The following is a 57,671-nucleotide window of genomic DNA, read 5'->3' on the forward strand; positions in this document are numbered from 1 at the left end:
ACGGCGCCATGAGCGTCCTTCAGCCGCTGATCGACAAGGGCGACTTCGTCGTCAAGTCGGGCCAAACGGGCATGGAGAAGGTTGGCACGCTGCGCTGGGACGCAGCAGTCGCGCAGGCCCGCATGGATAACATCCTGTCGGCCAACTACTCCGATGGCAGCCGTGTCGATGCAGTTCTTGCTCCCTATGACGGCCTGTCGCGCGGCATCATCTCGTCGCTGCGCGGCGTCGGCTACGGCTCTGCCGAGCAGCCATGGCCGATCATCTCGGGCCAGGACGCCGAAGTGCCTTCGGTCAAGGCGATCATCACCGGCGAACAGTATTCGACCGTGTTCAAGGACACGCGCGAACTGGCCAAGGTCACCGCAAACCTGGTGGACGCTGTTCTTTCGGGCGGCAAGCCTGAAATCAACGACGAAAAGACCTACAACAACGGCGTCAAGGTGGTTCCGTCCTACCTGCTCGTCCCGGTGTCGGTCGACAAGTCGAACTACGAGCAGATCGTGGTCGGCTCCGGCTACATCAAGGCTGAAGACCTGAAGTAATCGACGAAACGCCGGGAGGCCCGCAACCGGGCCTTCCGGTATCCTCTTGCCTTGTGTACGCTGCGGTCGCGACAATGCCCGTGGCCTGCGGCAGCTGAGGATGGGAGCAGGACAGCAGGACGATGAACGACGACATAATCCTCGAGATGCGCAGCATCACCAAGACGTTTCCAGGCGTCAAGGCGCTGGAAAACGTCAACCTGAAAGTCCGCCGCGGCGATATCCACGCGATCTGCGGAGAGAACGGAGCCGGCAAGTCGACGCTGATGAAGGTTCTGTCCGGCGTTTACCCGTACGGCAGCTATGAAGGCGAAACCCACTACGAAGGCAAGGAATGCCGCTTCAATGGCATCCATGACAGCGAGAAGGTCGGTATCGTCATCATCCATCAGGAACTGGCGCTGGTGCCCCTGTTGTCGATCGGCGAAAACATATTCCTCGGCAACGAGCAGGCGAAGAACGGCGTCATCAACTGGAACACCGTGCGCCGCCGCTCTTCGGAATTGCTGCGGAAAGTGGGCTTGCGCGAAGATCCCGATACGCTGGTCACCAACATCGGCACCGGCAAGCAGCAGCTGGTCGAGATCGCCAAGGCGCTCTCCAAGGAAGTGAAGCTGCTGATCCTCGACGAGCCGACCGCAAGCCTCAGTGAAAAGGACAGTGATGCGCTGCTCGACCTGTTGCTCGAGTTCAAGGCGCAAGGCATGACCTCGATCATGATCTCGCACAAGCTGAACGAGATCCAACGCATAGCCGACCAGATCACCGTCATCCGCGACGGGCAGTCGATCGAGACTATGGACAAGGCCGACATCACGGAGGACCGCATCGTGACTTCGATGGTCGGCCGCTCGATCGAAAACCGCTATCCATCGCGCACGCCGAAGATCGGCGAGACGATCTTCGAGGTGAAGAACTGGTCGGTCTACCACCCGCTGCATCCGGAGCGGCAGGTTATCAAGAACATCAACCTCAATCTGCGCAAGGGCGAGGTGGTGGGCATTGCCGGCCTGATGGGAGCCGGGCGCACCGAGTTCGCCATGAGCGTATTCGGCCGAACTTACGGCACCAACATCAGCGGGGAGGTATTCCTGCACGGCAAGCGCGCCGACACATCGACCGTCGGCAAGGCGGTCGCCAGCGGCCTCGCCTACGCCACGGAAGACCGAAAGGTCTACGGGCTGAACCTGATCGACCACATCAAGCACAATGTGACCATAGCCAATCTGCCGGGCGTCTCAAGGAACGGCGTTATCGACGACATGGCCGAGTTGAAGGTCGCCAACGAGTATCGCAAGAAGACGAATATTCGCTCGTCCAGCGTCTACCAGATCGCCGGCAACCTTTCGGGCGGCAACCAGCAGAAGGTGGTGCTGTCGAAATGGCTGTTCGCCAATCCCGACGTGCTGATCCTCGACGAGCCGACGCGCGGCATCGATGTCGGCGCCAAGTATGAAATCTACACGATCATCAACAAGCTGGCGGACGAAGGCAAAGGCATCCTCGTCATCTCATCGGAAATGCCGGAACTGCTGGGCATCTGCGACCGCATCTACGTGCTGAACGAGGGCCGCATCGTCGGCGAACTGGCAAGCCACGAAGCCAGCCAGGAAAAGATCATGCGGGCAATCGTGCGCGGCACGGCCCGGGAAGATCAGTTGGAAAGGGCAGCCTCATGAGCACCGAAGCCACACCAGGCGTCAGTGCCGCAAGGGCATCGATGCAGCACGCAATGAAGGAGAACCTGCGCGAATACGGGCTCGTTCTCGCGCTGGTCGCCATCATGGTCTTCTTCCAGGTCATGACCAACGGCATCCTGTTCCTGCCGGTGAACCTGACGAACATCGTCCTTCAGAACTCCTACATCATCGTGATGGCGCTGGGCATGCTGCTGGTGATCGTCGCCGGCCATATCGACCTTTCGGTCGGCGCCGTCGCGGGGTTCATCGGCGCCGTCGCGGCGATCCTGATGGTCGACTACGGCATGAATCCGCTGCTTGCCGGCTTCCTGTGCATCGCGGCTGGTGCTGTCATCGGCGGCATACAGGGCTACTTCATCGCCTTCATGAAGATCCCCTCCTTCATCGTAACACTGGCAGGCATGCTCGTGTTCAAGGGCCTGCTGCTCAACGTGCTCAGCGGCCGTTCGGTCGGGCCGTTTCCGCCGCTATTCCAGCTTCTCAGCGCCGGGTTCATCCCCGACGTCATCGGGCCGTTGAGGCTTGTCGCGCCGACGCTCAATGCGGCCGGTGCGCCGATACCCAATACCGGCATCGTCCTCCACTCGACAACGATGGTGATCGGCATCCTCATCGTACTGGCGATGCTCTACTTCGCCTTGAAAAGCCGCAGGGACCGCGAGGGCCATGGCTACGATGCGGAGCCATTCGCCTTCTTCGTGATCAAGAACCTGGTGATGGCCGGCATCCTCCTGTTCCTGATGTACAAGTTCGCGTCATTCAAGGGCTTGCCGAACGTGCTGGTGGTCATGGGCATCCTGATCGCGCTGTTCGTCTTCATCACCAAGCGCATGACCTTCGGCCGGCGCATCTACGCGATGGGTGGCAACGTCAAGGCGGCGGCACTTTCCGGCATTCATACGGAGCGGCTCACCTTCTACATCTTCGTCATCATGGGCATGCTGGCGGCACTGGCCGGCCTGATCTACTCGGCGCGCCTCAACATGGCGACGCCGAAAGCCGGCGCCGGCCTCGAACTCGACGTCATCGCGGCCGTCTTCGTCGGCGGCGCATCGGCGCTGGGCGGCGTTGGGCAGGTAACGGGCGCGGTGATCGGCGCCTTTATCATGGGCATCATGAACAATGGCATGGGCGTGATGGGCATCAATATCGACTGGCAGCAGGTCATTAAGGGATTGGTCCTGCTCGGTGCGGTCGTATTCGACGTCTACAACAAGAATAAAGCTTGAGCCGGCAGGAGGTAGCCGCAAGCAGCAATTAAGAAACGGCAGCGCCAATGCGAAAGAACGGATAGAAGCCCAGCGTACAAGCCGGATCGGCGCATCGGAATCGTTACTGCAAAAATATGAGCGCGTGGTGGCAAGCGTCCGCTGCGCGGTGGTGAAGTATTGCGCCCTATGCCGAGCGGCATGTCGGGCGCTGGAAAAAGACGGAGGCGAGATGCTTATTTCCCAGATTTCAGGTCCCGACGGACTGAGTTCCGTAGCGGTTCGCGACAATGGCGAGGCCCGTTTGGTCAAGGGGGCGAAATCGGTCTATGCGCTTGCACTTGAGGCTGTTCGCGCCGGCAAGCCATTGAATGCCGTCATAGAAGAACGTGGCCGAGGTGAAACGGTGGATCTCAAGGCCGCCTATCGCGAAGGCCGTGTCATGTCGCCGATCCGTCATCCCGACCCCGCCCATCTCTATGTAACGGGAACGGGCCTCACGCATCTCGGATCTGCCGCGACACGCGACGCCATGCACAAGACTGTGAATGCTGAGGAGAAGCTCACAGATTCCATGAAGATGTTCCGCATGGGGGTCGAGGGCGGCAAGCCGACCGATGGCAAACCGGGGGTGCAGCCGGAATGGTTCTACAAGGGCAACGGCACGATGATCGTCGATCCTGGAAAGCCCCTGTCGTCGCCCGCCTTTGCCCTCGATGCCGGTGAGGAACCGGAAGTCGCCGGCATCTATATCATCGGCGACGATGGAACGCCCTTCCGGATAGGCTTCGCGCTGTCGAATGAGTTCTCCGATCACGTCACCGAGCGGATCAACTATCTCTATCTCGCCCATTCCAAGCTGCGCAATGCGTCCATCGGGCCGGAGATTCTGGTCGGAAAACTGCCCGACGATTTGCACGGCACGTCCCGAATCCTGCGGGGGGGAAAGACCCTGTGGGAAAAGCCGTTCCTGTCTGGCGAGGCGAACATGTCTCACACGATAGCCAATCTGGAGCATCATCACTTCAAGTACGACCTGTTCCGGCAGCCCGGCGATGTTCATGTCCACATGTTCGGAACCGCAACACTGTCTTTTGCCGATGGCGTGAAAACCGAAGCGGGCGATGTTTTCGAGATCGAGGCCGGAGACTTTGGCCTCCCCTTGCGCAATGCTCTTAAACTTGACGCCGACATGGCCACCGAAGTCCGCGCCCTGTAAGGAGCATTCGATGAAAGATGCAACGTATCCGAGCCTTGACAGGCTTCCCGTAATCATTTCGGGCGGCGCAAGCGGCATCGGCGAGGCGCTCGTGCGGGCTTTCGCTGCACAAGGTGCTAAGGTCGGGTTCGTCGATCTGGCCGAATCCGATGGCACAGCACTAAGCGCCGAGATCTCGGCGCAGGGCGGAAGGGTGATGTTCCAGCGCTGCGACGTCACCGACATCGATGCCTACCGCGCGGCAATCGGCGCGATCGAGGCAGCGCACGGAGCAACGCGTGCACTGGTCAACAATGCGGCAAACGACACGCGCCATGACTGGCGGGACGTGACGCCCGACTATTTCGACACCCGCATCGCGGTCAACCTGCGCCATGCGTTCTTTGCCATCCAGGCTGTGGCGCCCGGCATGATTGCCGCCGGCGGCGGCTCGATCGTCAATTTCGGCTCCGTAGGCTGGATGATGGCGAGTGGCGGCTATCCGGGCTACGCCGCTTCAAAGGCTGCGACGCATGGTATGACGCGTTCCTTTGCACGCGACCTCGGCAAGCATGGCATCCGCGTCAACACGCTGGTGCCGGGATGGGTGATGACGAAACGGCAGCTCGATCTCTGGGTGGACGATGCGGCCAATGAACTGATCGACCGAAGCCAGTGCCTCGCCGGACGGGTCATGCCCGACGATATTGCGCGCATGGCCCTGTTTTTGGCATCCGACGATTCAAGAATGTGTTCAGCACAGAATTTTGTCGTAGACGGCGGCTGGGTGTAACCACCCAGCCGAGTTGGCTGCTTCGCTTGTATGAGGAGCGGCTGGCCCAGCTGTCGGCATCTGTTCATTTTGATGTATGTCTTATCCCAATGAGGGTCGCCTGAACTTCCCCTTACCGGTGCTATAAATGGGCTGGTCGGGAAAAATCTTTCTTCCAGGTTGGAACCAGAAGCTCCACCACGAGTTCGATCCGCCGGAAGCAAAGTTGGAGGTCTGTGTTGAACCATCAGTTCGTTGCACCGGTAGCGGTGGCAGACGCGCCTAATTCGTCGGTTCATGTCATCGAGAACGCAGACAGCGCGGCTGAATTCCTTTCCAAGAAATGGCCGGCCTTTCGCGGTCCCCGCCATGCCGACGCCTATGCGGCGTCCGTCATGGCGATTGCCGGGAGGGAAACCCTTCTGGTTGCCCGCGACGCTTTCATAGCCGCTGCCCGTGAAGCCGACATTTTGGTCGAGGGCGGGCAGCCGGTCTGATCGGCTTTCCGGAACAGCCACGATTCAGCGCAGGATCAAGAAATGAGCGACCAGGTTTTCCCCGTTCCCGTTGAAGTCAATCTGGACGCAGATCATCGGCGTATCATCACCACGGCATGGGAAGGCATTGAATTCCTGTCGCAAAACAGGCCGGCAATACCCGGTCCGAAATACCAGGCTGCATTGCGCATTTGCCGCGACACGCTCGATGGATGGCAGCCTGTCCGGAAAGCGCGGCGGGCATTCATCGCAGCTGCGCGTGAGGCGCATATCCTCGCCAAAGGCTGAGCTTCAAACAATCCTGCTTGGCGACCACTTTTCTTTTCGTGCTCCTGCAACTTAGCTGACAGTTCAGCGTTGAGTTCTGTCACGGTCCTCCGCGACAGAATTGCTGTAAAACGACAAGCGTCCAATCGGCCGATTCCCACGAAAGCAACTGTTTGTGTTCGGCTATCGATAGTCCGCTAAAAGTCGAGCAATCCAGCAAAAAGGATGATAATCTGAACGTGCAATGCGTTTCTGGGAGGAAACACATGGATAGGTTGCAGTTTTTTATGCCGGTTCGGCTCGTTGTCGGATCCGATGAAATCGTGACGGAAATCTATAGCGTCGATCAGGCGCTCGACTTTCTGCAGGCGTGGCCCGTTGGCCGGCAGGGACCGGTCTATCGAACGACGCTGAAAGCCTGCACCGCTGCCATGATCGATCAGGTGACTGCGGAAGACGCAAGGCGATCCTTCATGGCCTTTTCCCGCATGACGGGTCTGCTTTCGCGGGATGCCACCATCCCGCCGGCGCCGGACCCTGATGCCTGGACAAGGCCTGCAGCCAAGTAGGGTCGCTTCGTCTCGGCGTGCCGCGAACGGTATTCAAGGAACGGCAGTCTTTCGCGTGGACTCGCAGAAGCGGGGATCGTAAGCTCCGTGTGGTGCGTCTCCGGCGAGGAATGATTTTTGACCACCGACCGCGTGACACGGCGACTGGCTGCGATTCTGGCCATCGATATGGTCGGTTATTCGCGGCACATGGAAGCTGATGAAACAGGAACCATCAGCCGACAAAGAACCCATCGCCAGGAACTGATCGACCCTATTGTGCACGAGCATCACGGCCGCATCGTCAAAACCACAGGCGACGGCCTGCTGGTTGAGTTCGTCAGCGTCGTCGACGCACTTGAAAGCGCGGTGAGGATTCAACGGGCGATTGCCAAAGCCGAGGCTTCGTTGCCCAAGGAGCGACGCATGCAATATCGCGCCGGTATCAATCTGGGCGACATCGTGATCGATGGCGACGACATTTTCGGCGACGGCGTGAATCTGGCCGCCCGCCTTGAAGGGCTCGCCGACCCGGGCGGCATCTCGATCACGGCGAGCGTGTTCGAGCAGGTCGTCGGCAAGCTCGACCTTGCCTTCGATGACATGGGCGAACGGGAGGTCAAGAACATCCGCAAACCGGTTCGTGTCTACCGGGTTCGCCTCGAAATCATGCCCGAAAACAGGTCCGCTTCGCCACGCGGGGTTCCGGAAGCTTCCGGTAAGCCTTCGATCGCTGTGCTGCCGTTTCAGGACATGAGCCCAGAGATGGACCACGAATATTTTGCCGACGGCATAGCCGAAGACATCATCACCGAGCTTTCGCGCAATCATGCCTTCTTCGTCACGGCGCGAAATTCGTCGTTCACCTACAAGGGCAAGGCAGTCGACGTGAAAAAGACAGCCGGCGAACTGGGTGTCCGCTATCTGCTGGAAGGCAGCGTGCGCAAGGGTGGCAAACGCATCCGCATCACGGCCCAGCTTATCGACGCGGTCACCGGCAATCACGTCTGGGCGGAACGCTACGACCGCGAACTCGACGACATATTCGCCGTGCAGGATGAGATCACGGCCAGCATAGTTGGGGTCGTAGCACCGGAACTGATGGGCGCCGAGATGCAGCGCGCCCGCCGTAAGGATCCCTCGAGCCTCGACGCCTGGGATTCGGTGATGCGAGCCAACTGGCATGCCTGGCGCCTCACCGAAGAGCATTGTGTGCAAGCTCGGAAATTCGCAGATCAGGCGCTTGAGCTCGATCCACGCATGGCGAGAGCCATGGTTGTTCACGCGACCTGTGACATCTGGGATGTGCTCTACGCGCGCGGCGGTCATCCCGGCCAGTTGCTGGCGAGAGCCCAGGAAATGGCAACGAGAGCCGTGGAACTGGACGGCCGCGATGCCGAAGCCCATACCATACTTGGTGGGGTGGCCTTGTTCATGCGTCGTTACGACGAGTCTTTCCGAAGGTTGGATACGGCGCTCACGATAAATCCCAACCTCGCCTTTGCGCATATGTGGGGCGGTGGCGGTTATGCATTGTCTGGAAACAGCGAAAACGCACGCGAAAGCCTCAAAGAAGCCTTACGGCTCAGCCCGCGCGATCCGGCCAACTACTGGACATACGCCTTTCTCGGACTGGCTGAATTTGCCGATGAAAATTACGATGAAGCCATCGAATGGGGCCTGAAGGCCATCCATCTTTACCAGAGCTTCCCGACGGCACATCGTCTCCTCGCCGCAAGTTACGGCACGCTGGGCCAGGCGGACGCGGCGGGTGCTGCCGTCGCAGAGTTGCTGCGCATCGCGCCGGGTACGAATATCGCCAGCACGCGGGCCGGCGTACCCTGGAAGGACGGAAAAGTGATGGATCGCTACCTCGACGCGCTACGCCAGGCTGGCTTGCCGGAGTAGGCCGCTCGAAACGTACCTTTGCCTGCAAGAAAAGATGCTATAATCAATTGAACGTTGATTCAGCATGCCGATAAATGAAGCTGACCGTGCACGGTTGACCGTGTATCGACTGATCCGATATTCGCAAGGTAGGAAAATCGCTGCACGCAGCGGTTCCTCCCTGAATGAACGAGTTAACGCCAAGATGCTGTCAGAAGACAATCGAAGGCCAAATGCCGACGTCGACAGGCACAACGATTCAGCTGCGCGCGCCGTCAGGCTTGGTCCGGGTCTTTTCAACCTTCTGTTCAAGGATTGCAAACCCGAGCGCTATCGCGCAGGCGAGCATCTTTTCCTGCAAGAGGATATGCCGGAGCGCCTTTATGGCGTCCTGAGTGGTACTGTCGAGATTTCCATCTATTCCTCCAGCGGGAAAAAGCTCGTCGCCAATATGGAACTCTCGCAGAGCCTGGTCGGCGAGATCGGCGTGCTGGACGGCCTGCCCCGTACAGCGACAGCAACATGTCTCACCGATTGCGAGCTGGTCTCCGTCAGCCGCAACCAGCTCTTCGACAGGATCGAAAAGAACCCTCCCCTTGCCCGCGCCATAATCGAACTGCTTTGCGCCCGCCTGCGATGGGTAAGCGGCGAGTTGGGAGATCACGCGCTTCTGAAGATCGAGGCGCGCCTTGCGAAGCGCCTGAACTTCCTTTCCGGGCATATGGGCGATTCCGGAGGGTGGATATCGATATCGCAGACCGAGCTTGCCGAGTTTCTCGGCGCGACCCGAGAATCGGTCAACAAGATCCTGAACGATTGGCGCGGCCGCTCCCTGATCGAAATGAAGCGGGGCGGCATTCGCGTTAAGGACCGGCAGGCGCTGCAGGACATCGCCGATTTCGAAGACGGCTGATCGCCACACGCTTACAGCCGTGAAATCAGATACTGAATGGCCGAACGGCTCGGCATGAAGAAATAACCCCCGCCCCGCGTGGTTACAAAGCTCGGAAGCTTCTCCAGCACTATGCTTCCCTCTGGTGACGGGATCGAAAAGCGGCCTGCATCGTCTTTTTGCGTACCGATCGCCGGGTCTTTTTCCTGCAAGCCATTAAAAGAGACGGCGGAAACCCAGCTCTGCTGCATGAACTCGTATTGACGCTCGATATCGGCGTTGAGACACATGAACAGCAGGCCCTTCTCTCCATCCTTTTCGTAGGTTCTGCCGACGCGCAATATACGGTGGCGCTTGTTGATCTTGATCTGGGCCGCACGGTCCTCGCCCAGTGAATCGCGCGGGTTCGACCGGCGCACATGCGAGCCAAGCGGGCATTGCAGCCCTTGCGGATCTTCATCGGCAAAGGAGAAATCATTGTCCGGTTCACGCGCGCCACGGGCGTTTGGATTGCGCACCAGCGATGTTCCATCCTGCCAGCGCCCGACCATCTTTGCAGCGATCCAGTGAGGCGTTATGGCGGCGTTGTTCGATTTGCGCCGATGCTCCTTCGCAGCCGCCTGGCAGAAGCCGTGGAACTTTTCGACGTGCTGCTCTATCTGGCGCATGACGACGAAAGTGCCGTTCCTGCCAAAATCCCGAAGATCGGATTCGCAGCCGAACAGCGGCAGTTCCTCTTTCTCGATCTCCGGCAGAATACCGGTTCGATCGAGCGAAGACGGGATTGTTGGTGTCGGAGGATAGAAGCCGAGTTCGTCCTTGTACCCGAAGAGGAACTCGCCCGGCGCAACTTGATGCATGGGATCGACAGGTTTGCTGGAGCGCGGCGTGCCGTTGATCACCGGCTGCGAGATGCCGTCGGCAAAGCCGAAATGCTCGTAGGCCAGTTCCCCCTTGCGCTTGACCGCGAGCGGCAACTGCGCGGCAATTGTCATTCCGGCCGCTTTCGTTTCCTTCTCGAACGCCGCGACATTTTCCCTGAGGATTTTCTCATCGTCGGCGTAGAACACCACCACCGCATCCACGGGCTTTTCGGGCGAGCCCCAGTCCCATTTTTCCGGTGCGCTGTTTCCCACATCATCGAGCACGCGGCTTCTGGCCGGGCTGCCCATGCCTTGCCGAAAGACGGACGGAAATGTCGACAGGCCTCCGGTTGCCGCGTCATCGTCGAGTCCAAGACGCACCAGTCCCTGCGGGCCGAACATGGCTACCGTCGCGCAATCCTTCGGCAACTGGTTCGCGAAGCTGGTTCTAAGGGCAACATATTTCAGCCATGCCTTGCGCTTTGTGCGCAAAAGCCCATCCGGTATGCGAACGGCAACCATCTGACCGAGATGCAGCGGCCCTAGCGGTCCGAAGAAGATCGTCTGTATCTCTCTCGTTTCCAGCGTGCCGGGGGGGCGAGGCGTTGAGCCGAACAGGCCAAGCCAATCACGCGCCTCGCTCTCCGTCTCAGCCTTGGCAATGCCTGAGCGAATGAGCGAATTCATGCGTATCCGACCGGTATTGAGCTCCGGATAGGCGGAGTACCAGAACAATGTCGGTATCTGCTGCAACCGCGCCCAACGCTTGAACCGGTCGCCGTCCGTCGCGCCATCCCGGAAAAGCCCTCGCGTACGTGGGAAGCCGAGCGTGTTGCTCCACACACCGGTCAGGCCGAGATGGGCCTTGGCTATAAAATCCTCCAGGTAGCTTTCCCAGCTTCCACCGTAATTGCTGAAGAACATAAGCTTGTTGGTGCCCGGCAGAAGCACCCATCGGGCAAAATGAATGGTGTTGATGCCGGAGAGAAAACCGGGTCGATAGATGCTCTTCGCCGAGATGGAGATTATGTAGAAGGTCAGCCGCAAGGCGAGCCTTCTCATCGTACTGGGCTTCATGACCGAGATCGCGGTCAGATTGTTTTGCAGGATATGGTTTTCGCGAGAGATTATCGTTTCAAGACGATCGGGATCGACCGAGCTTTCGCTCGGCACGTCGCGTTTTTCGAGGCGTCTCAACCCAAGGTAAAGCAGCCCACCTATTATGCCAAAGAATACGATAATCCCCCCAAGGGTAAGTCCCAATGCGAGGATGCTAAGGAAGGCGATCCGAATGACACCGCCCCCGAGACCGAAGGTCAGATTGAAGGTCATCCACCATAGGACAAGCAGCGTGATCACCGTTGGGACCAATATCCATGGCGCCTTGAAAGTCATCCAGGCGGCGCGCCAGGCGCTTCCTCCCGCCAATTCCAGCTGACCCTCGGCGGGCTCCAGCGCCCAGCCATAGTCCTTGTTTTCAGCCAGGCGCTCTCTGACCTTGGCCAGCGTCTTGCCTGCATTCTCGCCGCCGGGCCTGTCCATCGTTGCTATGATCTGCCGCGCCGCATTTTCCAGCTTTGCTTCGGCGTGAATGCGCGCAACGGAATGTCCCGGCGTGCCGGAGAAGACCAGGCCGGCATTGCTGCCAAACAATTGTGAGATCTTGACCGCGTGCTTGCGCATGAACGTTTCGAGCGCTTCCGCGCTGCTCAGGCCGCACGCTTCTTCGAATATCTCCCTGACAAAATGACCGGCAGTCGCGGCAAAATTGTCCATCACGGCGTCATCCGTCCCATCTCCAGACAGCTCCAGGACCAGATGCGCCTCATCATCGCTCTTCTCGTCCGCAGGCTCCGCCTTGCAGGCAACAGCGAGGCTCGCGAAATGAATGGAGCCGTTCGCGTCAAGTGCGGCGGCAATCTTACCCGTAGCGGGATTGCCAAACGCAGCCACCTTTTCGCGCAGAGTTTTCAACGAGACGCCAGGTTCGACTTTGCAGATGACGGTAACCATGGAATGGGTCACGGTCTTCGAAAGCCGAGAGGTCTCGAAATCGACCTTCAGGCTCTCCGGATAGGCTCCGAGAGAGTTTAGCTTGCCAGCCCTTCCCTTTGCCCGCCGCACACCCTTCTTCGTGAACAAGGCGCGAAATGCCTCGGCGATCTGTATCTTCGCCATTGCAGCACCAATGCACTGGTGGATGCCATGGCCGAAGAGGAGATAGTCACGGGCAGGACGGTTGGTGTCGAACTCGTCCGGCCGTTCGACGGCATCGGAATCAAACATTGCCGAGAAGGTCGCCGGCATCACGGACGTCCCCGCCTTGACCGTGCGCTCGCGGGGGGTTCCCTTTGCAATGACAACGTCTTGGGCCGTGTAGCGAAATGGTCCGAACCAGATCGGCTTGAACCGCATCGCCTCGCGGATCGCACGGTCGAGTTGTTCATTGTCACCGTTGGCTACGGCATCTTCGACTGCCTCCTGCGCTTCTGGGCGTGAAAGGATCACATCAAGGCAATTGCCCGCAGCCAGAAGGTTTGTCGGCGCAAAACCGGCGATCATGCCGAGCATGATGGAATGAACTTCGCCCAGACTCACCGCTGGTGTGTCACGGTCGAGCATTTCCACGAGACGTCCGAGCGGCGTTTCCCGATCCGTGCGCCCCTCGCGAATCGCCTGGATCGAGAGATCCACCGCCCTTGTCATATGGGCTGCAGCAACGACTGCGAGTTCGCGGACTATAGGCTTTCCGCCCGGATCGCCGAAGAAAAGCCCGCTCAGCGCATTCGACCAATCGACGAACTCATTGTCGTCGTCGATCGTCATGCCGTAATAGTCCCGGCAGATGCGCGCCGGCACGATCTTCAACAGATGCCGCACGACATCGAAGCCGGGCCCGGCCCGCTGCATGATGTCCTGTGAATGTTGTGCGGCGATCTCCCTCACCTTCCAGCCGATCTCGTCCACGGGAAAGGCGCTGAGAACCGTTGACTTCATGCGGCGATAAGCAGGTCCATCCTGCATGCCGAGGATGAAGTTGAACCCGCCGGCAATTTCCGTCATTTCCGGACCGTAGGGTGTCTCGAAGACATCCTGCCTTTCAAGGATTTCGCGGACATCGGCATTTCTGGTCACCAGCAGGAACTTGCCAATTCTCAGCATGGGCCAAAAACGCCGGAGGAAGCGGAACGCCGTACCCGGCTCCGGAGCCAGCGGGGCCAGAATCCGTCCGATCAGGCTCTTGGTGGTGCGAAGGCGTTGTATATCGAAGGCCGGCAGTTCCGCAGCAGGACGCTGCGTCTTCTGCGCCTCGAGAATACCGTCATAATATTTGGTTTTGATCATCGCCTCAAAGCCCTGGCGTCTTCAGCCATTTGGATAGCCCAACGATGTGATCTATGGCGGCGTAACCGCGGCGTATGTGAGTTGCTTCACAATGCCGCCCGGCCTGGCCTCAATCTCGCTGCGCCAACTCGAAATTCTCGATCAGATATGCGTTTGCCGACTTTTCGGTGAAGGGTATCCATGCCACGCGATCAATCGAAAAATCCGGATGGCGCGTCTCGAAAATAGCGTGCTCCCGCTTCGCCTCGGCTCTCCTTCCGCTGCGCGCAAGCGCGCCAACCTTGAGAAAGCGGGCATAGAAATAACCTGGCGAAAGGTCGAGCGACCGGTTGGCGGTCTCGATCGCGGCATCCCAGTCATGCATGAAGGAGTGGGCCGCGGTCAGTTCGCCGAGATTGTGGAAACCATAGATATCGAAGGGGCTCAGCCGTTCGGCGTCAAGCAGCAGGGGCATAGCCTGCCTCGCCTGTCCAAGAAGAAGGTGAGCACTGCCCATGGCCGAGCGCGCGAAGGCAAAGCTCGGATTGATATGAAGTGCTTCGCCAAGATGCTCGAGAGCCAGTTTCGGGCGCCCGCGCATGATTTCCGTGATACCGAGATGGGCGTGCGGCCGCGCATCCTGGCTGTCCATCAACAGCGCCTTGCGAGAGAAATCGACCACTTTGGCCAGATCCTCGATGTGGCCGAAGCGCAGCCAGGCCCGCCAGAAATACCACCAGGCAAGTTCATTGAGCACGGCCGAGGAATTCGGATCTTCCAGAAAAGCCTTCTCGAAAAACTCAAGCGCAAGCTTGGTATCTTCGCTTGTGCGCCGCTGCATGTGCCAGCGCCCGCGCCGGACAAGCTGCCATGTCTCCATGCTTTCCCACGGCACCTGGAATGTGCGCACCTGCTCCGCCCGGTCGACCTCTTTTTCCAGGATGGAAACGATTTCGGCGCCGATCTCGTCCTGAAGGTCGATAATGCCGGTGAAATCGCGGTCGAAGCGGCGCGACCAGACCTGCCTACCGTTGGAAGCGTCGGCAAGGTTCACGTGAACGCGTATCTTGTCGCCGCCATGGGCAAGCTTTCCGCTGACGATATAGCGTGCGCCCAACGCATTGCCGACAAGCCGCACGCCGAGTGTATCGTCGCGAAACTGGAAACTGGAGCTCCTGGCAATCACCGGCAGCCATCTGGTATTGGAAAGACCTTGGATGATGTCTTCGGCTATACCTTCGGCCATATATTCGATTTCGCGACCGTCACCCTCGATACTGAATGGCAGTACCGCGACTGCAGGCGGCCCGCTCGGCGCTGGGTTTGGTCGCGCTGACCCATATAAACCCGCGATCAAAGGAGATGGCTTGCCTCCGCGCGCGGCGATGAAAACCTGAACCGGCAAAGCGATATTCTTGAGCGAGAATTCACCAAGGTCCGTAAATTCGGCGACGGACTTGTCCTTCACGTGATGCCAGGTCGTCTTGGATATCGCGAGGCCGTCATGCGGCGCGAATTCCTGAATGCGGGCGGCGATGTTCACATCGTCACCGTAGAGGCTTTCGTCCCTTACGATCACATTGCCCGTATTGATGCCTGCTCGAAACGGCATGCGTATCTCTTCGGGAGCGGAAGCGTTGATCGATGCGATCTTCTCCTGGAAGTCGAACGCCGCCCGCAAGGCGTCGATCGGCGTGCCGAACTCTGCCATGATACTGTCACCGGCGGCGCCGAAGGTTCGGCCGCCGAAGGAAGTGCAACTCTCGACAATCACTCCCCGCCGTTCCTCGAACGCGGAAACAGCGGCCTCGTCATTGAGGCCCATCAGGCGTGAGAAGCCCACCGCGTCGATGGAAATTATAGTCGCGAGCTGACGCGTATACTGCCGCTCAGCCATATCCCCCTGTTACCTTTTCGTCCCCGGTATGAAAAGTTAACGCCTTGATCTGCAAGCCGCAATCGAAATTGCTCATTGGACTTTGCTTTCTTCAAGTCACGAATCTGTTTCAATGCTTCGTTATTCTTGAATCATCATTTCGGCAAATCACCTGCTGATAGCAAAATCAATGAATGTAACAACCTTCACATACGAATCTCCGCAAGAGATGCATCGTGCGCTGAGCCTGGGAAAGAAATTCCCGGCAAACCGGATATATATGAGGAAGTAAGCCACATGATATCTATTTCAGCACACAGCAGCGCAAGGTATCCTACCAGCCCTGCAATCACCCCTTCTTCGGAAGAAATCAACCTTGAACGGCAATCTACGGAAGATCGGTCACTTGTTCTGATCGATTGCCGCGCACTTACCCGCGAATGTCTGTCGCGCAGCCTGGCGGGACAAGGCAGCCTTCGGGAAGTCGCAGCATATAGTTCGCTTGAAGACTGGCGCGAAAACACCGATCTCCATCTGCCTCCGGCCGCTATTCTCCTGCATATCGGTGCAAACAAGGTCACGGATGCCGAAGTCAGCGCCGAAATCAGGGAAGTCGTGTCCGAGTTCAAGTCGATACCGGTCGTGATTCTTGCCGATCTCGACGACCTCACGCAGGTCTTCACCGCTCTCGATTGCGGCGTCAAAGGCTATATCCCGGCGTCCGTTGGCGTTGAGATATGTGTCGAGGCGATCAAGCTGACATTGGCCGGCGGGGTTTTCGTGCCGGTGAGCAGCGTGCTTGCCATGCAGGACGCCTTCCTGTCTGCCAAGCCGAAGCGTTCGGCCATTGCGGATCTGTTCACGCCGCGTCAGGCAGATGTCGCCGAAGCCCTGCGCCGCGGCAAGGCAAACAAGGTCATCGCCTATGAACTGAACCTGCGCGAAAGCACGGTAAAGGTTCATATCCGCAATATCATGCGCAAGCTGAAAGCGACGAACCGCACCGAAGTCGCCTATAAGATGAAGGATATTCTGCCATTCGAAACAGCTTCCGCCTGACCATAAAAAGCGCTGGACAAAATGCGCACGAAATTTCGACTTAGGGGCATTTACAACTATTCACGGCTAGCGCGCCTCACAGAGAGCGCTCTGTCGTTCATTCGCCTATGCGATCCGTCGAACGAAAAACGCATCGTTCGTTAAGTGCAGAACGCGTGAGCTGACGACGAATCCCAGCTCACCCAGACCGGTTGGCCCGGCCGCAGGCTACCAGCCGCCTCGTGACCAAAAGGCAGGCGCACCGAAAGCACTTCTTGCGTAGCGGTCTCAGTCAGCACATGCGTATTGTTACCAAGAAATGTCACGTCCTTGACCGTGGCCGCAAGGCTTCCGGCCGTTGAGACCGGTGTCGATGACAAAGTGAGCCGTTCCGGCCGCAACATCACCGCAGCTTCGTTTCCAGGCCGTGCGCTGCCGTGGACCGAAACCGCCGGAAGGACGAGATGCTCACCGATGCGAATGTCGGCGCTTTTACCGTTTGTGGCTTCGATCCTGCCTTTGAGGAAATCGCTGTCGCCGATGAATTCCGCCACGAACCGGGTTGCCGGATTGGCGTAGAGTTCAGTACCGGTGCCGACCTGCTCGATGATGCCCTTGCTGAAAACCGCAATGCGGTCCGACAACCGTAGCGCCTCTTCCTGATCGTGGGTGACATAAAGAATGGTCACTCCGGTTTCTTGATGAATACGCCGGATTTCGTACTGAATCTCCTCGCGCAGCTTCTTGTCGAGCGCCGACAGTGGCTCATCCATCAAGAGCACCGGCGGGTCGTAGGCAAGGGCACGCGCCAGCGCCACGCGCTGCTGTTGCCCGCCTGACATTTTGGCTGGCATCCGATCCTCGAACCCTTCGAGCCGCACCAGTTTGAGCGCCCGCCGCACAGCCGCGTCGATTTCCACCTTGGGCTTGCGCCGAACGCGCAGTGGAAAGGCGATGTTTTCGCCCACCGACAAATGCGGGAAAAGCGTGTAGCGCTGGAAAACCATGCCGATATTGCGCTTGTGCGGCGGCGTATCGAGCAATGTGCGCCCATCCAGAAAAATATCACCCGAAGTCGGGTTTTGAAGACCCGCCAGGATATAGAGCGTCGTGCTTTTCCCCGAACCCGACGGCCCGAGGAAGGTCACGAACTCGCCTTGAGCAATGTCGAGCGTTACGTCCTTTACCGCCGTGACGTCGCCATATGCCTTCCGGATGTTCCGTATCTGGAGAAAAGGCGTCGTCATTTTTTCATTCCTTTGCGCACGAGTGCGGCAAGCAGCATCAGAACTATCGTGAAAAGAACCAGCAACGTGGAAGCAGCCGCAATGACCGGGGTGAGATCCTGCCGCAGCGTGGTCCATATCTTGACGGGAAGCGTCTGCAGCGTTGGGCTCGCCATGAAGATCGCGACCACCACCTCGTCCCACGAAACGAGAAAGGAGAAGATCGCCGCCGCAAAGAGCCCATGGCTGATCGCAGGCAGCGTTACCCGGAACCGCGCCTCCCATGGGCTCGCCCCACAAAGAATGGCGGCGTCCTCGATCGACTTGTCGAAACCTTCAAGCGCGTTGCTGATCGAGATGATCGAGAACGGCAAGGCCAGAATAAGATGCGCGAGAATGAAGCCCAAAAATGTGCCGTTCAGACCGATCTTCAGGAAGAAAGCATAAAGCGCCACGGCCAGCACGACGACCGGCAGGATCATCGGCGTGATGAAGAATGCCCGTAGTATCTCACGGCCGCGGAAGTTTCCGCGCGTCAGGGCAAGCGATGCAAACAGGCCGAGAACGACCGACAGGACCGTGACGGCAATTGCGATTCTGGCGCTGGTCCAGGCCGCCTCCAGCCAGCGCGGATCGGCAAGCAGATCGCGATACCAGCGCAGCGTCCAGCCCGGCGGCGGAAAAAGCAGCCATTGCGAGTCTCCGAAGGATAAGGCAGCGATGAAGACGATGGGTAGCAAGAGAAACAGCGCGACCGTCGCGGTGATCGTAACCAGCACCCATTTCCAGACACCAAGGCGATCAAAATCAAGAAGCATTGTTCTATGCTCCCTGGCCGAGACGGCCCGCGCCGAAGAGGCGAAGCTGGATGCCGTAGATGCAGAGTGTCACCACCAGCAGCACGAAGGCAGCGGCTCCCCCCATGCCCCAGTTGACGAGCGACTGGACGAATTGCGCGATCATCTCGGCCAGCATCATGTTCGAGGTGCCGCCAAGAAGCGCGGGCGTTACGAAATAGCCGAGCGACATCACGAAAACCATCAGGGCGCCGGCAGCGATACCCGGAAGCGCGAGCGGTATCAGCACGCGCGTCAGGCATTGCCAACGCGTCGCGCCGCATAGTGAGGCGGCCTGAAGAATGGCCGGGTCGATTGCCTTGATGACACCGCGCAGCGGCAGGATCACGAAGGGCAGCATGATATAGGTCATGCCGATCGTCACCCCGACCAAATTGTTGAGCAGCGCCAGCGGCTGGTCGATCAATCCGAGGTTCATGAGCATCTTGTTGATCACGCCGGTTCTCTGGAGCAGCACCATCCACGCATAGGTCCGCGCAAGCAGGTTCGTCCACATCGACAGAAGGAGGATTGCGAACACCACCGAAGCCCAACGGGACGGCATGATGGCCAGCATCCACGCCACCGGAAAGCCGATAACCACCGAAAGTGCCGTGACGACCGCGGACACCATGAAAGTGTTCAGGAAAATGCGCAGATAGGTCGAGGAACCGAAAAGCGTCGCATAGTTGCCCAGCCCCGGTTCAGGTTCGAGAACGCTGCGAAGCAGGAGCGCCACGACCGGCACGACGAAAAATACCAGCAACAACAACAGCGCGGGCAGTGCATAGGCCCAGCCGCTCGATCCGCGTGCGCGTTCCGAGTTTCCTGCCGCTGTTGTTTCTGCCACTGCCGACATGCTGACTCCCAGGGGCTGATGGAGCGGATATCATCCGCTCCATCAGGTCAGGCTGTTACGAATGCCGCCGCATCCTCGACAGGCGCGGCGGCAAATCGATTACTCCGCCTGCCAGGCGTACCAACGCGTGCCGATGGCATCGCGATTTGCCGCCCAGTAGTTCATATCGGCATTCACCTGGCTTGCCGACTGTGCGTTGGGCAAAGTCTTGCGCATCGCCTCATCCATCAGGGCAGCGGAACCGAGATTCGTCGGCGCATAGCCTGTGGCGATGGAGAAATCCTTCTGCGCCTCGGCACTGGTCGCGAGCGCAATGAACTTCATCGCCGCATCCTTGTTCTTGGTGCCCTTGGGCACCACGAGCGAATCCGCCGCGGTGATGTTCTGCTCCCAGGAGACGCCAACCTTAACGCCTGTCTGCTCCAGCGCCGTCAGGCGACCGTTCCAGAACATGCCGTATGGCGCCTCGGCGGAAGCGAGAAGCTGCTGGGACTGCGCCCCACCGGTCCACCAGACGATATCACTCTTAATAGTATCCAGTTTCTTGAAGGCGCGATCCAGATCGAGCGGGTAGAGCTTGTCCGGGGCAACACCGTCGGCCAGCAATGCCGCCTCGATCACGCCGGGGGCAGACCATTTGTAAAAGGTGCGCTTGCCGGGAAATTTCTGCGTGTCGAACAGATCTGCCCAGGTCTTCGGGCCTTCGCTGACCGTATCGGCGTTGTAGCCGATGACGAAAGAGTAATAGAAGCTGCCGACGCTGTAATCGGTGACAAAGCGCGGATCGAGCTTCGATTTGTCGATGACGTTGAAGTCCAGCTTTTCCAGAAGGCCGCTCTGGCCCGCCTGCACGGCATAATCGCCTTCGGCGTCGACCACATCCCAGGAGACGCTTCCAGCCTCGACCATCGCCTTGATCTTGCCGTAGTCGGTCGGGCCGTCCATCAGGACATTCGCACCGGTGTCGGCGGCGAATTTGTCCGCCCATGCCGCCTTCTGGGCGTCCTGTGTGGTACCGCCCCAACTTGTGAATACGAGATCCGCTGCCGAGGCAACGCCAGTCAAACTCAACGCGGCAGCAACCACTGCCATCTTTATTGTCTTACGCATCTTCCCTTGCTCCCATTTTTGTTGTCTTGGTCAGTTACGTTGCTCATTCGCGCCTGGGCGCGATCCTCATTCACCTCATGACGAATGGATCGGGGATCGGTTCATCCGATGTTCTCAGCCAAACAGTCTTGGTGCGCGTGAAGTCGAGTGCCGCCGCAAGTCCGCCCTCGCGGCCATGCCCGGATTGGCCATAGCCACCGAAGGGTGCGATCGGCGAGACGGCGCGATAGGTGTTGACCCAAACGACGCCCGCATGGATGCGCTTGATCATGCGGTGAGCCCTCGTAAGATTCTGCGTGAACAGGCCGGACGCGAGGCCGAATGGCGTCTCGTTAGCCAGGGCCAGAGCCTCTTCCTCGCTCGTAAAGCTCAGCACCGACAGAACCGGGCCGAACAGTTCACGTTCGACCGATGGCGCTTTTACCTTCGTGCAATCGATGATCGTGGGCGGATAGTAGAAACCCGGCGTCGCGGGCAGGTGCCCGCCGGTGACGAGTTCGGCGCCCGCTGCCACCGATCTCGCGACGATCTCGCCAATGAGTTCGCGCTGGCGGTTGGTGCAGAGCGGTCCTACCTCGGTGGCCATATCGAGCGGCGACCCTATTTTCACTGCCTCGGCCTTTGCCTTGAGAATGGCGAGGAAGCGATCTTTCACGGACGCCTCGACCAGCAGCCTCGATCCGGCAACGCAGCTTTGTCCTGTCGCTGCAAAAATGCCTGCGACCTGCGCATTGGCCGCACTTTCGAGATCCGCGTCGGCAAAAACGATGAACGGCGACTTGCCGCCGAGTTCGAGCGAGGTGCTGGCCAGGTTCTCGGCCGAATTGCGTACGACCTGCCTTGCCGTTTCCGGACCGCCGGTGAAGGCGATATGCGCAACCTTCGGGTGCCGGGTCAGCGCTGCACCGCAGGTCTGGCCGAAACCCGTCAAGACGTTCACGACGCCGGCCGGGAAACCCGCCTCATGCACGAGACGCGCAAATTCGAGCAGAGGTGCGGGACCGTCCTCAGACGCCTTGACGACAAGCGTGCAGCCGGCAGCCAATGCCGGACCGATCTTGACGGCTGCCAGGAACAGCTGACTGTTCCAGGGAACAACTGCGGCCACAACGCCAACCGGTTCGCGGCGAAGCCAGACATCCATGTCCGGCTTGTCTATGGCGAGATGCGAACCTTCGATCTTGTCGGCAAGCCCTGCATAGTAGCGGTAGTATTCTGCGACATAAGCGATCTGGGCCGAGGTTTCGCGAATGATCTTGCCGGTATCCCGCGTCTCAAGTTCAGCCAGCTTGGCTGCATTGCTGGCTACCAGATCGGCCAGGCGGTAGATCAGCTTGCCGCGTGCTGTTGCGGTCATGGCCGGCCACGCACCTGCATGGAGAGCTTTGTGCGCAGCGGTCACGGCCCTGTCGACATCGGCTTCACGCGCTTCGGGCATTTCGGCCCACGCTGTACCGGTGGCCGGGTCGAGGCTTTCAAAGGACTGCGTCCCATCCTCGAACTTGCCGTCAATATAGTGCTGGAAACGTCTCATCGCCCCTATCCTGCAAAAGCCGGCATGACATCGGTGAGGAAGCGCTCAAGCGATGCCTTCTTGCGCTCAAAGCTCATGCCGGTGTCGATCCAGAAAGAATACTCGTCGTAGCCGAGCGCCTCGTAATGCTTGAGCCGGGAGATCACCTCGGCAGGCGTGCCCACTACATTGTTGCGGCGCATGACCTCCGGGGCGTAGACCGCATTCGCGGCAATTTCTTCCGCGCTCAACCGCTCGATGAGCCCCTGACTGATCGGCTTCTCGTTCTTGAACCAGGCGCCGAAGTAATTGTAATAGACGCTGATCTCACGCGCCGCCTGCTCGATGTCGGCTTCGTCGCTGCCGACATAAGTGTGGCGCAGCACCATGATCTTCGGCCGCTCAATTTCGGGATATTTCCCACAGGCATCATTGAAGCGCCCCATGAGGCTCTCGACCTCCTCGTCCCCGAACCAGAGCGGCGTCACCTGCACGTTGCAGCCATTGGCGACAGCGAATTCATGCGAGTTCGGATCGCGCGCCGCCACCCAGATCGGCGGATGTGGCTGCTGCAAAGGCTTTGGTGCCGAGGTCGTCGACGGGAATGACCAGAACTCGCCTTCGTGGGAATAGTCTCCCGCCCAAAGCCCCTTGATGGCCGGGATTACCTCTCTGAGCCGCTGGCCAGCGCCCCATGCGTCGAGGCCGGGGGAGAGCCGCTGATACTCGAAATTATAGGCACCGCGCGCGATGCCAATATCGAGCCGTCCGCCGGAAATGATGTCGGTCATCGCTGCCTCACCGGCGAGCTTGATCGGATGCCAGAAGGGGGCGACGACCGTGCCTGTTCCGAGGCGGACGTTCTTGGTGCGGCGGGCAAGATCGGCGAGATTGATGAACGGGTTCGGCGCAATCGTGAAGTCCATGCCATGGTGTTCGCCGGTCCATATCGCGTGCATACCGCCACGGTCGGCGATCTCGCAGAGCTCGATAAATTCATCGTAGAGGCTCTGCTGGCTCTGATCCGCGTCGAGCCGTTCCATGTGCACGAACAGCGAAAACTTCATGACTGGACCTTTCCGGCAACGGCATGGACCCGCCCACTGCGCTCGCTGCCAACATACATGCCGAAATTCCCGAGCACGCTTTCAGCAGCATAACGCCGCAAAATGTCGGCTGTGGCTGGGTCGGCAACAGTGGTGAGCGGCAAGGCGTCAATGGCAAAGAAGCGTCCGGCTGCCTGTTCACCAGCGCCTAGCTGGCAGCGGTAGACGATGTGCTGTTTCGCAGCGCCAGTATCTTCATAAACGGAATAGATGAACCCGATCGAGGCCGAAAGGCGCGTTGCCTCTGACAGATATTTCTGCAGCTTTTCCGGGCCGTCTCCCGAAACGAGTTCACAGGACGGCAGCGTGTAAACGCCGGCTTCCTTCTCGACGAGTAGCACCTCGCCATCCCGGGCTGCCACGGCCCCGGCAATGACAGTGGCTTCGGAGCCCGCGGCCGAGACCGCGTTCTGTGCAAGTAAAGGTGTAAAATAGCTTCCGCGCGCATAGCCGAGACCGTTCGACTTGCCGTTTTCGAAGGCTTCGACCTTGCCGATCAGGATAACGTGGTCTCCGCCGTCCACGATCGTCTCGGTCGAGCAATCGAACCAGGCGGCAACGTCAGAGAATACCGGCCCGCCATGCGGTCCGGGCTTCCAGTCAACGCTCGCAAATCTGTCGTCGACCGGACGCGCAAAGGTGTTCGAAATATCCTTCTGCGTCTCCGACAATATGTTTATTGCAAAGCCCTGCGCCTTGGTCAGCGTTTCGAAATTCCGTGAGCTGCGCGCAAGGCACACCAGGAGCAAGGGCGGATCGAGCGATACGCTGGTGAAGGAATTCGCGGTAAATCCGACCGGCTGCCCCGTCGCATCATGTGTCGTAACGACGGTGACCCCCGTCAGAAACGCCCCGAATGCGTCGCGCAGTGCCCTCGGATCGATCAGAGCCATCAGGCGGGAACCTCCTCGTGGGAAAGCCAGTCCGTCAGGATGCCATCCACCGTTTCTGGCGCAGTCAGGTTCACCATGTGCCGGTGCCCGGCGATGATGCGAGCCCATCCCGCCGGTGCCGCCGCTGCCATGGCCTTGGCCATCGCCGGCGTGGAATTCGGGTCGTGTTCACCAGTCAGGAAAAGTGCGGGGCATGCAACACGCGGCCATGCGTCTGCATATGTGGCGTCACCTTGCGCGAAAGCTGCGTAGGCCGTCGCGTAGGCTTCAGGATCAACCTTGGAGAGCCAGCCATGCGTCAAGCGATATGCCGGTGAATCCTCATTGCCTTCGCCGAACCAGCGGCGCAGCGGACCATCCCTGTCGATCCGGCCCTCGCGGATGGAATCCACGCGGGCAAGCACTGCAGCTCTCGCTTCGGGATCGCGCCGATAGACACCGTTGAGGAGTGCAACGCGCTTCACCCGCGCCCCAAAACTTGCAGCCATGCCCCCCGCAATCAGCGCGCCCATCGAATGGCCTGCTACATTGACGCTCTCGAGGCGAAGATCATCCAGAACCTTGCCGAACCAGGCGACGAAATCCTGCAGCAACGCCCCGGCAGCTATCCGGTCGCTTTCGCCATGCCCCGGCATGTCGACCGCAATGACACGATGCGTATGGCTGAGTGCACCTATCTGAGGCGCCCAGGCCTCGAGCCGCATGCCGACACCGTGAATAAGAAGCAAAGGCTCTCCCGAACCTTGCTCCATATAGGCCGCGCCACCGGGCGTCCTAGACCGCTGCGGGATTGGCGACATCACGGCCTAGCTCTTTCAGGTCTTCGTAGCGGTTGCCGATGCGGTGATGCGGACGCCCGCCCACCGAGGCGCCCAACGCAATCACGATCTCATCGGCTGCCGGCGCATCGGGTATCGATGTTTGTATGGTGAGATAGTGCGAGCGCCGGCCCTCGTCGGATTTGTCCATAAGCGGGATCATGATTGGCGCATTGCCTGGTCCGCGCGTGTTGGTGAATGCGAGATAGGTCTTCGCGCCAACCGCCTCGCGGAAATGATTTCCAAACCGCAAGGTATGGATGAGTGCGGATGCGTGCTCGACCTCGCCAGCAAGCCCGACCACGGCCGCCTTGCCATAACCTTCGACGGCTGCACCCGAGCCGACAGCGTCAATAATCATGCCTGTCAGAAGCTCACCGAGTACGGGAGCAACGGCATGAATCTCCGGCTTGAGGTCTTCCACGAAACCGCGCCCCGCCCAGGGATTGGTGATCACGGCCATCGCCGCATAGAGCTTCAGGGGCTGGCCTGCGTTTTTGCCCCCTTCGACGAAAGTCGTTTCGACCTGCAGCATTGTCTTGCGGATGGCGATCGGCACCGGTTACTCCATATGCTAATATATGCATCCATATTATGGTATGCCAAACATTCAGATGTCAAGAGCCCCCGCCGCACCCTTATTCCACTTGATGCGCTACGGCCCGATTCTTCGAGAATTTTCTGCTAGGCGCCCGTCGTCTCGGCCAGCAGCTGGCGGGCGATGGATGAGGCTAGAGTGATATGATCTTGCGCCGCGCGATAGGCGCCTTCACCATCACCGCTGCGGATTGCATCGACGATATGCTGCATCTGTCGCGGTCCTTCGACATCGCGGCCGGTCGTCTTGATGGTCATCGAGCGAAGCCTGTTGATGCGCGCAGTCAGGGAGCTGACGATGCCCCACGCAACCTCCCGCTCGGCGCCGGCGAACAGGATACGGTAGAATTCCGTCGTCTCGGCAAGAACCCGGTCCATCTTCTTCTTCTGATAGCCGGCCTTGATGCGCTCGAGTGCAGCCTGCAGATCTTCGCCTATCTGGTCGTCTTGCTTTTGCGCGCAAAGCTTGGCGGCCATGCCCTCAAGGGCGCCCCGGATTTCGTAAATCTGCAGCGCCTGGTCCGCTGTCGTCTCGGCAACCACAGGACCCCTCGTGCCAACCGTCGCGACGAGACCTTCGGACTCAAGATGCCTCAAGACTTCGCGAACGATCGTCCGGCTGACGCCGAGTTGGGTGCAGAGGTCACGTTCCACCAATCGCACACCTGGCTTGAAATGCGAGTCCAGAATAGCATCTCGCAGACTCTCCAGCGCGAGTTCCCGCAGCGTTTTTTCGGGACGGTCCACACGCAACGAACGCTTGGCAATAGTCATCTATCGTCCTCCCTGATATCGAACCAACGTTCTCGACCGCCGATATCAGCCAATCGGCTTGAAAACCGCTCGCCGATAGTGGCTTCGCCAGCCGCTTTTCCTTGCGGCAGTGTATCTGGAGATGAGCAACCCCAACTTCCGCCGATGAACGAGGTCAATGGCCCTTGGAATGCCATATTACATAGATTCGACAAAGTCGAGCAAGCTGCGGCAAGATCGCGATCACTCAGCCCAGGCGCGATCGTAGAGATCAATGACCTCCTCCAATTCAGGCACACGTGGATTGTTCTGCGGCGTACCGGATTGCAGCGCTTGGCGAGCCATTTCCGGCCGCAGCTCCATGTAACGATTTCCGTCGATGCCATAGGCCCTGAGTGTCGGAACCTTCAATTGATTGTTCAAACGCCGGAAGCCGACGATCAGCTTTTCATTGGCATTGTTGCTGCTGTCGGCCTCGGTAGCGAAACCCAGCGCCCGAGAAGCAGCGGCGTATTCTTCGGGGGCAGACAGCACTGAATACTCGGTCACAAGCGGCAGCAGCATCGCATTGGACAGACCATGCGGGACATGGAAAAACGCCCCGATCGGACGGCTGAGACCATGCACCAGCGCTGTCGATGTGTTCGACACCGCCAGGCCGGCATGGGTGGCTCCCAGCATCATCGCTTCACGTGCGCTACGATTCTGGGGATCCGAACAGACGGTCTCCAGATTTGCTCCGATGAGCTTGAGCGCCGACAGCGCCAATGCATCGGCATGCGGGTTGCGATTGCGGTTGACGAGTGCTTCCAGCGCATGGGTAAGGGCATCCAGACCGGTATCGACGGTCACGCGATAGGGGCAGGAGAGCGTCAATTCGAAATCGACGATGGCGGCGGTCGGCAATGCAGCCGTGCCGAGGATCAGCATCTTCTCATGGCGCTCGCTGTCGGTGATGACACAGGCCCGCGTCACTTCGCTGCCGGTGCCGGCGGTCGTCGGTATGGCAACCAGCGGCATGACGTCGAAGTCCACGATACGCGGAACTTTCAACGCGCGGACATTCTCCCCCGTGCTGTGGACGATTGCGGCTGCCTTCGCCGTATCTATCGCGCTGCCTCCCCCGATCGCGATCACGCCGTCATGCTTGCCTTCTGCGAGGAGCACTACGACCTGGGCGACACTAACATCCGTCGGATCCTCAACCACATCGGAAAAGACCCCAAACGACGCTCCCTCCGCGCGAATGGACTCGATTATCGCGTCGGCCAGCCCAAGCCTGAAGACACCGGGATCAACCACGAAAAGCGGGTTGGAAACACCGAGTTTCTGCAGAACCGAAGGCAGCCCGTTAACGGCACCGCCACCGACAAGAAGTTCGCGCGGAGTGAGAATGCGATTGATCATTGTACCGGGTTCAGTGAGAGAGAATCTTGGACAGGAACTGCTTTGCGCGGTCGCTTTTAGGGTCGGCGAAGAATTTTTCCTTTTCGGTATCTTCAACGATCTCGCCGGCATCCATGAACACGACCCGGTTGGCGACCTTCCGGGCAAAACCCATCTCGTGAGTCACGACGATCATCGTCATGCCTTCATGGGCAAGCCCGATCATGACGTCGAGAACCTCGTTGATCATCTCCGGGTCGAGAGCCGATGTCGGCTCATCGAACAACATCGCTATCGGATCCATTGCAAGCGCACGGGCGATGGCCACACGCTGCTGCTGGCCACCTGACAATTGTATTGGATATTTGTGCCCATGGCCCGTCAAACCGACACGTTCGAGCAGCGCTGCAGCCTTTTCATTCGCTTGCACGGATGAGCGCCCCAGAACCTTCTCCTGCCCGATACATAGATTCTGAAGCACCGTCATATGGGGAAAGAGTTCGAAATGCTGAAATACCATTCCGACCTTGGCCCGCAACTGCGGCATGTTCGTCTTCGGATCGGTGACCTTGACCCCGTCAATCAGAATCTCGCCGTCGTTGACGGGCTCAAGCGCGTTGACGCATTTGATAAGCGTCGACTTGCCCGAACCCGACGGGCCGCAGACAACGACCACTTCCCCCTTGGCAACTTTAAGCGTGCAGTTTTTCAGAACCTGGAAGTTGCTTCCGTACCATTTGTTCACGGAGTGCATTTCCAGCATGACGTCGGAGGGCTGCATTCTTGTTCTCCCGAAACGAAGCTGACTAGCGCTGCTCGAGCGTCGTGGCCTGAACGTCAAACGCCCGCCCAAAACGTTTCTCGATCCGGCGCTGGATCAGTTCCCATGCCGTTGTCATGACGAGGTAGTAGAGGGCTGCAACGATAAAGAGCTCGAGAACCAGGAACTTTTCCTGGATCAGCACCTGCGTGCGGCGCAGCAGCTCCTCCATCGAGATGATCGAGGCTATGGAGGTGGTTTTGAGGATGCCGTTCACCGAATTGCCCAGCGGCGGAATGATGATGCGGAACGCCTGAGACGCCACGACGTAGCGCATGACCTGGAACTCGCTCATCCCGATGGCGCGCGCGGCATTGAGCTGCCCGCGAGAGACAGCAGAGATACCGGCACGCACGATCTCGGAAAGGTAGGCCGCCTCGTTGAGAGTAAGCCCGATGAGGGTCGATTCCAGTACTGAAAATCGGATGCCGAGCTGCGGCAGACCTGTGTAGATGATGATCAGTTGCACCAGCAGAGGCGTGCCACGCATTACCCATGTGTAGAAATATGCGGGCACCGAAAGAACCCGGTATTTCGACATTCGCATAAGCGCGACAACGAAGCCGAGGATCAGGCCGAACACCATGGCAAAAATAGTGAGGCCAAGCGTTATCAGCGCACCCTCGAGCAGATATGGGTTTGTCAGGTATTCAAAGAACCCTTCCCAGTTCCAACCCTTCACTCGTTCTCTCCTGTGATTCTGTTGCGAGGCTGATCGCCGGCACTGTCAGGTTCTGGGAGGCGCCAACGGAGCGCCTCCTTTCGTTCACCGGGCCTGAATTTGCATGACCAGACGGCGGCAATGGCGCGCATGCGCTTGCTGCGCGCGGAAACCGAACGGGTAGTGGGATTCTTAACCCTGCGGCCCCTCGACGACGATGCCGCCGTCGGCGCGACTGACTCCATATTCGGACATCAGCTTGTCGAGATAGCCGTCCGCTTCCATTTCCTTAAGCGCGGCCGCAACCGCCTCGGCGATATCCTTGCTGCCGAAGGAGAGAGATCCGGGCGTCGGATACATGCCGTTCAGCGCATGCGTGAACTCACCACGATCCTGGTATTGCTTGGCGACCGGATCGATCGAGACCGCAGCGTCCACCTGCCCGGCGCGCAAGGCCTGATAGACGGTGGCATAGTTGTCGAAGAGATTGATGGTCATTTCAGGAAGACCGCGCGTCTTGAAATCCTCATTCAACTCTCGGATCTTGCGCTCGGCGTAGCCACCAATGTCAGTGCTGATCCTCTTGCCGGCGAGGTCGTCGATTTTTGCGATCGGCGCGCCCCCGGAGACAGACGTTGAAATGCTGATAGCCAGCTTCTCATAAGGAATCATATAGAGGATCTTCAAACGCTCGGGCGTCACGAACAGCCCGGCATTGATCATATCCCAGCGCCCGCCCTGAAGGCCCGGAACCATGGTCGCATATTCCGTGCTGATATATTCCGGCTTGAGACAAAGCCGCTTGGCAATCTCGTAGCCCAGTTCGACGCGCAAACCCTTGAGCACGCCCTGCTGATCGGCATAGGCCATCGGCGGCAGCGTCGGGCTCGTCGCCATGACGAAATGACCGGGAGTGGTGAGGAGATTGTCCGGAATTTTCGGACTGCAATCCTGCGCATTGGCCACCTGAGCGGCAAACACGAACGCGGCGAAAATGCCACCTGCAATAATAGGCTGGTTCATAGATGTTCCGTTCCTCTGAAAGCCATCATCTTCTTCATGTGGCTCGTTCTTATATGCTATAATATGGCATACCATAGCAGAAATGAGCTCGCAAGCCCGATCCACGCCGATCATGTCAATGCAGAACGAGGCCCCTGCGGACCGGGTCGGGCATGGCGTTGCCGTGCTGGAAAATGCGAGAAATGCAGAAGAATGACTGCAGAGCAGGCGCCAGGATATGACGCATGGACAATATCTGCGGGATACTCCGGAAAACAAAAGACCTTGGTTCCGCCGAGAAGGGCATAACCAAGGTCTTGATCGAGACACGGGTGGAACTTGACGAATGCCGGCTCACCACCAGCAAGAATGGGGCAGCCGCAGGCTTTTGCTGCCTGCGGCTGCGAAGTTTCAGTGAGGTACCTCGGCGACAGGTGCCGGAAGTGTCGCCTCACCACTCTGCTTGAGCGGCCGATTACCGGTCAGCCCACGCATCAGCACGTAGAAGACCGGCGTCAGGAAGATGCCGAAGGCAGTCACGCCGATCATGCCGGCGAACACCGCAACACCCATGGCCGAGCGCATCTCCGCGCCCGCACCGGTGGAGTAGACCAGCGGCACGACGCCCATAATGAAGGCCATGGAGGTCATCAGGATCGGGCGCAATCTCAGCCTGCTCGCTTCGACCGCAGCCTCCCTTGGCGTCATTCCGGAAAACTCCAGTTCGCGCGCGAACTCGACGATCAGGATGGCGTTCTTGGCAGACAGGCCAACCAGAACGATGAGGCCGATCTGGGTGAAGATGTTGTTGTCGCCTTGCGTCAGCCAGACCCCGGTGAGAGCTGCCAGAATGCCCATCGGCACAATCATGATGATCGCGATCGGCAGAGCCAGGCTCTCATAGAGTGCGGCCAGCACCAGGAACACCAGGATCAGCGCCAACGGGAAGACGAGCACGCCCGAATTGCCGGCCAGTATCTCCTGATAGGTCAGGTCGGTCCATTCGAAGGCAATGCCCTTCGGCAAGGTCTCAGCGGCGATCCGCTCGGCGGCGGCCTGCGCCTCGCCCGACGAATAGCCCGGCGCCGGCCCGCCATTGATGTCTGCCGAGAGGAAGCCGTTGTAGCGGATCGCCCGTTCCGGCCCAGCACTCGGCTTGACGTTGAGCAAAGCTGAAAGCGGTATCATCTCGCCCGACTGCGATCTGACCTCCAGCCGCCCGATGTCGTCGGCCCGGCCACGGAAGGCAGCATCGGCCTGAACGCGCACGGAGTAGGTTCGGCCGAACTGATTGAAATCATTCACATAGAGCGAACCGAGATATATCTGCAGCGTGTCGAAGACATCCGTCACCGCAACGCCGAGCTGGTGCGCCTTGGTCCGGTCGAGATCGGCATAGAGCTGCGGAACATTGACCTGGAATCCTGTGAACATCCCCGTCAGCTCAGGCGTGGTGTAAGCCTTGGCCAGGAAGGCCTTGGTAGCCTCGTCGAGCGCCTGATAGCCGAGCCCGTTGCGGTCCTCGATCTGCATCTTGAAGCCGCCGACCACGCCAAGACCCTGCACCGGCGGTGGCGGGAATATGGCGATGAAGGCTTCCTGAATGCCGCCAAACTGCCCATTGAGCGCCTGCGCAATGGCACCGCCCGAAAGGTCGGGTGTCTTGCGTTCCTCGAAAGGCTTCAGCGACAGGAAGATGATGCCGGCATTGGAGCTGTTGGTGAAGCCGTTGATCGACAGGCCAGGAAAAGCGATGGCGCTTTCGACGCCCGGCTGCTTCAGGGCGATGTCGCCCATGCGCCGGATTACCTCCTCGGTACGGTCCAGCGTTGCTCCATCGGGCAGTTGCGCGAAGCCGACGAGATACTGCTTGTCCTGCGCCGGCACGAAGCCGCCGGGCACGGTCTTGAACATGCCGAAGGTGGCAGCCACCAGCACGATATAGAGGCCCATGATCAGTGTCTTGCGCGACAGAAGCCGCCTCACGCCGCCGCTATAGGCCTTGGAGCCGCTGCCGAAGGCACGGTTGAAGCCGCGGAAGAACCAGCCGAACGCCTTGTCCATCGCGCGGGTCAGCCAGTCCTTCGGTGCGTCGTGCCCGCGCAGCAGGAGAGCCGCCAGGGCCGGCGAAAGCGTCAGCGAGTTGAAGGCGGAAATGACGGTCGAGATGGCGATGGTCAAGGCGAACTGCTTGTAGAACTGCCCGCTCAGCCCGGAGATGAAAGCAAGCGGCACGAACACCGCGACCAGCACCATGGCGATCGCAACGATCGGACCGGAAACCTCACGCATCGCACGGTATGTCGCGTCACGGGGTGAGAGACCTTCCTCGATGTTGCGCTCGACATTTTCGACCACGACGATGGCGTCATCGACGACGATGCCGATGGCCAGCACCAGCCCGAACAGAGTAAGCGCGTTGATCGAGAAGCCGAAGACATACATCACGGCGAAGGTGCCGATGATCGAGATAGGCACCGCGACCAGCGGAATGATCGAAGCACGCCAAGTCTGCAGGAACAGGATGACGACGAGCACGACCAGGACGATGGCTTCAAGAAGCGTATCGACGACCGCTTCGATGGAAGCGCGGACGAATTGGGTCGTGTCGTAGACGATCTGGTATTCCACGCCATCAGGCATGGTCTGCTGAAGCTCGGCCATCACCTTCTGGACATTGTCGGAAATTTCGATGGCGTTGGAACCGGGTGCCTGGAACACCGGAATGGCGACGGCCGACTTGTTGTCGAGCAGCGAGCGCAGCGCATATTCGGCAGCGCCCAGTTCAATGCGGGCAACGTCACGCAGCCGCGTGACCTCACCATTTGCGCCGGTCTTGACGATAATGTTGCCAAAATCGTCGACGCTCTGAAGCCGCCCTTGGGCATTCACGGAAAGCTGCAGGTCGAGACCGGGAACGCCCGGCGAGGCACCGACGACGCCGGCGGCAGCCTGGATGTTCTGCTCGCGGATCGCCTGGACGACATCGCTTGCGGAAAGGTCGCGCTTGGCCACCTTCTGCGGATCGAGCCAGACGCGCATGGAATAGTCGCCGGAGCCGAAGACCTGCACCTGACCGACACCGTCGATCCGGGCCAGCCGGTCCTTGACGTTGATGACGGCGTAGTTGCGCAGATAGGTGATGTCATAACGGTCATTCGGCGACAGAAGATGCACGACCATCATCAGGTCGGGCGAACTCTTTACCGTGGTGACGCCGAGACGCCTCACCTCTTCGGGCAGACGCGGCTCGGCCTGGCTGACACGGTTCTGCACAAGCTGCTGCGCCTTGTCCGGGTCGGTGCCGAGCTTGAAGGTCACGGTCAGCGTCATCAGGCCGTCCGTGGTGCCCTGGCTCGACATGTAAAGCATGTCTTCGACGCCGTTGATCGCCTCCTCGATCGGCGTCGCCACCGTTTCAGCGATAACCGTGGGATTGGCACCCGGATATTGCGCTCTGACCACGATGGAGGGCGGCACGACGTCGGGATATTCCGAGATCGGCAGGGCACGGAGGCCAAGCAGACCGGCAATCAAAATAAGGACCGAAAGCACACCGGCAAAGACCGGTCGGTCAACGAAAAATCTGGAAAAATTCATGTCAAATCCCGCCTTCCGGGCGCAAATGGGCGGATAACCCTCGACAAAGCCTGTCGGCATTGGGGCCATCAGCAAAATTCAATGTGTCGACTGCCGGCGGAAACGGGTGGGAAGCGCCCCGCTTCCGCCGGTCTGTCAGATCGCAGCACATCCCTTCGGAGGCACGAAGCACGACCCAACGTTCTGAATGAGCACCGGAATATTCGAAGAAACGGTACTCACTTTTCTGCTCTACTGCGCTACCGCGTTGGCTTCGGCCAGCGCCTGTTCGTTTGGCACCATGGCAACCGGCTGAGGATCGACCAGCGCACCGGGACGAACCCGCTGCAAGCCGTTGACGACGATCCGCTCGCCTGACTTGAGCCCGCTCTTGACGATGCGCAGCCCTTCGACCGAAGCGCCCAGCGCGACCTCGCGGTAAGCGATCTTGTTGTCCGCCTCGACGACCAGAACGAACTTCTTGTCCTGATCGGTGCCGACCGCCCGTTCGCTGACGGTCAGTTCAGGGGCCGGCTTCGGCTGGCCCATGCGCACGCGCACAAACTGGCCCGGGATCAGACGGCCATTGGGATTGTCGAACACCGCTCTGACCCGCATCGTGCCGCTTGCCGTATCGACCTCGTTGTCAATGAGCTGAAGCTTGCCCCGGATCGGCGTGCCGTCATCGCTGGCCGTGCCGATTTCCACCGGGATCTGTTCGACCGCCAGCGCTCCGCTTTCCGTTACCGGAAGCTCGGCCGAGGCGCGCGCCAGAAGCTGCTCGTCGATGCTGAAGCTGGCATAGATCGGGTCGACCGAGACCAGCTTGGCCAGGATCGGCGAACCGGAGCCTGCGGCGACTAGGTTGCCGGGCGTGATCTCGATCCTGCCCAAGCGACCCGAAATCGGCGCCCGAACCTCGGTATAGCCAAGGTCAAGCTTCGCCGATTGCAAGGCTGCCTGCGCCGACCGCAGATTGGCTTCCGCTTCGTGAGAAGCGCTAAGCCGCTGGTCGAGATCGCTTTGCGATACGGTGCGATTCTCGACGAGCTTGCGGCCACGCTCGAGTTCGAGCCTGGTCAGTTCCACACGCGCCTCGGCTGCAGCGACAAGGGCCTCTGACTGTGCCACCGCGGATGCGAAAGGTGCCGGGTCGATCGTCACGAGCAGATCGCCCTGCTTTACCAGCGCGCCTTCGTGAAAATGCACCGACTGTATGGCGCCGGCGACACGCGAGCGGATTTCGACACGGTCCACCGCTTCTAGGCGACCGGAGAACTCTTCCCAGGTCGTGATCTCACGCGGTTCGACAACCGCAACCGAGACTGGCGTTGCCGGCGCTGCTGCCGGTGCCGACACCTCGGCCTTGGCGGTTTCCGGCAGGTTGGTGATGGTTGCTACGCCAAAAATCGACGCAACAAGGGGTAGGCCGGCGCCCCAGAGGAGCCGGCGGGCGGTGGTCTTCTTCATAATGATCTCCTTAGCGGCGCTCAGGCCGTATAGGTTGGAAACGGTCCGTCAGTGGGGTAACGCTCCGGTCTCTTGGAAAAACTCGACAAACTGGCTGCGAACAGTCTCCCCCCATCCCGGCTGAACGGCCGGGCATCTCGAATAAGTGGCCGGCCATCCCGTCTGGACGCTCAGGACACTTTCACGGACGATCACGCCCGCATCTTTCAATCGCCTTGCATATTTCAGGCTCTCATCGCGCATCGGATCGTCCTCTGCGGTCAGGATGAGCGCCGGTGCGACGCCGACAAGGCGCGCGCAGTATGCAGGTGCGGCATAGGGATGGCAGGCATTGGCGCCGAACCCCAGATAACGGTTCCAGCCGTCCGACCATTGGCAGCCGGTGGGCTTGGCTTCCGCCTTGCGGAACGAGCCTGTCGCCATGAACGGATCGAGCATCGGCGAGAGCAGTATCTGCCCCTGCAAGGCCCCAAAATGCTGATCGCGGCACATCAGCGCCAGACCCGCGGCAAGATTGCCGCCCGCCTCTTCGCCGGCAACGAACAGCGTGGATTTCTTGTCAGCCCAATTCGCCCGCTGGCCGCACACAAGGCCGAGAACTTCATAGGAAAGCTGCAGCGCCCTTGGAAACGGATGCTCGTTGGCGCAGGAATAATCGGCTGAAACGACGACAGCACCTGCTTCTGCGAGCAGCGTAGCGATTGCTTGCCCGGTCGCAAGCGAGCCGCCGAGAAACGATCCGCCATGCAAGTGCATAACCAGCGGCGGCGCTTTTGTCAGCGCATCGCCGCGATAGAGGCGCACCGGCACGCGGCATGCTCCACCATCAAGCGATTCTTCTGTCCAACTGGCTTTCATGACCCCTGAAAACTCGTCCTGTCATCTGATCGATCAGCCATATAGGACCTCAACCTAAGTTGAGGTCAAGCGGCCAATCCTTCATATCTCACATGCCTCCTGACAGCATCTTGTCAGGGGAAGCGCAGTGCCCCCACGCGTCTTGAATAAGGTGGTATTGTTACCTTGCTAGAAAAAGTCCGACTTTTGTGATTTCACTGTTTCTGATAGTGAATAATAAAGTGATATTCAAAATTTTGGGCAGGATAAAACGATGGACCAGCTTGCCGCCATGCGGACCTTCGTTCGTGTCGTCGAGGTCGGTAATTTTAGCCGCGCCTCGGAATCCCTAGCGATCCCGAAGGCCACCGTCACCAAATTGATTCAAGGTCTGGAAGCGCATTTGCGCACCAAGCTCCTCAATAGAACCACCCGCCGCGTGCTGGTTACCCCTGATGGTGCGCTCTATTACGAACGGGCACTCAGGCTACTCTCCGACATCGACGAACTCGACAGCAATATGGCGACTTCGCAGGCCCTGCCCAAGGGCAAACTGCGCGTCGATATGGCGGGAGCACTGGCGAAACTGATCGTCATTCCGGCCTTGTGCGATTTCTACGACCGCTATCCCGACATCCGGATCGATCTTGGCGTATCCGACCGGCAGATCGACATTCTGGCCGAGAATGTCGATTGCGCCCTGCGGACTGGTGAAATCAACGACCAATCCCTTATCGCCAGACGCATTTCGGAGATGAGCCTGGTCACTTGCGCGGCGCCTTCTTACTTCGAACGATTCGGCGAACCGCGCCATCCGCTTGATCTCGAGAAAAGCCATTATGTCGTGAGCTTCTTCCTGCCGCCGATGGGCCGTCAGCAACCCTTCATATTCAACCGCGGTGATGAGAAGCTGGAAATACTCGGGCGTTGTACCGTGGCCACCAACGAAGCGATCACTTATGTCGCCGCGGCCGAAGCAGGCATGGGTATCGTTCAGGCACCACGCTTCTTGGTCAAGGAAGCATTCAGCAAAGGCACCCTGCAGCCGGTGCTTCACGAATGGAGTCGCGACCCACTGCCGCTCTATGTCGTCTATCCGCCGAACCGGCACCTGAGCAACAAGCTGCGGGTGTTCGTCGACTGGATCGCCAACCTCTTCGCCAATTCCGGCATAGACGAGCCGCAGCCATCAGCCTGATCCCGCATCGCTGCGGGATCAGGCGCTTCAGGTAAAACGTATCATTCCGCCGCCAAAGGCCGTATCTCGCCCAGCGGTGTCAATGTGATACCCGGTTGGTCGACCGGGCTGGCCGGCTCCGCCGACTTCTTCTTCGGCTCCTTGCCGAAGAACAGCGCATAGCCGGCCGGCAGAACCAGGATGGTCAGCACGGTCGCCACCAGGATGCCGCCCATCATGGCGTAGGCCAGCGGCCCCCAGAACACGCCGCGTGAAATCGGGATCAGCGCCAGAACGGCAGTCGCCGCCGTCAACATGATCGGTCGGAAGCGGCGAACGGCGGCACCGATGATCGCCTCCTGCCTTTCCATGCCGGCCGCGATATCCTGGTCGATCTGGTCGACGAGGATGATCGAGTTGCGCATGATGATACCGAGCAGCGCGATCACACCCAGGATGGCAACGAAGCCAAACGGAGCCCCGGTTATCAGCAGCGCCAGGGCTGCTCCGATGATGCCGAGCGGGCCTGTCGCCAGAACCAGCATGGATTTGCCGAAATGCTGCAACTGGACCATCAGAAGCACGAGGATGACCAGCAGCATGATCGGGGCTTTGGCCGCGATAGAAGCCTGGCTTTCTGCGGATTCCTCTGCACCACCCTGAACTTCGACCTTGTAGCCGGCGGGCAGCGAAGCGCGCATATCCTTCATGCCGTTGAACATTGCCGATACGACGTCGTTCGACTGGACACCGTCCGGCAACGTGCCGCGAACGGTAATTGTCGGCAGGCGATCACGACGCCACTCGATGCCTTGTTCCATCACCGGCACGACCTTGGCAATCTGCGAGACCGGCACGAAGCCACCGAAATCGGTCGGGATGTAGACCGAGTTGACCGACGAAAGCAGGCTACGAGTTGCGTCTGGCTCCCTTGCCACGATCGACACGGTTTCCTCGCCGTCGCGGAAATCGTCGAGCGGCACGCCGGACATCGTCGCCTGAAGCATCTGGCGAACGCGCTGCGACGTCACGCCAAGCATCCGCGCCCGATCCTGATCGATGACCAGCTTCATGGCCGGCACCAGCTCCAGCCAGTCGTCATGGATTGCGCCGATCCTCGGATCTGCATGGAACTTCTGCTTCACCTCGTCGGCGATACGGCGCACTTCTTCGCGTTCGGGCCCCGACACACGCATCTGCACCGGCCAGCCTACCGGCGGCCCGAGGAAGAGGCGATCGACCTTGGCGCGAACCGTCGGGAAGTCTTCGGCAAGGATGCCACGCATCTTGGTGATCAGGCGTTCACGCGCAGGCTCGTCATTGGCCATGACCAAAAGCTGCGCGTAGTTCGGATTGCGCAATTGCTGATCCAGCGGCAGGAAGAAGCGCGGCGCGCCCTCGCCGATATAGGTGGCGATGAACTTCTTGTCCGGGTCGTCCATCATGCGCGCCTCAAGCGCCTTTGCCTGGTTCTCGACTTCCTTGATGCTGGTGCCTTCCGGCAGCCAGAGATCGACCAGGATTTCAGGCCGGGACGACTGCGGGAAAAACGCCTGCGGAATAAACTGGAAGGCGTAGAGGCTGCCGGCAAAGGTGGCGAGCGTCAGCGACAGCACGATGATCCGGTGACGCACCGCCCATGTCACCGTCGAGCGAAGGCGGCGATAGAACCGTGTGTCGAAGACGTCGTGATGATCCTGCCCGGCATGTGCACGCTGCCTGAGGATCATATGGCCGAGCCAAGGCGTGAAATAGACCGCCACGAACCATGAGACGACCAACGCGATGCCGACCACATAAAACAGCGAGCGCACATATTCGCCCGCCGTCGACGCCGCAAAACCGACCGGGATAAAGCCGGCGATGGTGATCAGCGTGCCGGTAAGCATTGGAAAAGCTGTCGAGGAATAGGCGAAACTGGCCGCATCGAGCTTTTCCAACCCCTCCTCCAGTTTTCGCTCCATAAGCTCGACGACGATCATGGCGTCGTCGACAAGCAGACCGAGCGCGATGATCAAGGCGCCGAGAGAAATGCGCTGCAGGTCTATCCCCAGTTCGTACATGATGGCGAAGGTCGCAGCCAGAACCAGGGGGATGACGATCGCAATCACCAAACCGGAACGCCAGCCGATCGACAGGAAAGAGACGACAAGCACGATAATGAGTGCTTCGACGAGCGCCCGCATGAACTCGCCGATAGCGTCGGTCACCACTTCGGGCTGGTTGGATATCTGATCGACGGACACACCGACCGGCATCGATTCCTCGAAGCGCTCGTAGGTGGCGTCGACAGCTTTGCCGACATCCGTGACCTTGAAGCCGTTTGCCATGACCACGCCGATCTGAACGCTGTCATGGCCGTTCATGCGGAACTTGCGCGCGTATGGATCTTCGAGGCCGGAAGATACTGTCGCGATATCGCCCAGGCGTGTCACCTGATTACCGGCCTTGATGCGCAGCTCGCGAATATCCTCGACCTTGCGGACATCGCCTTCGACTGCGATGCGCACCGACCGCGTGCCGGTTTCGACGGACCCGGCCGGATCGACATTGTTCTGGCCCGAGACCGTATTGCGAAGGTCGGTCAATGTCAGCCCGCGCTCAGCGAGCGCCTTGGACGAGACGTCGATATAAATCTTCTGCGGTTGATCTCCGAGGATCACGGCCTTTTCGACACCCGGCGTGGTGAGCAGCATGTCGCGTGCCTGGATCGCGAACTTCTTCAGTTCGGGATAGCTGAAACCGTCGCCGCTGATTGCGTTCAGCGTAATGAATGTATCGCCGAATTCGTCGTTGAAGTAAGGCCCGAGCAGGCCTTGCGGCAATTCGCTGGAGATGTCGCCGACCTTCTTGCGCACCTGGTAGAAGGCGTCCTTCACCTGTTCGGCGTTGGTGTCGCCTTTGATCTGCACAGTGATGATGGCGCTGCCGGCACGTGAATAGGAGCGTACGAAATCGAGATGCGGCGTTTCTTGCAGCTTGCGTTCGATCTTGTTGACGACCTGGTCCTGCATCTCCTCGATGGAGGCTCCCGGCCAAACCGCCTGCACCACCATGACGCGGAAGGTGAAATCAGGATCTTCCTTCTGTCCCATCCGCATCAGGCCGAAGGCGCCGGCGACAATCAGCAGCACGAACAGAAAGCGCGCGATGCTCGGATGCGCTATAGCCCAGCGCGAAAGATTGAACGGCTGGCGTTCCCTGGAGGAATTGCTCATGGCCATACTCACGCTTTGGAGTTTGAGGAAGGGCTAACGGACAACCCCGGCGTTAGGAACGACAGCGGGTTCTGCTGCAGCTGCCTTCTGGTCGCCGGTTTCCGGAAGCTTCACCTTCATATTTTCCGACATGAACTGTGTGCCGGCGGCAACCACGACGTCGCCGGGCTGCAAGCCGTCGGCTACGCGGACCCCGTCATCGGAAAAATCCGCGACCTTGACCGAACGTGCATGAACCGTTCCCGCGCCGCGATCCACGAGCCATACGACCGGCGCACCGTCTTTTTGGCCAAGCGCACTCAGCGGAATGGAAATGGAAGGGCTGGTATTGTCCACCTTCGCTTCGATCGTTGCCGTCATGCCGAGCAGAATGCGCGGATCGGCAGGCAGACTGACGCGCACGGCAAAAGTCCGCGACTGAAGATCGGCACTGCCGGCGACCTCACGGACCTTGCCGTCAAGCACCAGGCCATTGTCCGACCAGAAACGCGCCTGAACGGATTTGCCGATGCGGAACTGAGCGATATCGGTTTCCGGCACGGCGATCTGCACTTCCTTCTCGCCATCTACCGCCACTGTCACGACCGGCGTCCCGGTTCCCACAACCTGCCCGACATCGGCATTGATCGCCGTCACAATGCCGTTCAGGCCGGATGTCAGATCGGTATAGGCAACTTGGTTCTTCGCCTGCTCCAGCGAGGAGGCTGCCGCATCCCGGCTTGAAACCGCCTGCTCATAGGCAAGCGTCTGGGCCTCGAGTTGAGACTTGGACGCGAAGTTTTTCGCAAAGAGCTGTTCGGCGCGCTTGCGCGTCAGTTCGGTGGTTTCGACCTGCTTCTGCGCAGCCATCAGGGATGCCTGCGCGCTGCGAACGGCAAGCTCATAATCATTGGCGTCGACGCGAGCCAGAACGTCGCCCGGTTTCACCCGGTCGCCGATATCGACATTGCGCTCTATGACCTTGCCATTGATGCGGAAGCCAAGGCTCGTTTCGGTACGGGATTTTACCGAGCCGGAATAATCGAGACGCCGCGTGTCATCCGCCTTGGTGATCTCCACGACCTTTACCGGCCGGATCACCTCTTTTGTCTCGGCCTTTTCCTGGGAACAGGCCGAAAGCGCGAGGCCGAGCGCAACGAAGAGCGCAAAACCGGGTATAGACGGCCTCTTCGACCGGGCTATGTACAGCGAGACCATGTCCGCACTCCGATAAAACTGTTCAGTGAACGAATGCTGTTCCGTTGCCGGAACCGCTTATTTCTTCAGAGCCCGGATCGCGAACTCTATCAACTCGTCCGGGCTGGCACGGTTTTCCTTGTTCATGCACTGCGCGGCGACCTGTGGATGACAGAGCGGAACCATGCACGCTCCGAAACACCTCGCGGCCATTTCCGGGTCTTGATCGACAAATTCACCAGATGCGATGCCGTCGCTGATGATCTTGGCGAGAACGATGTGAAGCTGGTCGATATGTTTTTCGATAACGCCCCATTGGTGTTCCAGCGCAACGACCACCATCTCGTGCACCTTCTTCTGGTCCGTCAGAACATTGATAGTGAACTGATGTTCCTCATGGCCATAGCGTCTCAAACGCTCTTCTGCGCTGATCGGCAGACGTGCGATCTCCATCGCAAGGTCATTTCGGTGCGTCAGCATGCGCTCCATCAGCGCCTGATGGATTTCGGATTTGGAACCGAAGAACCGATAGATATTGGCAGGTGACATACCGAGATCACGGGCAATGTCGGCCACATTCGTCTTGCTGTAGCCATAGTGCCGAAACAACCGGTCCGCCGCATCCAGGATGCGGTTTACGTTTTCCTGGCGGCTTGAGTCGGCAACCCTGTCGGCGATATCGCTCACGCTTGGCTCCCAGTTACGAGTGACGATTTTTAATTTTCGTCAGTCATAATCCATCATTTGACACTTGTCAAACCTGATTTGGGGATGAGAGCGCGCCGCACATTAATGTGAACGAGGCGAAACGCTCGCCATCCGCATGCGAAGCGTCGCGCCAGCGATCAACTCCAATGCGCATTGGCGGTCGACGCTCATTCCCTCAGTGGGCTGTTCAGGAAAATGACTTCGGTGCGAAATCGTTTCAATATATGATATGGCGTTGCATTATTCAAATCGCCATGCCATCATTTGCTCAAGTTAAACTGAGGGAGCCAGCTGTGGCACTTGACCCCGAACGCCTTCTCGCCCTCGAAATCCCGTCGCGTCAGGTCGACTATTCGGATCGCGACACGCTGCTTTATGCGCTTTCGCTAGGCGCTGGTTTCGACAAGGATTTGCGGTTTGTTCATGAGGACGAACAGCGCGTCGTTCCCAGCTTTGGTCAATCGCTCACGTTCGATGACTCTTGGATGGACCCCACCGGCGTCGATCTCGCGAAAGTCGTGCATGGTGGCTTGGATCTGCGCTTTGACGCGCCGTTCACTCCGGCGGGCTCGGTCGAGCTGCGCAGCAGTATCGTCGGGCTCGGCGACAAGGGCGAAGGCAAGGCGGCCATCATCCTGCAGGAGACCGAGCTGCTCCAGGAAGGGCGCCGGATATTCACCTCGCTCTCGAGCCTCTTTGTTCGAGGCGGGGGCGGCTTTGGCGGTTCGGTCGGCCAGCAGCCCGAGATGAACGCGTCGCCCGATCGCGAACCGGATGAAACCTTCGAGGTTTCCACCCGCGCCGATCAGGCATTGCTGTTTCGACTGCTTGGCGATCGAAACCCACTGCACGCCTTGCCGGAAGTGGCCCGCGCGGCAGGTTTCGAACGCCCGATCCTGCACGGAGCCTGCACCTTCGGTATCGCTTGCCTGACTGTCTTGCAGCGCTACTGCGACGGTGATCCCGCCCGCTTGTCGCGCTTTGCCGCCCGGTTCAGCGGCCCACTCTACCCCGGCGAAACACTCGTCTTCTCCTTCTGGAAACTCGACACGGGGATTTCCTTTTCCGCGAAGACCAAAGAACGCGGCTTGCCGGTCCTTGATGGCGGGCGGGCGGACATTCAGGCCTGATCGGGCGCGCTCATGGCAAACTCCGTCACACTGACCCATTGGGGAACCTACCGTCCCGAGGTGCAGGACGGACGGTTGCTGGCAATGGCGCCGCTTGCGGAAGACCCCTCTCCCTCGCCGATCGGTAACTCGATACCTGGAACGCTCAATGACCCGGCCCGCATTGCCCAGCCGATGGTTCGGGCGGGTTTCCTCACCAATGGCGCCGCCTCGCGCGTGCAGAGAGGCTCGGAACCCTTCGTTCCGGTGAGTTGGGCCGAGGCAACCGCACTCGCCGCCCGCGAGCTTGACCGGGTACGGCGCGAACATGGCAACAAAGCAATCTTCGGTGGCTCCTATGGCTGGGCCAGTGCCGGGCGCTTTCACCATGCCCAAAGCCAGTTGCACCGATTTCTCAACGTGGCGGGCGGCTACACCCGTTCGGTCAATACGCACAGCCATGCGGCGGCCGAGGTTTTGCTGCCACACCTGATCGGCAACCAGGACGGCATGGGCGGTCGCCATACTGCCTGGCCGTTGATCCGCGATCATACTCGTCTTTTCGTCGCTTTCGGCGGCCTGCCCGTGAAAAACGCCCAGGTCAGCGCCGGCGGCGTCAGCCAGCATCGCGTTCCGGACCGGCTGCGGGAGTGTCGCGCGGCGGGCACCGACTTCGTCAACATCAGCCCGCTGGGATCGGACGTGGCGCCGGAGCTTGGCGCAGACTGGCTCCCGGTGCGCCCCAACACCGATACCGCACTGATGCTCGGCGTCGCCCACACGCTGGAAGTGGAAGGCCTGACGGATCGCGCATTCCTTGCGCGCTACACCACCGGCTTCGAAAAATTCCTGCCATATCTGACCGGGACGGTGGATGGGCAACCCAAGGATGCCGACTGGGCTGCTGCAATTTGCGGTATCGAGGCGGACGTGATCCGCAACCTTGCGCGCCGGATGGCCGGCAGCCGTACTATGATATCCGTCGCGTGGTCGCTGCAGCGTGCCAGCCATGGCGAGCAGCCCTTATGGATGGCGATCACGCTCGCTTCCATGCTGGGTCAGATCGGCCTTCCGGGCGGCGGTTTCGGATTCGGATATGCGGCGGCAAACCGCGTTGGAAACACGGAATTACCTTTCTCCTGGCCTGCCCTGCCGCAATTCAGGAACCCGGTGCCGGACTTCATTCCGGTCGCCAGGCTGGCCGACATGCTGCTCAATCCCGGCGTTCCCTTCGACTATAATGGCGGGCGCTATACCTACCCCGACATCCGCATGGTCTGGTGGGCGGGCGGCAATCCGTTTCATCATCAGCAGGATTTGAACAAGCTTCTGACCGCCTGGCGCAAGCCCGAGGTGGTGGTCGTGCAGGAGCCCTGGTGGAATGCGACGGCGCGCCATGCCGATATCGTTCTGCCCTGCACCACCACCGTGGAACGCAATGATCTCGGCATCGCCAAGGCCGAGCCGTATCTCGTCGCAATGCGCAAGGTGGTGGAGCCTGCCGGAGCCGCACGCGATGATTACGATATCCTGAGCGATATCGCTGGTCATCTCGGACTGCGCGAAGCCTTCACGGAAGGCCGCGACGAGATGGGCTGGGTTCGTCATCTATACGAAGGCTCACGCGAGGCAGCCGCCGTTCACGGCCACGCACTGCCGGATTTCGAAACCTTCTGGAAGGCTGGCGAATTCCGCTTCGAGAATTCCGTTCCGCATAGAAGCCTGCTGCAAGAGTTCCGCGCCGATCCCGAGGCCGACCGCCTGCGAACCCCTTCCGGTCGTATCGAGATCTTCTCGGAAAAGATCGCCGGCTTCGGCTATGACTGCTGCCCCGGCCATGCGGTTTGGATCGAGCCGGATGAATGGCTCGGCGGCGTGGCCGCGGCACGCTACCCGCTGCATCTGATTTCGAACCAGCCTGCAACGCGTCTGCACAGCCAGCTCGACAACGGCTCAGTCAGCCGAAGTTCGAAGGTCGCTGAACGCGAACCCGCCAGCTTCAACCCCGACGACGCCAAAAAGCGCGGTATCAAGGCCGGCGATGTGGTGCGGCTCTTCAACGATCGCGGTGCCTGCCTCGTAGGCGCCATTCTCTCGCCATTGGTTGCACCGGGTACCGTGCAGCTTGCCACCGGCGCCTGGTACGACCCGGTCGAGCTCGGTCGTGTGGGGGCACTCGACCGGCACGGCAATCCCAATGTGCTGACCCTCGACCGCCCCACATCCCGTCTTGCACAGGCCCCGATCGCTCACAGTGCGTTGATCGAGGCTGAGCGTTTCACTGAAACACCGCCCGATGTGGCCGCCTTCCTGCCGCCGCCCATCCTGGCCGCAAAAGATTCCCCCGACATGACTATGGAGATGACATGACTGACACAGACTTCTGGAGCCGCCAGAAGGCCATCGTGACTGCCGGCGCCACCGGCATAGGCCTGAAAATTGCCTCTGCCCTTCATGCCAGCGGCGCGCAGGTCTGGATTTGCGACATTGCCGAAGGCCCATTGGCCGAGGCTGCTGCTTCCCTGCCCGGCATCGGCACCGTAATCTGCGACGTGTCCGATCCGGACGCCTGCGACGCATTCGTTGCCAAGGCCACCGAGGCGATGGGCGGTCTGGACATACTCGTCAACAACGCAGGCATCGCCGGTCCTGCAGCACCGGTTCAGCACATCAGCACCGACGACTGGAAGCGGTGCTTCGAGGTCAACGTCAACGGCCAGTTCTACATGGCCCGCGCCGCGATCCCTCATTTGAAGGCTGCGGGCGCCGGCTCGATCGTCTGCATGGCTTCGGTGGCAGGCAAATACGCCTTCCCGCTGCGTTCGCCCTATGCGGCCTCGAAGGCAGCGGTGATCTCGCTTGCACGCGCGCTTTCGGTCGAACTCGGACCGGATCAGATTCGCGTGAACTCGATAGCGCCCGGCGTCGTCGCAGGTGATCGCATTCGCCGCGTCTTCACCGACCGCGCCGAAACCCGGGGCATTACCTACGAGGAAATGCAGGCTGTCGCGCTGCGCGCGGTCTCAATGAAAACCATGGTTGAACCAGAAGAGATCGCAGGCCTCATCATGTTCCTTTGTGCCCCTTCAGGGCGGTCAATTTCCGGGCAGGTGATGAGCATCTGCGGTGGTCTAGAGTATACGGAGTAAGCCCTCATGATCAAAGCGAACAAGGCGATCATCACCTGCGCCATCACTGGCGCGACGCATACGCCGACGATGTCACCCTATCTGCCGGTAACGCCGGATACGATCATCGAACAGTCCGTCGAGGCCGCACAGGCCGGTGCCGCGATCCTGCACCTGCATGCGCGCGACCCTCAAACCATGCGCCCGACCGCCGATCTCGATGTCTGGATGCATATCCTGCGCTCGATCCGTGACCGCTGCGACGCAGTGCTGAACATGACAACCGGCGGCTCGACCTTCATGTCGATCGAGGACCGGCTCTCAGCCCCATTGGCGGCTGCGCCGGAACTGTGTTCCTGCAACATGGGCTCAATGAACTTCGGCACCTATGCGATGAAGGAAAAATACAAGGGCAAGTGGAAATACGACTGGGAAGAGGATTACCTCGAAGCCAGTCGCGGCGCGATTTTTCGTAACACTTTCGCCGATATCGAGGCCATCCTCATCCGCCTCGGCGAAAAAGGCACCCGTTTCGAGTTCGAGTGCTACGATGTGGGCCATCTCTACAACCTCGCTCATATGGTCGACCGCGGCCTCGTGAAACTGCCGATGTTCCTGCAGTTGATTGTCGGCACGCTTGGCGGCATCGGGCCTGGCCCGGAGAACCTGATGTTCATGAAGCAGACCGCCGACCGTCTGTTCGGCTCCGAGAACTATCAGTGGTCGGTGCTCGCCGGCGGCCGTCATCAGATGAACATGGCGACGATGGCGGCAACAATGGGCGGCAACGTGCGCGTCGGCCTCGAAGACAGCCTCTATGCCGGTCGCGGCAAAATGGCGACCTCCAACGCCGAGCAGGTCCGCATGATCCGTGGCATCGTCGAGGGATTGACGCGGGAGATTGCCACCCCCGATGAAGCCCGTGCCATGCTCGGCCTGAAAGGTGCTGCTCAGACCAATATCTGAGCCCTTGGAAACCGGTCGCCGGAGTTTCCGGCGACCGTACTCGCCCCCGGACACGTCAACAAAAGTAACCGCCGTTGAGAACAACAAACCCGAGGCACTGTTTTCCACATTTACCATGCGGAGCAGTGGGGCATTATCCACCCGAGATCGACTATGGATTCTTATTCCAGGATTTCGGGATGGAGACGCTTTAGAAGTGGGTAAGGTGCGCAAGACACCTCAAACGGTCGGTCCGGGACATCACTCACCGACTCCAGAAGGAACCCAAAATGAAACGTCGTGAATTCCTTGCCAGCCTGGCCGTCCTGACAGGCTCATCAATGTTGCCGGTCAAATGGGCGAAGGCGCAAACCCGCGAAGAAAGCCTTCGGGTGCTGAGCGAAGGCGCAGCAAACTCGTTCGACTCCTTTTCCGTAGGCGTCAACCGCAACTCCATCCAGATCAGCTGGAACGTCTATGACCGGCTGGTCACTTTCGCCTACAAACCGCGCGAAGACGGCACGCCCTATTACGACTATTTCGACATCAAGGGCGAACTCGCCGAAAGCTTCGAATTTTCGGAAGACAAGAAATCGATCACCTTCCACCTGCGCAAGGATGCGGTCTTCCACGACGGCGTCCCGGTGACAGCCGAAGACGTGAAATGGTCGCTCGACCGCGTGGTCGCAAGCCCGGTAGGCAAGGCACAATTCTCGACTGGCTCGATGACCGACCCCGCTCAGTTCGTGGTGATCGACGCCCATACGATCCGCGTGGACCTGCCTCAGCCGGATCGCTTCGCGCTACCGAACCTGGCGCTGACCTATCCGATCATCGTGAACTCGAAGCTCGCCAAGCAGCATGCTACCACCGAAGATCCCTTCGCGATGGAATGGCTGAAGACCAACGCCGCAGCCGGCGGAGCCTTCAAGATCGAGCGCGCCGATATGGGCGAACGGGTAATCCTGGCACGCTTCGACGACTGGAAAAGCGGCCCGTTGCCAAGCATAAAGCGCGTGCTTTGGCAAACCGTGCCGGCGGCGGAATCACGCATCGCTTCGCTGGTGCGCGGTGATGCCGATATCGTCCAGGATCTGCCGCCGAAGGACGTGGTGACGCTGCTCGACAACCCCGAAGTAAAAGTCATCGGCGTACCGACGTCGAGCTTCCAGTTCATCGGCATGAACGGCGATCTCGCGCCTTTCAACGATGTGCGTGTACGCCAGGCTATCGCCTATGCGCTGCCTTACGAGGACATGTTCCAGGCTGCGCTCTTCCGCCGTGGCGAGCCGCTGTTCGGCGGGAAACCCGGCGCGCCAGACACCACGAAGTTCCCGCAGCCGCTCGGCTATTCGACTGATCTTGAGAAGGCAAAGGCGCTGCTGGCCGAGGCTGGCCTGGCTGATGGTTTCTCGACCACCTTCTCATTCGAGCTTTCGCTCGCCACTGTCGCCGAACCGGTCGCGCTGCTTTTGCAGGAATCGCTCGGCAAGATCGGCATCAAGGTCAGTATCGAGAAAGTGCCGGCCGGCCAGCTCGGCACTCTGCTGCAGGAAAAGAAAGTGCCCTTCTACTTCGAAGGCTCGACTTCCTATCTGGCTGATCCGGATTATTTCTTCCGGATTTTCTACTATGGCGACACGCGCTGGAACTTCGGCTCCTACAAGAACAAGGAGTTCATCGGCCTGGTCGACAAGACTCGCTACGAGACCGATCCTGCTGTCTATGATGCCGATATCAAGCGCATGATCACACTGGTGAAGGAAGACATTCCGATCATTCTTCTGTGGCACCCCGCGCTCGACACCGGCATGAAGAAGGACGTGGCCAACTACAGCTACGCCTTCCATCGCCAGCTTGAGCTGCGCACTTTAACACGCGGCTGATTACGCGAAAGCCGACAAGAAACCGGCCGCAGGTACCCCCTGCGGCCGGTTTCTTTTGTCGCTGTCGGGTCTCCGCGGCCAGAAGGCAGCCGCCGTCTGGCCAGGCTTTCTCGATCAGGCGGCGGGGAAGTGGCAACGCAGCCCGCGGCCATCCGTACCGGTAATCAGTTCGGGCGCAATCTGGCGGCAACGATCCTGCTGGCTCGGGCAACGGCCGTAAAGCCGGCAGATCGAGGGCGAAGGGTTCACCGGGCTCTGCGGCTCGCCATCGAGCTTGATGCGCTCGCGCTGTTGCCCGGCCCTGAGCGTCGGAATCGCCGACAGCAGCGCCCTCGTATAGGGATGACGCGGCTGATTGAATATTTGTTCGGTGGTTCCGCTTTCGACAACCTGACCGAGATACATCACCACGATCCGGCTGCACAGCAGCCGCACCACGTTCAGGTCATGGCTGACGAAAAGTAGCGCCACCCCTGCCTCGCGACGCAGCCGGTCGAGCAACTGCAAGACAGTCGCCTGCACCGAGACATCGAGTGCCGACGTGGGCTCATCCAGGACCAGAAGCCACGGCTCGACGACCATTGCCCGCGCAATTCCAACCCTTGCCTTCTGGCCACCAGAGAGCTGATGCGGAAAGCGGCTCAGCAGCGGCAACGGCAGGTTCACCGCGTTGGCGACTGCTTCGACCTTGGTTTTCAATTCCGCGCGGTTTGCCGGCGCCGCCAGCTGGCGCAAAGGATCCGCGATCAGATCGAACACCGTGAAGCGCGGATTCAGGCTCTCGGTCGGATCCTGAAACACCATCTGGATCATGCGGCGCAGCGGTGAGCGCGTGAACGCTGCCGTGGTCAGGTCTGTGACGTCCTGGCCTTTCATCCGTATCCGGCCAGCGGTTGGATCGGCCAGGCGGCAAAGCACTCGCGACAGAGTCGATTTCCCGCAGCCGGACTCACCCACGAGTCCAACCGCCTCGCCGGGATGGATGGCAAGGGAGACATCATCCACCGCATGAAGTTTCTGCACCGGCCCACGCTGCAGCATACCGCCGCCACCCAGCACGAAATGCTTTTCGAGGTTCTCGATTTCGATGATCGGCGTCTCGGTCATAGCGGATTCCGGCATGCAACGGTGTGCGAGGGTCCGACCGGTTCAAGCATCAGGCCGGCGGCATCGCAGGCGGCCAGACGCCGGTCGCAACGCTCGGCGAAGCGGCAAGGAGGCAGATCATCGCGACGCAGGTCTGGCAGTGAGCCCTCGATCGCCTGCAGTTGCGAGATATCGTCGACCATCGAAGGCACACTGCGTAAGAGCCTTGTCGTATAAGGATGGCTCGGATGGACGAAAAGCTCGGCGATCGGCGCAGCCTCGACCACATGACCCGCATGCATCACAACGATACGGTCGCAATATTGCGAGGCCAGCGCCAGGTCATGGGTGATAAGAACCGTGCCGAGATTGCGGGCTCGGGCAAGATCGCGGATCAGATCCATGATGACCGCCTGCGTGGTCACATCGAGGCCGGTGGTTGGCTCGTCGGCGATCAGGAGGCGTGGTGCACAGGCCAGCGCCATGGCGATACCGACGCGTTGGCAGAGCCCGCCCGAAAGTTCAAAGGGAAATGCTTTCGCGCGTTTCTCCGGATCGGGAATGCGGACCTGACGCATGGCGTCCAGCACCTTTGCGCGGATCGCTGCAGCACTGTCCGGCGCGTGGCGGGCGAGCACATCGGCGATCTGCTGACCCACCGCGCGGATCGGATTCAGTGCCGTGCGCGGGTTCTGGAAAATGATCGAGGCCTCGCGGCCGCGCCACATGTCGCGCTCGCGTGCGCTCATGCCCAGCACGTCGCGACCCTCGAAATGGATTTCACCGCCTTCTATGCGCGCGGCCTGATCGAGGATGCCCATAACCGCAAATGCGGTCACCGATTTGCCGGACCCGGATTCCCCGACGATGCCGAGTATCTCACCCGGCGCCACGTCGAAGGAGACCCGGTCGAGCACATGCACGGTGCCGCTGCGGGTACGGAAATTGACCGAAAGCTCACGGACGGAGAGCAGCGGATTTGCAGCGGTCATGTCCGCATCCTCGGGTCCAGAATGTCGCGCAGGGCATCCCCCAGGAGGTTGAAGGCGAAAACCGCCAACATCAGCGCCAAGCCGGGAAAGAGTGCGATCCACCATTGCCCGGAAGCAATGAAACGCGCGCCCTCAGCGACCATAATCCCCCATTCTGGCGTAGGCGGCCTTACCCCGAGGCCGAGGAACGACAGGCCCGCTGCATTCAGCACCGCCCATCCGAGATTGACCGAGGCCTGAATGACCACCGGCGACAGAATGTTGGGGAGCAGGAAGACAGCGAGGATACGGGCATGGCCGGAGCCCCCCACGCGCGCCGCCTCGACATAACCGAGATTGCGACGCACCATGACCTCGACTCGGGCAAGGCGGATGTAAAAGGGTAGATTGATGATCGCGGTCGCATAGATCACGTTCATCACCGTATTGCCGAGTGCGGCCACCATGGCCATCGCCAGCACGAAGAGCGGGAAGGCCATCAGCACATCGACGACCCGGCTTACGGTCGCATCGAGCGTGCCCCCGAAATAGCCGAGGATCGCGCCGATTACCGAGCCGACGGCGCAGGAGATCAGCACCGCACCGAGCGCGATGAAAAGGTCAAGGCGGGTCGCCACCAGCACGCGCGAAAACACATCGCGACCGAGTTGATCGGTACCGAACCAGTTGCTGGCGGAAGGCGCCTGCAGCGCATCGCGCACACTCGTCGCCAGCGGATCATGCGGGGCGAGCAAAGGGCCGAATAGGGCTGCCAACACGAGCAGACCGAAGAGAACAAAGGCCAGCAGATTCACCGGGTTCTCGGCCAGCGTATAGCGCATGACCTTGAACCGCTCGCGCATCATGGGTGAAAACACGTCAGCCATTGTTCAGCCCCGCACGCGGATCGATTACAGCAACAGTGAGATCCGTGATCAGGTTCACCAGAAGGAAGATTCCGGCCATCGTCAGCATGAAACCCTGCAGCGGCGCATAGTCGAGCGCGATCAGGCTATCAAGCGCGAAGGCGCCGATCCCGGGCCAGGCGAAGACCCGCTCGACGAGTACATTGGCGCCCAGCATGTAAGAAAAGGTCATCCCCAGCGTGGTGACCAACGGCAGCATCGCATTGCGGAAAGCATACGAAAAGACGACCGTGCGCCAAGCTAGGCCACTCGCCTTTGCAGTGCGGACGAATTCGCTTGAAAGTGCACCCAGCATTGATGCCCGCGTCATTCGCGCCAGGGGTGCCAGCGCGAAAAGCGCCATGGTCACGCCGGGTAGGATAATCTGTCGCGCGGCCGCCCAGAAGGTCTCGAAATCCCCTGCAATCAGCGAGTCGATCAGCAGGAACCCGGTCACTTCCGGCGGGTTGGAGAGGAACGGATCGAGCCGGCCAATCGGCTCGGGCGCAACACCGAGCAGATAGTAGAAAACATAGACCAGCAGGAGGCCGGTGACGAAGGTCGGCATCGACACGCCGAGTGTAGCGATCAGCCGGCAGGCGTGGTCGATGATCGAGCCCGGTCGCAGCGCGGCCAGGACGCCGAGCGGTATGGCGATACCTGCCGCCAGCAGGAAGGCAAAAATGGTGAGTTCGGCCGAAGCGGGCAGCCGGTTTGTAAGTTCGGTCGTCACCGCCTGTCCGGTCGAGATCGACTGGCCCAGATCGCCATGCCCCAGCGCATTGAGATAGATGAGAAATTGCATAGGCAGCGATTTATCGAGGCCAAGCGTCTGGCGCACCTCCGCGATATCGGCCGCCGTCATCGAGGGGTTCGAAGCAAAGAAGACCGCCGGATCGCCTGGAAGCACCCGCGTCAGAAGAAATGTCGCCAGCACCACGCCGAAGAGCGTTGGGACCGCGCCCAGGATGCGCCACAGTATTTTTGTCATCGTTCCGATCGTTCCCCGTTAACCGAACGCAGCGGGTTAGGCTTGTTATTTATTCTTCTGCCCCGCTCATCTATTCTGGTCAGGCTCCTTCAGGCCCATCCCTCGGGCGGCAGATAAGGAAGATTTTATGGTCGCCGCTGGTCACCTCGACACCATCCGACTTGACCAGAATGCCACGCTCCGTCGCGATGCCGCGCCCCGGTTTGGAAGTCATGCGGCGATCGACGAATTCCAGCTTCAGATGCACCTCGTCGCCCGGCTCCAGCGGCGCAAGGAAGCGGATATTGTCCCAACCGAGCGAGGCAGTCACGCTGCACTCGAAACAACCGATTTCCGCCTTCAGCCCCTCGATCAGCGCGAGGCCGAAGAGCCCATGTGCGATGCGGCCGCGAAAGCCCGCAGCCTTTGCAAATTCCTCGTCCATGTGCACCGGGTGGCGCTCGCCGGTCAGATCGGCATACCGATCGATATCGGCAAGCGTAATGGTCCGCGATGGCGAGGTCAGTACCGTGCCGGGCGTGAAATCCTCATACCAGATCTGTTCAGTCACCCGCTTTGCTCCACTCTGCATCCTGCAGCTTGCGCCAGTCGATCTTGTTGCTGCCCGAGTGAGGCAGGCTCGTGACGAATTCAATCAGCCGGGGCACTTTGTAACCTGCCATGACGGTGCGCGCGAAATCTGCAATGTCCTCGGCCGTAACCTTGCCCTGATAATTCTGGCGCAGCGCGATCACGGCCTTCACCGTTTCGCCGCGATAGGCATCGGGCACGGATATGACACAGCATTCCAGCACCGCCGGATGGCGATAGAGCAGCGCCTCGCATTCCGCCGGCCAGACCTTGAAGCCCGAGACATTGATCATTCGCTTCAGACGGTCGACGATAAAGAAATAGCCCTCGTCGTCGACATAACCAAGATCGCCGGTGCGCAGGAACCTCTTCCCGTATCGCGTGATGAAAGCCTCTTCGGTGGCTTCAGGTCGCTGCCAGTAACCAGCCATCACCTGCGGTCCGGCAATCACGATCTCGCCGATTTCACCTTGCGGCAGTTCTGCAAGTGTCTCTGGATCGATGACAAGCGAAGCAGTGTCAAAGATCGGAAGACCAAGACATTGCGGCTTCGGTGCACTGAGCGGATTGATGTGGGTAGCCGAGATCGTTTCGGTCAGGCCGTAGCCTTCGCAGAACCGCAAGCCGTAACGGTCGAACAGCCTCTCGGCCACCGCCACAGGCATCGAGGCCCCGCCGCCGGTCATGACCTTCAGATGCGCGAATGTCTCGTCCGAGAAACCGGCGCTGGCCAGAACATCGACGATCATAGTCGGTGCGGCACTCCACCAGGTGACATGGTGACGGGTGAAAAGAGCCGGGATCAGGTCGCGGTCCCAGCGTGTCATGATCACCAGAGCAGCGCCCGCGAATATCCCCGCGCTCATCGAAGCCTGCATGCCGGCGACATGAAACAATGGCATGAAGGAGGTCATCACGCTGGTCTCGTCCACTCCATACCATTTCGCTTGCGCTGCCGCGGTAAAGGTAATCGCAGAATGGTGATGCATGCAGGCTTTCGGTTTGCCCGTCGTGCCCGAACTGTAGGGCATCACGGCGAGATCGTCCGAGGAGGTCTCTACCGGCGTTGGTGTGCGGCCCTCGGCCACGGCCCGGGCAAAGTCCACGAAAGGTCCTTCTGGCAGGGCAACGGGTGCCCGGCGCATCACCTCGGGCAGCGGATCCAGGCAGGGATCGGCCGCCGCATCGGCGTAGCGCGCGACGATGACATGTTCGAACCGGGACGGTACCAGCCCCGTGAAGCGGTCGAGCAGTTCATCGCCGACCAGCGCGACACGGGCACCACTGTCGGAGGCAAGATAGTCGAGCTCGCCCGCCACATTCATCGGGTTTACCGGTACCACCACTGCATCTGCACGCAGGATCGCATGGAAGGCGACAACGAATTGCGGCGAGTTCTGCATATCGAGCAAAACGCGATCACCACGGCTCACGCCGCAATGCTGCTGCAGGAAACCCGCAAGCGCCGTCACACTGTCGAGCAGCTCAGCGTAGCTAAATGTCCGTCCGTAATAATGCATCGATGGCCGCTCGGAATGGCGTGTCGCCGAACGGACAAGGTTGCAGATCGCGTTGCCCGCCGGGAAAGGCAGATGCGGCTCGAAGCCAGCAGGCCAGAATGGCGACTCCGTCCCCAACTGGAAGGTTCCGGCTTCGATCTGCATCATCATCCTGCCCATCTGCCTCATTCCCAACCTTTCGATCTCCCGGCCGTGCGATCACCGTTCAAGATTGAAATGCCTCAGAAACTGCGAAATCGAGTTTTTCTATTTGAAACAATCATAGTCAAGGCAAGATTTTGCGTAATGCGGTCGTGGCTCGCCTGCGCGGCGCATAGCAAACATCAGGGCAGACGATGCCGTCCTGATGTCGATTGCAATCGCTTCAACCACTGTTGAAGTCGGCGGCCAACCGGCGCACGGTGGCTTCCAGCACGTCGGTCGCGAGTGCAATCGGCGGCCAGTCGGTATGCTCTTCCGGGCAATGGCTACGGCCGCCTCGTGACGGCACGAAAAGCATCGCGCTCGGCACCAACCGCCCCATGACGCCTGCATCGTGGTTGGCACCCGATGGCAGCAGCATCGGTGCAGCTCCCACTTCCTGCGCGCTTGTCGCGAGGGCGGCGCGCAAGCGGCCATCCATGGGCACCGGCGCCTCGCGATAGACACTGCGGCTTTTCAGATCGACCCCGAACTCCCCTGCCACCTCGGCGGCGAGCATCTCGGTCGCCCGAGCGGTGCGCTCCACGGCCGCCTCGTCGATATCGCGGATCTCGAGCCCCAGCCGCACCTCGCCTGGAACCACATTGCCCTGATTGGGCGTGAGATTGACGATGCCGATGGTGCCGCGCAGCGTCCCGCTTTGATCTTCCAGCACAAGGCTGCGGAACCGATCGGCAAAGCGGGCAGTGGCAGCGAAGGCGTCACGGCGCAAATCCATCGGCGTGGTGCCGGCGTGGTCGGTCTGGCCGATAAAACGAAGTGACAGTCGTTCCTGCCCGGCAATAGCCGAGACGATGCCCAGCGGCAGCTCGGCCTGCTCCAGCACGGGCCCCTGCTCAATATGCAGCTCCAGATAGGCCGCAATCCCGTTCATGTCGCGCGCTGCCTGTGTAGCGGCAGCGGGATCGAAACCTGCTGCACGCATGGCATCGACCAGGCTCACTCCATCGGCGGCGCGAAGTTTGTCGAGCGTCTCTAGCGGCAAGGTGCCTGCGAATGCACGGCTGCCGGTAAAGGGGCCGAAACGACCCTCCTCGTCGCGAAAAGCGATGACCTCAACCGGACAGCCGACACCGCCCGATGCAGCCAGCCGACGCGCGACTTCAAGCCCGACGAGCACGCCAAGCGCTCCGTCGAAAGCACCACCTTTCACCACCGTGTCGAGATGCGAGCCGAGCACAATGGCCGCGCGCGCGCCTTTAGCGGCATTCCATTCAAGCCGGGCGACAGCATTGCCGAAAGCATCATAGCGTGCAGCAAGACCTGCCGCGCGGGCGCGGTTCAAAAACCAGTCATGCGCCGCGCAATCGGCCGGGCTATAGGCCGGCCGCGCCCACCCACCCTCGGGGTGACGGCCGATTTCGGCCAGCGCCTCGAAGTCGGCGCGCAGCGCGGCGGCTTCATTCATGTCAGCACCGGCCGGTCGCAGGCGCCGCGATGCAGGAAGCGCCCCTGCCCTTTCTGACCGAGAAAGGCCCCGTCCTTCACCGTGACCTGGCCACGATAGACGGTAGTCTGTGCCCAGCCGGTGAGCGACATACCCTCATAGACGTTGTAACCGATATCGCCATAATCGCAGGCTGGCGTCATGATGCGTCGGCTTTCGGGATCGATCACGACGAGGTCGGCGTCATAGCCCTTCGCGATCTGCCCCTTGCGGTCGCCCAATCCGAATATCCGCGCCGGCCAGGTCGAAAAGACCTCTGCAAAACGCTCAAGGCTGAGCCGGCCTTCGGCCACGCCAAGGGTGAAGAGCACCGGCAGCCGCGCTTCGATCCCGGTGCAGCCATTGGCGACATTTGCGAAGGATGGCAGCCCCAGAGCCTTGGCCGCGGCGGAATAGGAAACCTCATCGGAAGTCACGGCGGAAAGCACGCCTTCGCGCAGCCCCTGCCAGAGCTGAAGCTGGTTGTCGCCATCGCGCAGAGGAGGGCTCATAATGTAGTTATGGGCGTTCTCGCGCTCATAGGCCTCGTCGGTCAGCGCCAGAAAATGAGTG

47 protein-coding genes (2 of these 47 cut by a window edge) are annotated in these 57,671 nt (G+C 60.0%); 17 read left to right on the forward strand and 30 right to left on the reverse strand.

The window, feature by feature from the left end; all coding sequences use genetic code 11:
• The 10 genes from chvE to BM413_RS04845 all read left to right on the forward strand — a co-directional run.
• Nucleotides 1-545, forward strand: partial view of a multiple monosaccharide ABC transporter substrate-binding protein gene (gene chvE / locus BM413_RS04800; protein ID WP_091911137.1) — the 3' portion only. 523 nt of this gene lie to the left of the window's left edge; only the last 545 of its 1,068 coding nucleotides appear in the window; its start codon lies beyond the left edge, outside the window; it ends in the stop codon at nt 543-545.
• Nucleotides 546-667: 122 nt separating this feature from the next.
• Nucleotides 668-2,224 (forward strand): multiple monosaccharide ABC transporter ATP-binding protein, encoded by a 1,557-nt coding sequence (gene mmsA, locus BM413_RS04805; RefSeq protein WP_091910943.1) that lies wholly within the window; start codon nt 668-670, stop codon nt 2,222-2,224.
• Entirely contained in the window at nt 2,221-3,474 is a 1,254-nt protein-coding gene (mmsB, locus tag BM413_RS04810; RefSeq protein ID WP_091910944.1) for a multiple monosaccharide ABC transporter permease, read from the forward strand. The genes mmsA and mmsB overlap by 4 nt, the downstream gene beginning before the upstream one ends.
• 211 nt (nt 3,475-3,685) lie before the next feature.
• Entirely contained in the window at nt 3,686-4,672 is a 987-nt protein-coding gene (gene araD1, locus BM413_RS04815) for an AraD1 family protein (RefSeq protein WP_091910946.1), read from the forward strand.
• A gap of 10 nt (nt 4,673-4,682) precedes the next feature.
• A complete protein-coding gene (locus BM413_RS04820) occupies nt 4,683-5,444 on the forward strand; it encodes an SDR family NAD(P)-dependent oxidoreductase (RefSeq protein ID WP_091910947.1) in 762 nt (253 codons plus the stop codon).
• Between the two features lie 218 nt (nt 5,445-5,662).
• The gene (locus tag BM413_RS04825) at nt 5,663-5,920 is read left to right on the forward strand and encodes a DUF982 domain-containing protein (protein WP_165867700.1); all 258 of its coding nucleotides are present in this window, start codon (nt 5,663-5,665) and stop codon (nt 5,918-5,920) included.
• A 42-nt stretch (nt 5,921-5,962) separates the two neighbouring features.
• Nucleotides 5,963-6,208: a DUF982 domain-containing protein gene (locus BM413_RS04830; RefSeq protein WP_091910951.1), complete on the forward strand. Its 246-nt coding sequence runs from the start codon at nt 5,963-5,965 to the stop codon at nt 6,206-6,208.
• Nucleotides 6,209-6,474: 266 nt separating this feature from the next.
• Complete coding sequence (locus BM413_RS04835) at nt 6,475-6,756, forward strand: DUF982 domain-containing protein (protein WP_348272884.1); 282 nt, start codon at nt 6,475-6,477, stop codon at nt 6,754-6,756.
• Between the two features lie 117 nt (nt 6,757-6,873).
• Nucleotides 6,874-8,643 carry an adenylate/guanylate cyclase domain-containing protein gene (locus tag BM413_RS04840; protein WP_091910954.1) on the forward strand — a complete coding sequence of 590 codons (1,770 nt, stop codon included), beginning with the start codon at nt 6,874-6,876 and terminating at the stop codon, nt 8,641-8,643.
• Nucleotides 8,644-8,827: 184 nt separating this feature from the next.
• Nucleotides 8,828-9,535 (forward strand): Crp/Fnr family transcriptional regulator, encoded by a 708-nt coding sequence (locus tag BM413_RS04845; protein ID WP_091910956.1) that lies wholly within the window; start codon nt 8,828-8,830, stop codon nt 9,533-9,535.
• 11 nt (nt 9,536-9,546) lie between these two features.
• Here BM413_RS04845 and BM413_RS04850 read toward each other — a convergent pair whose 3' ends face one another.
• A complete protein-coding gene (locus BM413_RS04850) occupies nt 9,547-13,722 on the reverse strand; it encodes a cytochrome P450 (RefSeq protein ID WP_091910957.1) in 4,176 nt (1,391 codons plus the stop codon).
• Between the two features lie 109 nt (nt 13,723-13,831).
• Complete coding sequence (locus BM413_RS04855; protein WP_091910959.1) at nt 13,832-15,598, reverse strand: adenylate/guanylate cyclase domain-containing protein; 1,767 nt, start codon at nt 15,596-15,598, stop codon at nt 13,832-13,834.
• A 75-nt stretch (nt 15,599-15,673) separates the two neighbouring features.
• On the opposite strand from BM413_RS04855, the gene BM413_RS04860 reads away from it, so the two are divergent.
• Nucleotides 15,674-16,636, forward strand: a complete 963-nt coding sequence (locus tag BM413_RS04860; RefSeq protein ID WP_244537757.1) for a response regulator transcription factor — start codon at nt 15,674-15,676, stop codon at nt 16,634-16,636.
• A 140-nt stretch (nt 16,637-16,776) separates the two neighbouring features.
• Here the strand turns inward: BM413_RS04860 and BM413_RS04865 are convergent, their stop codons facing one another.
• The 17 genes from BM413_RS04865 to BM413_RS04945 form a co-directional block, all read right to left on the reverse strand.
• Nucleotides 16,777-17,862 carry an ABC transporter ATP-binding protein gene (locus BM413_RS04865; protein ID WP_091910963.1) on the reverse strand — a complete coding sequence of 362 codons (1,086 nt, stop codon included), beginning with the start codon at nt 17,860-17,862 and terminating at the stop codon, nt 16,777-16,779.
• Nucleotides 17,859-18,659, reverse strand: a complete 801-nt coding sequence (locus tag BM413_RS04870; protein ID WP_091910965.1) for an ABC transporter permease — start codon at nt 18,657-18,659, stop codon at nt 17,859-17,861. Before BM413_RS04870 ends, BM413_RS04865 begins: the two co-directional genes overlap by 4 nt.
• A gap of 4 nt (nt 18,660-18,663) precedes the next feature.
• Nucleotides 18,664-19,536 (reverse strand): ABC transporter permease, encoded by an 873-nt coding sequence (locus BM413_RS04875; RefSeq protein ID WP_091910967.1) that lies wholly within the window; start codon nt 19,534-19,536, stop codon nt 18,664-18,666.
• A gap of 99 nt (nt 19,537-19,635) precedes the next feature.
• Nucleotides 19,636-20,646 carry an ABC transporter substrate-binding protein gene (locus tag BM413_RS04880; protein ID WP_091910969.1) on the reverse strand — a complete coding sequence of 337 codons (1,011 nt, stop codon included), beginning with the start codon at nt 20,644-20,646 and terminating at the stop codon, nt 19,636-19,638.
• Between the two features lie 70 nt (nt 20,647-20,716).
• A complete protein-coding gene (locus tag BM413_RS04885; protein WP_091910971.1) occupies nt 20,717-22,180 on the reverse strand; it encodes an aldehyde dehydrogenase in 1,464 nt (487 codons plus the stop codon).
• Nucleotides 22,181-22,185: 5 nt separating this feature from the next.
• The gene (locus BM413_RS04890; protein ID WP_091910973.1) at nt 22,186-23,226 is read right to left on the reverse strand and encodes an LLM class flavin-dependent oxidoreductase; all 1,041 of its coding nucleotides are present in this window, start codon (nt 23,224-23,226) and stop codon (nt 22,186-22,188) included.
• Complete coding sequence (locus BM413_RS04895; protein ID WP_210188906.1) at nt 23,223-24,158, reverse strand: flavin reductase; 936 nt, start codon at nt 24,156-24,158, stop codon at nt 23,223-23,225. Before BM413_RS04895 ends, BM413_RS04890 begins: the two co-directional genes overlap by 4 nt.
• Nucleotides 24,158-24,958, reverse strand: coding sequence for an alpha/beta fold hydrolase (locus BM413_RS04900; RefSeq protein ID WP_091910976.1), 801 nt, complete (start codon nt 24,956-24,958; stop codon nt 24,158-24,160). Before BM413_RS04900 ends, BM413_RS04895 begins: the two co-directional genes overlap by 1 nt.
• Nucleotides 24,933-25,535: an amino acid synthesis family protein gene (locus BM413_RS04905; protein ID WP_091910978.1), complete on the reverse strand. Its 603-nt coding sequence runs from the start codon at nt 25,533-25,535 to the stop codon at nt 24,933-24,935. The genes BM413_RS04900 and BM413_RS04905 overlap by 26 nt, the downstream gene beginning before the upstream one ends.
• Nucleotides 25,536-25,660: 125 nt before the next feature.
• Nucleotides 25,661-26,347 (reverse strand): GntR family transcriptional regulator, encoded by a 687-nt coding sequence (locus BM413_RS04910; protein ID WP_091910980.1) that lies wholly within the window; start codon nt 26,345-26,347, stop codon nt 25,661-25,663.
• Nucleotides 26,348-26,569: 222 nt separating this feature from the next.
• Nucleotides 26,570-27,733 carry an iron-containing alcohol dehydrogenase gene (locus BM413_RS04915; protein WP_091910982.1) on the reverse strand — a complete coding sequence of 388 codons (1,164 nt, stop codon included), beginning with the start codon at nt 27,731-27,733 and terminating at the stop codon, nt 26,570-26,572.
• 10 nt (nt 27,734-27,743) lie between these two features.
• Nucleotides 27,744-28,475, reverse strand: a complete 732-nt coding sequence (locus BM413_RS04920) for an amino acid ABC transporter ATP-binding protein (RefSeq protein ID WP_091911138.1) — start codon at nt 28,473-28,475, stop codon at nt 27,744-27,746.
• Nucleotides 28,476-28,518: 43 nt separating this feature from the next.
• The gene (locus tag BM413_RS04925; RefSeq protein WP_091910984.1) at nt 28,519-29,214 is read right to left on the reverse strand and encodes an amino acid ABC transporter permease; all 696 of its coding nucleotides are present in this window, start codon (nt 29,212-29,214) and stop codon (nt 28,519-28,521) included.
• Nucleotides 29,215-29,385: 171 nt separating this feature from the next.
• The gene (locus BM413_RS04930) at nt 29,386-30,216 is read right to left on the reverse strand and encodes an ABC transporter substrate-binding protein (RefSeq protein WP_091910986.1); all 831 of its coding nucleotides are present in this window, start codon (nt 30,214-30,216) and stop codon (nt 29,386-29,388) included.
• Between the two features lie 390 nt (nt 30,217-30,606).
• A complete protein-coding gene (locus tag BM413_RS04935) occupies nt 30,607-33,795 on the reverse strand; it encodes an efflux RND transporter permease subunit (RefSeq protein WP_091910987.1) in 3,189 nt (1,062 codons plus the stop codon).
• A 231-nt stretch (nt 33,796-34,026) separates the two neighbouring features.
• A complete protein-coding gene (locus BM413_RS04940; RefSeq protein WP_091910989.1) occupies nt 34,027-35,244 on the reverse strand; it encodes an efflux RND transporter periplasmic adaptor subunit in 1,218 nt (405 codons plus the stop codon).
• Nucleotides 35,245-35,292: 48 nt separating this feature from the next.
• A complete protein-coding gene (locus BM413_RS04945; protein ID WP_210188907.1) occupies nt 35,293-36,054 on the reverse strand; it encodes an alpha/beta hydrolase in 762 nt (253 codons plus the stop codon).
• 301 nt (nt 36,055-36,355) lie between these two features.
• Between BM413_RS04945 and BM413_RS04950 the strand changes: the two genes are divergently transcribed.
• The gene (locus BM413_RS04950) at nt 36,356-37,279 is read left to right on the forward strand and encodes a LysR family transcriptional regulator (protein WP_091910993.1); all 924 of its coding nucleotides are present in this window, start codon (nt 36,356-36,358) and stop codon (nt 37,277-37,279) included.
• Between the two features lie 41 nt (nt 37,280-37,320).
• Here BM413_RS04950 and BM413_RS04955 read toward each other — a convergent pair whose 3' ends face one another.
• The 3 genes from BM413_RS04955 to BM413_RS04965 are packed head-to-tail and all read right to left on the reverse strand — an operon-like array spanning nt 37,321 to nt 42,339.
• Nucleotides 37,321-40,476, reverse strand: a complete 3,156-nt coding sequence (locus BM413_RS04955) for an efflux RND transporter permease subunit (protein ID WP_091910994.1) — start codon at nt 40,474-40,476, stop codon at nt 37,321-37,323.
• Nucleotides 40,477-40,509: 33 nt separating this feature from the next.
• Nucleotides 40,510-41,673, reverse strand: a complete 1,164-nt coding sequence (locus tag BM413_RS04960) for an efflux RND transporter periplasmic adaptor subunit (RefSeq protein ID WP_091910995.1) — start codon at nt 41,671-41,673, stop codon at nt 40,510-40,512.
• A gap of 57 nt (nt 41,674-41,730) precedes the next feature.
• Complete coding sequence (locus tag BM413_RS04965; protein WP_091910997.1) at nt 41,731-42,339, reverse strand: TetR/AcrR family transcriptional regulator; 609 nt, start codon at nt 42,337-42,339, stop codon at nt 41,731-41,733.
• Between the two features lie 167 nt (nt 42,340-42,506).
• Between BM413_RS04965 and BM413_RS04970 the strand changes: the two genes are divergently transcribed.
• From BM413_RS04970 to BM413_RS04990, 5 genes are all read left to right on the forward strand, one after another.
• A complete protein-coding gene (locus BM413_RS04970) occupies nt 42,507-43,490 on the forward strand; it encodes a MaoC family dehydratase (protein WP_091910999.1) in 984 nt (327 codons plus the stop codon).
• Nucleotides 43,491-43,502: 12 nt separating this feature from the next.
• Nucleotides 43,503-45,839: a molybdopterin guanine dinucleotide-containing S/N-oxide reductase gene (locus tag BM413_RS04975; RefSeq protein ID WP_091911001.1), complete on the forward strand. Its 2,337-nt coding sequence runs from the start codon at nt 43,503-43,505 to the stop codon at nt 45,837-45,839.
• Entirely contained in the window at nt 45,836-46,618 is a 783-nt protein-coding gene (locus tag BM413_RS04980; protein ID WP_091911003.1) for an SDR family oxidoreductase, read from the forward strand. Before BM413_RS04975 ends, BM413_RS04980 begins: the two co-directional genes overlap by 4 nt.
• Before the next feature lie 9 nt (nt 46,619-46,627).
• Complete coding sequence (locus BM413_RS04985; protein ID WP_175544253.1) at nt 46,628-47,563, forward strand: 3,5-dioxohexanoate:acetyl-CoA acetone transferase; 936 nt, start codon at nt 46,628-46,630, stop codon at nt 47,561-47,563.
• A 269-nt stretch (nt 47,564-47,832) separates the two neighbouring features.
• Complete coding sequence (locus BM413_RS04990) at nt 47,833-49,428, forward strand: ABC transporter substrate-binding protein (RefSeq protein ID WP_210188908.1); 1,596 nt, start codon at nt 47,833-47,835, stop codon at nt 49,426-49,428.
• 114 nt (nt 49,429-49,542) lie between these two features.
• Here the strand turns inward: BM413_RS04990 and BM413_RS04995 are convergent, their stop codons facing one another.
• The 8 genes from BM413_RS04995 to hydA all read right to left on the reverse strand — a co-directional run.
• Nucleotides 49,543-50,535, reverse strand: a complete 993-nt coding sequence (locus BM413_RS04995; protein WP_210188909.1) for an ABC transporter ATP-binding protein — start codon at nt 50,533-50,535, stop codon at nt 49,543-49,545.
• Nucleotides 50,532-51,506, reverse strand: a complete 975-nt coding sequence (locus BM413_RS05000) for an ABC transporter ATP-binding protein (RefSeq protein ID WP_091911009.1) — start codon at nt 51,504-51,506, stop codon at nt 50,532-50,534. Before BM413_RS05000 ends, BM413_RS04995 begins: the two co-directional genes overlap by 4 nt.
• Nucleotides 51,503-52,327: an ABC transporter permease gene (locus BM413_RS05005; protein ID WP_244537775.1), complete on the reverse strand. Its 825-nt coding sequence runs from the start codon at nt 52,325-52,327 to the stop codon at nt 51,503-51,505. Before BM413_RS05005 ends, BM413_RS05000 begins: the two co-directional genes overlap by 4 nt.
• Nucleotides 52,328-52,364: 37 nt before the next feature.
• Nucleotides 52,365-53,381: an ABC transporter permease gene (locus BM413_RS05010; RefSeq protein ID WP_091911011.1), complete on the reverse strand. Its 1,017-nt coding sequence runs from the start codon at nt 53,379-53,381 to the stop codon at nt 52,365-52,367.
• A gap of 79 nt (nt 53,382-53,460) precedes the next feature.
• Nucleotides 53,461-53,931 carry a MaoC family dehydratase gene (locus tag BM413_RS05015; protein ID WP_175544243.1) on the reverse strand — a complete coding sequence of 157 codons (471 nt, stop codon included), beginning with the start codon at nt 53,929-53,931 and terminating at the stop codon, nt 53,461-53,463.
• Nucleotides 53,924-55,630, reverse strand: coding sequence for a long-chain-fatty-acid--CoA ligase (locus BM413_RS05020; protein WP_210188910.1), 1,707 nt, complete (start codon nt 55,628-55,630; stop codon nt 53,924-53,926). Before BM413_RS05020 ends, BM413_RS05015 begins: the two co-directional genes overlap by 8 nt.
• Before the next feature lie 205 nt (nt 55,631-55,835).
• Nucleotides 55,836-57,080, reverse strand: a complete 1,245-nt coding sequence (locus BM413_RS05025) for a Zn-dependent hydrolase (protein WP_091911014.1) — start codon at nt 57,078-57,080, stop codon at nt 55,836-55,838.
• Nucleotides 57,077-57,671 carry the final stretch of a dihydropyrimidinase gene (gene hydA / locus BM413_RS05030; RefSeq protein WP_175544244.1) on the reverse strand. It continues 794 nt past the right edge of the window, so 595 of the gene's 1,389 nt are visible here — the last part of the coding sequence; its start codon lies beyond the right edge, outside the window; its stop codon occupies nt 57,077-57,079. The genes BM413_RS05025 and hydA overlap by 4 nt, the downstream gene beginning before the upstream one ends.

This window comes from Mesorhizobium sp. YR577 (assembly GCF_900116595.1).
Taxonomy (GTDB): Bacteria; Pseudomonadota; Alphaproteobacteria; order Rhizobiales; family Rhizobiaceae; genus Mesorhizobium_M.

What these genes read in the sequence shown, in the direction of transcription:
- mmsA (WP_091910943.1), top strand. Translation starts at nt 668, where the DNA reads ATGAACGACGACATAATCCTCGAGATGCGCAGCATCACCAAGACGTTT.
- mmsB (WP_091910944.1), top strand. Translation starts at nt 2,221, where the DNA reads ATGAGCACCGAAGCCACACCAGGCGTCAGTGCCGCAAGGGCATCGATG.
- araD1 (WP_091910946.1), top strand. Translation starts at nt 3,686, where the DNA reads ATGCTTATTTCCCAGATTTCAGGTCCCGACGGACTGAGTTCCGTAGCG.
- BM413_RS04820 (WP_091910947.1), top strand. Translation starts at nt 4,683, where the DNA reads ATGAAAGATGCAACGTATCCGAGCCTTGACAGGCTTCCCGTAATCATT.
- BM413_RS04830 (WP_091910951.1), top strand. Translation starts at nt 5,963, where the DNA reads ATGAGCGACCAGGTTTTCCCCGTTCCCGTTGAAGTCAATCTGGACGCA.
- BM413_RS04835 (WP_348272884.1), top strand. Translation starts at nt 6,475, where the DNA reads ATGCCGGTTCGGCTCGTTGTCGGATCCGATGAAATCGTGACGGAAATC.
- BM413_RS04845 (WP_091910956.1), top strand. Translation starts at nt 8,828, where the DNA reads ATGCTGTCAGAAGACAATCGAAGGCCAAATGCCGACGTCGACAGGCAC.
- BM413_RS04850 (WP_091910957.1), bottom strand. Translation starts at nt 13,722, where the DNA reads ATGATCAAAACCAAATATTATGACGGTATTCTCGAGGCGCAGAAGACG.
- BM413_RS04855 (WP_091910959.1), bottom strand. Translation starts at nt 15,598, where the DNA reads ATGGCTGAGCGGCAGTATACGCGTCAGCTCGCGACTATAATTTCCATC.
- BM413_RS04865 (WP_091910963.1), bottom strand. Translation starts at nt 17,862, where the DNA reads ATGACGACGCCTTTTCTCCAGATACGGAACATCCGGAAGGCATATGGC.
- BM413_RS04870 (WP_091910965.1), bottom strand. Translation starts at nt 18,659, where the DNA reads ATGCTTCTTGATTTTGATCGCCTTGGTGTCTGGAAATGGGTGCTGGTT.
- BM413_RS04875 (WP_091910967.1), bottom strand. Translation starts at nt 19,536, where the DNA reads ATGTCGGCAGTGGCAGAAACAACAGCGGCAGGAAACTCGGAACGCGCA.
- BM413_RS04880 (WP_091910969.1), bottom strand. Translation starts at nt 20,646, where the DNA reads ATGCGTAAGACAATAAAGATGGCAGTGGTTGCTGCCGCGTTGAGTTTG.
- BM413_RS04885 (WP_091910971.1), bottom strand. Translation starts at nt 22,180, where the DNA reads ATGAGACGTTTCCAGCACTATATTGACGGCAAGTTCGAGGATGGGACG.
- BM413_RS04890 (WP_091910973.1), bottom strand. Translation starts at nt 23,226, where the DNA reads ATGAAGTTTTCGCTGTTCGTGCACATGGAACGGCTCGACGCGGATCAG.
- BM413_RS04895 (WP_210188906.1), bottom strand. Translation starts at nt 24,158, where the DNA reads ATGGCTCTGATCGATCCGAGGGCACTGCGCGACGCATTCGGGGCGTTT.
- BM413_RS04900 (WP_091910976.1), bottom strand. Translation starts at nt 24,958, where the DNA reads ATGTCGCCAATCCCGCAGCGGTCTAGGACGCCCGGTGGCGCGGCCTAT.
- BM413_RS04910 (WP_091910980.1), bottom strand. Translation starts at nt 26,347, where the DNA reads ATGACTATTGCCAAGCGTTCGTTGCGTGTGGACCGTCCCGAAAAAACG.
- BM413_RS04915 (WP_091910982.1), bottom strand. Translation starts at nt 27,733, where the DNA reads ATGATCAATCGCATTCTCACTCCGCGCGAACTTCTTGTCGGTGGCGGT.
- BM413_RS04920 (WP_091911138.1), bottom strand. Translation starts at nt 28,475, where the DNA reads ATGCTGGAAATGCACTCCGTGAACAAATGGTACGGAAGCAACTTCCAG.
- BM413_RS04930 (WP_091910986.1), bottom strand. Translation starts at nt 30,216, where the DNA reads ATGAACCAGCCTATTATTGCAGGTGGCATTTTCGCCGCGTTCGTGTTT.
- BM413_RS04935 (WP_091910987.1), bottom strand. Translation starts at nt 33,795, where the DNA reads ATGAATTTTTCCAGATTTTTCGTTGACCGACCGGTCTTTGCCGGTGTG.
- BM413_RS04940 (WP_091910989.1), bottom strand. Translation starts at nt 35,244, where the DNA reads ATGAAGAAGACCACCGCCCGCCGGCTCCTCTGGGGCGCCGGCCTACCC.
- BM413_RS04950 (WP_091910993.1), top strand. Translation starts at nt 36,356, where the DNA reads ATGGACCAGCTTGCCGCCATGCGGACCTTCGTTCGTGTCGTCGAGGTC.
- BM413_RS04955 (WP_091910994.1), bottom strand. Translation starts at nt 40,476, where the DNA reads ATGAGCAATTCCTCCAGGGAACGCCAGCCGTTCAATCTTTCGCGCTGG.
- BM413_RS04960 (WP_091910995.1), bottom strand. Translation starts at nt 41,673, where the DNA reads ATGGTCTCGCTGTACATAGCCCGGTCGAAGAGGCCGTCTATACCCGGT.
- BM413_RS04970 (WP_091910999.1), top strand. Translation starts at nt 42,507, where the DNA reads ATGCGCATTGGCGGTCGACGCTCATTCCCTCAGTGGGCTGTTCAGGAA.
- BM413_RS04975 (WP_091911001.1), top strand. Translation starts at nt 43,503, where the DNA reads ATGGCAAACTCCGTCACACTGACCCATTGGGGAACCTACCGTCCCGAG.
- BM413_RS04980 (WP_091911003.1), top strand. Translation starts at nt 45,836, where the DNA reads ATGACTGACACAGACTTCTGGAGCCGCCAGAAGGCCATCGTGACTGCC.
- BM413_RS04990 (WP_210188908.1), top strand. Translation starts at nt 47,833, where the DNA reads ATGAAACGTCGTGAATTCCTTGCCAGCCTGGCCGTCCTGACAGGCTCA.
- BM413_RS04995 (WP_210188909.1), bottom strand. Translation starts at nt 50,535, where the DNA reads ATGACCGAGACGCCGATCATCGAAATCGAGAACCTCGAAAAGCATTTC.
- BM413_RS05000 (WP_091911009.1), bottom strand. Translation starts at nt 51,506, where the DNA reads ATGACCGCTGCAAATCCGCTGCTCTCCGTCCGTGAGCTTTCGGTCAAT.
- BM413_RS05005 (WP_244537775.1), bottom strand. Translation starts at nt 52,327, where the DNA reads ATGCGCTATACGCTGGCCGAGAACCCGGTGAATCTGCTGGCCTTTGTT.
- BM413_RS05010 (WP_091911011.1), bottom strand. Translation starts at nt 53,381, where the DNA reads ATGACAAAAATACTGTGGCGCATCCTGGGCGCGGTCCCAACGCTCTTC.
- BM413_RS05020 (WP_210188910.1), bottom strand. Translation starts at nt 55,630, where the DNA reads ATGGGCAGGATGATGATGCAGATCGAAGCCGGAACCTTCCAGTTGGGG.
- BM413_RS05025 (WP_091911014.1), bottom strand. Translation starts at nt 57,080, where the DNA reads ATGAATGAAGCCGCCGCGCTGCGCGCCGACTTCGAGGCGCTGGCCGAA.